Genomic DNA, 57,671 nt, shown 5'->3' on the forward strand with positions numbered 1-57,671 from the left:
ACCCAAATTAACCGCTGGAATTAAAGAAGTTTATGACTATCATCAAAAACGTTATGGCTACCGACGGATTGCTCTGCAACAGATTAAAGAAGGCTAGCAAGCTAAATTAAAGTGGTCAGAAGGATTATGAATAAACTGGGTTTAAAAGCTAATAAATGAAATCGACATAAATATTCTAGTTATCGCGATACAGTGGGCAAGATTACACCCATTTTAATTAAACCCAGCCTTCTTGCTTTAAGACCAAATATGAAGTGGTACGCCGATATTACTAAATTTTATCTTAAGGGGCAAAAGCTTTATTTGTTACCTGTCACCGATTCTAGATGGCTGAGCTGAGGAGATTGTTTTCTACTCAATTACATGGCATTACTCAAAGCGTGTCATGCAAGGAAAATTCAATGGACAACAGCTTAATAGAAAACTTCTTTGGCTTGCTTAAAATGGAAATGTTTTACGGTCAAGAATATAAGTGCCATAATCTGCAAAAACTAACTAAAGCATTCACAAAATGCATTCGCTACTAAAACGAAGAAAGTATTAAAGAAAGACCAAAAGGCCCGATCTCGAAAGAACATCGAGCACAAGCCTTAAAGAAATGATATTAACTTTTTGTCTAAGTTTTTGGGTCCAGTATATAAACTAGATAGTAATTAAATCCAAAATAGGTCAATTTTTCTTTCTGTTTTCAAGGTGTATTTCATCGTCAAACATATTTTTTAACCTTTGTTCAACTTTATGAGCAATAAAAACGATAGTTATATTTTGTTTTGTTAAATATTGCATAATGCTGTACATAGCATTAGAATCAATGGCACTAGTACCCTCATCAATCAATAGAAAAGTAGAATGGTTAAATAAGCTTCTTGCTAAAACAATCTTTTGACGCTGACCACCTGAAATTTTTTCTGAGCTAATTACCGTTTCAAGTCCCATAGGTAAATCATCAATATCCTGATTTAGTTTTACATGATTACATATATGCTTAATATTGTGGTCAGATTGAGGTGAAAACATTGTAATGTTTTCACCTATAGTTGCTGGAAAAATAACCGGTTCTTGTGGTAAATAATCAATACTACTCAAATCTGGTTTTATTATTTTACCTTCGTGATTAATATAACTTATTTTTCCGCTTGTTGGATGTGTTAGCCCTTTAATAACTCTCAATAAAGTTGATTTTCCAGTACCATTGTCTCCAGTCAACAAAACTTTTGTTCCAGGTTTAACTGTAAAATTCGGATAATTAATTACTTGCCCGTTCGAAAAAGTAACTTTCAAATTTGTCACTTGCACTCCCGTTACTACTTTACCAGTTTGATTTTTAGTAACAACCTTTTTACATGAATCTTCCATCTTTTCTCTGAGTGGGCGAACGGATTTAATTAAACCCCAGCAGGTAGCTATATTCTTAATTGATCCAAAAAGATAAGAATCAAAATTACTTATACTAAAAATTACACCAAAGCGAATTATATTTTGTGTTACCAAAACGCTTGTTAGAATTAGCATAATTGCATCCCCTACTAGATAAAGCAAACTACTAACATAATCAAAAATTTGGTTAACCTTATCATTACTTATATATGCTTGCTCCATATTTTGACTAGTATCAGATAAAACTTTGAAAAATTTTTGACCAGAAAAATACTGGCGAATTTCGTTTAATCCAATTAACCATTGTCCCAAAGTTTTTAAATAATGTTCGTTTTCTTTCGACAAATTATTCATCGCTTTACTCAATGGTCTTTCAAAAAAATAAGGAGCCAAAATCTGTATGGCAACGATTAATAAGGACGTCAATAATAACAACCAGTGATATGATAAAAGCAGACCAATGCTGAAAAAAAGCAGAGCAAAATTATAAGCTAATAATCTAATCTGATAAAATAGATTTTTTTCTAATAAATTTAAATCCGTAGTCATTCGATTCTGGATATTACTTGTCTCATTATTGCCAGCTTTCAAAAAATAATGGTCGGCAAGTTTCTGACGTATTTGGTGAAAATATTTCAGAACAGCATACTTCCAAAAATATTTGCTAAACTGTAAAAAACCATATCCAGCCAGAATCCATAAAAATTGGATACCAGCCAAAATACCAAAGTTAATCAAATTTTTTTCTTTAATAGCATCAAATAGCAAAGATTGGACTTGATTAGCATTAGTAAACAAGCCTGCACTTGCAATAGCTAAAAGTAGAGACATCCAAAAATATATTGGATGTAGTTTGCATATATCTTTAACTTTCATTGTTAATTCCTTTTCCCAAATAAATTTTTTTATTAAATTGGCTTTTCTCCTTTTCAGTTAAATTATGGCTTATCATAATCAAAGTTTTATTACTTGCCAGCAACTCAGATAAAATTTTATTACTTGATATTTTATCTATAGCACTGATTGGTTCGTCTAGTAACATAATAGATTTGTTATGAGCTAAGGCTCTTGCTAATACTACTTTTTGTTGCTGTCCTCCTGAAAGGATAGATTTCGAAACTTTAATATTTTTAAACAGAAATTCATTTGGCAGTGCCACTAAATTCGCAGCTTCTTGTACTACTTTTAAAGGCATTTTTTTAAACATAGTGATATTTTCTATAACACTACCTGGAAATAAGACTAGATCTTGAGGAAGATATGCAAATTCAGCAAAATCGGGTTTAACTTTTTCACCTTTAGTATTAAAGAAAGATACAGTACCTGTTAATGGTTTTTTAAGCCCCATTATTAGTTCTATGAGCGTTGTCTTTCCTGAACCACTCTCGCCATAAAGAAGTATTTTTTCACCTCTTGTAATTGTTAAATCAGGATAATGCAGTATACTTTCTCCATTATACGAATAGGATAAATTATACAATTTGATTTTTTCTATGCTTTGCATTTTGGCATTTGAAGATTGCGAAGATGGTAATGATACTTGTTTTTTCAAAGTTTGGTCTCTAATGCTTTTCGTGGACTTAATATAATTAATATCTTCAACAATATCTAATAAAGTCGAAAAAATACCATCTGCGAATACACTAGCCGTGACAATTACACCGAAGCCAACACGATTACCGAAATATAAGAGACCAGCTATTACTGTAATACCAACACGCCCTATAGCATCAGCAATGCTTTGGATAAACTCGGCCCAGGTCAAAACTTTTTTCCGAGCAATTTGACTATTTTCAAGTTTCTGACTTCCCTTCCCCAGAGCCAACTTAAAAGCTCGACCAATTTTATATTGTCTTGCCACTTCTAAACCTGACGTCCATTCCTTTATTAAATTTAAAAATATATTATTGTTATCAGAAACATTTTTAGTTTGAGTAACTGTATATTTTTGACAGATTTTCGGTATCAATAAAGAAATCAAAGCCATTACTATTGTGAAAAATACAAGAACCCAATCAAATTTTAACAGTGTATTAATAGCTAAAAACTGGTATATAATGCTAGCTATTAAGTCAAAAATTCTAACAAAATAATCGTCATTTAATATATTGAGATCATTACCTAAAGAATTCTGCATTGAGCTGACCGATTTATTTTGATTTTGTAAAAAAACGTGAGATTCTTTGTTGCGCACGTCATGGAAATACTCCTGAGTTTGCTTTTTCCATTGATAACTAGATAAGTTATACATAAAATCATTAATTGTGAATAGTAATAATTGAATTATTGTAATTATAATAAAGGCATTAATACGGCCTTTAATAATGAAATTCATCTGTATATCTGTAACGTAAGTAGCTACAGTATTCAAAATTTGTGATATCGTAAGAACAATAATAATAATAATAAATCTTACTCGACTAATATTAACAAACTGTTTAAACATATTTCTCCATTGAATTTCTTCAGATTAATAATAAATCTTAGCTTTAACAATAAAACACAAACTAATCGTGATTTAGTGTTTTCTCTAATTCCGATATTCGTTTAGACACTTTTTGCACTTGAGATATAGGAATCGAAGTATCAGCAATTAATTCATCCAGTTTATGTTTTAATAGATCCAATTCATTATTTGAACTTTTACTTGTCGTATTAGACAATAACAGTCTTTTTTTATTTATACTCCACTTTTGAAAATTTAATTCATTAATTATTTTTTTGTCATGAGTAACAATAATTATGGAAAAAGGATAATTTTTAAGAAATTCTATTAATGCGTTTACAGAAGTTATGTCTAAAAAATTATCAGGCTCATCAAGTACAAGAATATTATGCTCTCCTAGCAAAATTCTTGCTAGTTTATAACAAACCAATTGCCCGCCACTTAAAGTTGATATTGAATTATTTAAGCAACTACCTAAATGTAAATCCCCTAAAAGTTGTCTAGTAGTAGTAGTGTTAAAAACACTTAACTTTTTAATTTCTTCTCCTACTTTTTTTGTGTTTGTTATCTCTTTCGAAATATCCTGTGAGAAAAAGCCTATTTTAGTCTTTGGATTAATCCATCCGTTTAGATTTTTATCTACTAATTTAGATAAAAATACAGATTTCCCACAACCATTTTTTCCAGTCAAAATAATCTTATTGGTATTTTTTATTTTTATAGTTTCTGCTATTTCAAATAACATTTTATTAGATTTGCAAATATTTTGAGCATTGATTCTTATTAAACTATCTTTTGCTTTCATTTCCAAATTGGAAACTCTAAAATTGTTTAATGTTATTGGATGTCGGGTAAGAGGCTTTTTTAGTTGATTTGACTCTTTATCTATCCTTTTATTTAAAACTTTGCTAGAGTGTGATAATTTCTTTTCGATTTTATTTGAGTCTTTTATTTTCCAATCAGACCAAGAAATTCCCTGTTTCTTTTTAATAGCATTATGTCCTTTATTTTCCAATTGTTTTTGTACACGTCTTAATTTGTTAATTTTCTTTTTCTTTAGTTGATAATCTTTTCTTGTTCGTTGCAAATCAGCCGTTTTTTTTCTTTCATAATCGGTATATGTTCCTTTAAATTCAATAACTCTTTTATTCTCTATGTACCAAACGGTATTTATTACTTTGCTAAGGAATGCTTGATCATGACTTACTACTAACAGTGGATGATTGAAACTATTCAACGTATTTACCAGCCAGTTTTGCTGATCAAAGTCCAAATTTGAAGTAGGTTCATCAAGTAATAAAATAGCTTTTTTACTTTGATTTGCTCTTTTTATTGCAGATAAAATAGCTTCTTTTTCTTTTTCTCCACCACTTTGGTGATCATGGCTCATAACTTGGGTTACCATAAAAGTTTTACAGTTGTTAATTATATTAGCATTTATTTCCATATTGACAGGTTTATTATTAATTATTTTTAGTAATGTAGTCTTACCAGAACCATTAATACCTATTAGTCCAATTTTTTGTTGCTGATTAATTGTCAGATTTGAAGCGTCGATAACTAAAGTGCCTTTGTTATTTACCTGTAAACTAGCAATTTTTAGATATTCCACAATATAATTCCTCACTTTTTTAATATAAAGAAAGAATTTTAAGCCAGTTAAATTCTATATCACTTGATACTGCCATTAAAGTCATAATTACACCAGTTGATCCCGTTAAAAAACTTATATCATTTTGATAAGTTTTACGACTATTAGGTTTGAAAGGTGTTAAATAGTCATAATTATGGTACATATACTTATAGTCACTCTCAGCATTTTTTAATAAAAGATCAACGTAAAAATCTTGTTTTTCTTTTAGTTCATTGCTTTTAAGCTTTTTGTTTATATTCTGAATGCATAAAATTAGACCTGATAATCCGTGACATATGGTCATAGAATCTATATACAAATCAGAAACAGATTTCTTGCATAGAGTAAAAATACTCTTCATGGCTATTTTTTTTAAATCAGTATCACCTGTCACAATTGATGCATTATATAAAACATTAGCTATTCCTGGTGTTCCATAACACCAACTTGCTCTTGGAAATTCACAAGTTCTCTTAATTTTTGCAGCTTTTCTGGTTGGCCACCATATATTTGAATTATTTTTGATAATATTTTCTTTGTAGAGATTAATCAATTTATTTACAATCGATGTTTCATTTGAAAAATTTAGCCCATTTAATTGTAATAAATCTAATACAGACAACGGCCCAGCCATACCATGAGATAAGCTAAAATTTGTCGCACCGTAGGGAAATTCTTTAGCCAAATATGGAAGTATCATATTCGATGGTGGTATAACCCAAGAACTAATACTAAGCATAGATATAAAATCCATTGTTATGCTTTTGAAAAGTTTAAAGTCTTTATTATAAATTCCACTATTAAACAGAAAGGATATTATAGCGGCATATCCATCTATTAAATCGTAATTTGATTCACACAAGCCAAATTTATCTATCGTATCACTTAATTCTTTTTTATAGTTCTTTAATATTTTGAAATATATACTATCGAATTGGTTTTCTATCGAAATACCCCACTTCTCATCTTCCAATCTTGAAAAATGAAATGCATACCCTATTCCACATAGACCATTAAATGTATTCATTGACAAAGTTGCATGTTTCATTAAAAATATGAGCTTTTTAAGATAATATTTTTTTGTAGCAGCAAAGCTTTGTTTACTATATTTCTCATAACTGGCTAAAAATAGTAAAACACTAATGTAAAATTCTATTTTTTTGTTTTCATCTGCATATATTTTAGTATCGTTCAAAAAGAATTCTACAAAGTCTTTGCAATCCAAAACTAAATTAGCATAATTTTTAACTATATGATTAATTTTACTATTTGCCATTTTTAATTACCCAGATAATACTGTGCTTCTTTAGCGAATTGTGTCCACAAGCACATGATTCGTTGCTCAGATTTTCCATGTTCTATGCCAAGTCTATTGCAATGCATATGAAATAGGCTAAATAATAATTGTTGATTATATTTATTAAGAACTTTATCGTCTGTTTGAAGTAAAGCTTTATAAAAAGAAACTTTATTGGAATTAAGTGACTTTTCTTTTACAAAATTTATAAAAGATTGTTTATGCATTTGTACATATGACTGGCTATTTTTAAAAACTTCCTTATGTAAGTGTGTGTTATAAAACATTTTTTCTAATGTCGCAGAAAGGATCGTTTGCGGAACTCCTAATTGAAGCGAAAAGTTTTCTAAAGACTCAACTATATTTAAATCTGTGTATTCGTTTTTGGGCAGAGAATAGAACTCAATAGCTGCCAAGCTGTCTTTATAAAAAATATTTTCAATTTTATTGATAGAATATAATCCACCATATCTTTCTAATTCTCTATCATAACTATCAAATACTATATTAGAAATCATATGTTCCTCTAGTAAATAGTGTGCCCATGAATTAATTGCATTAATTAAGTATATTAATTTATCCTTATCTACTAACTTGAACCTTACTCGTATATGAAAGTCGTCATCTGTATATAATAAATAGTGAAAACTACTTATGGTCCTATTTGCCTTTAGCTGCTTATATAAGCTAAACAAATCATTTTTTATTATTTTTGATGCAGCACTTTTTAAGCAATATAATTTCATATACACCCATTCATCACCTAAAATATATTTTCTGTTTCTTGCATTAGGTGATACTATCTGTTCACTAGAAATGTTTAAACTTGTTTGTTTCCGACTTCTAGTGTTAGCAAAAAAAGATAAAACGTATTCATTTAAATCAGAGCTTTTATTAGCTAAGCATTCATAAATCGAAATATTATTCCTAGCTTTTTTCAACTCTTTTACCAGCATTTGCTTGTGATCATTTAATTTTAAATTTAATAATATTCTATTATCTCCTTTTTCTAAATAAACCATATTGGGGACTTCCCATTTTGCCATAAAAACTTCTAGCTCTTTAAGCAAAGCTTGTGCTGTCTGATTTAAATCTATTGTGTTTGCGTTTAAGTTCCACCGTCTAGGAGTTAGCAATACGTTTTTATAAAAAAAGCCAGGTATAAATGGAAAATTTTCATAAGATTCAAGTAACCGAATTATGTAGAATGGATTTTTTTCTTTCTCATGCGATGCTTCTATTAAAAAACTGGAAATATATGATAAAATTTCACCGTTTCTATAATTAACCATAGATGTAGAAGAAAATCTTACCTTTTGCGCACGTTTTTTTAGTTTAAAATAAAAAAAGTAGTGATCATTTACACTTTCAAGTCCAACTAATATATTTTTCAGATTTACAATATTTGTATCTTTATAACTATCTATTAGAGTTCCAACACTGACAGCTCTACTTCGCATATTGTAGTTTGCCAATATATTTAAATTTCTTTTATTCTTAGGATTATCCAAAATTTCAATTTCATTTGGTTCCATCAAATAATTTTTTTCATTAAACATGTAACTAAACCGGCCAAAACTTTTACCACTCATATCACTGCCAGAATTAGGAACAAAAAAAGCGTCTATTTTCGAATTATTTATTTGTTTACTTGTTAATGTTTGAATAAATACTTCGAGGCTTGAAGGAAAATACATATCTTCTTTTGGTTCTTTATATTCTGGCAAACTACATTTCTCAATGTCGCAATAATTTCTACCTTCCTTTATTGTATTTAATATATTTTCTTTAAGTTTTATACTAGTTTGTGTTTCATCATCTGATAAATTAGACAGAATTTTAGTTGAATATGGGAAGCCACATCCAATAGAAGGATTCAACAATTCAAGCAGATCAACTTCTGTATACAGCCCGTATTTCTTCAAAAATTTTATTTTATATTGTTCTAAATAGTAAGACTTAATATAACTAGGTGTTATTTTCTCTAAGTAGTCAATTGTTTCCGTTAAGTTTTTTATTTTTTCTGTTAACTTTGGCGCATTTTCATTGCTTTTTAAATCAACCTGTAAATAATTATCTGTTTTGGCTATACTTTCCATTATACTTATTATTTTATTGTACTCATCAATACCCTCTCCAATCTTCATAAGAGAATATTTATTGATTTCATTTTTCAAAAAAACTAGTTTATTCTTCAAATCTGCTTCAATATCTAAAAAAGACAGTTTCTTAATCAAACTACTAAATGGATTATTATTCAAAGTGTCAATGGATAGATTTGTCAACAAAAATTCGTTAGATATCAATTTACTAATATATATTATTACTTTTTGACTGTCTGAGATCTTATAGAAATCACATAAATCATCTACTAAACTTTTTACTAAAACAGTATCTTGGGAAGCTTCGTAAATATACTTAACAATAGGTGTTTCTTTTATTCGTTTCAATAAATCGTTTTTGGATGAATTGGCAACATATAGCAATTTATAAAATGAACCATCTTTAACTGCTAATTCGTTCCATTTCACATATAGCTTTGTTATATTTTCTGGATTAGACTGGATTTTCTTAATTACTCTACTTAGCCATTCTAAATCAGGTCTAACATATTTATATTTTTTACAGTCATTCCGTTTAGAACTATCGTTTATCTTATTTAGTGATATGCTGGCATTTAGCCCATAGGGTGTTGCACGGGCACACAATCTATTAAAATAGTTAAAAATTGACTTTGTTATGTGTCGATATTTTTTACTTCCCGATTTCAAAAATTTAATTTTTGACGCTTCATTAAAAAGTTTTCTATTGTTTACTAATAAAATTTCCATAAATTGCTTATTTTTCAACAAATCCATTAATTGAAAATTATGCTGGGCTTGGTCAGTAAAAAAGTCTTTATATTCTTCCATGCCATAAAAAGGCGCTCTAATTGTATAATATTCTTCTAAAATATATTTGCTCAATATAATTTTCCTCATAAAATAAAAAGATCAATATGTTGTAAACATATTGATCTTTAACTTATTACATAAAACAATAAATTTAACGCATGCAACAACCAGAAGAAGTAACACCTGTGTTTCTACGAGGTCCAAATAAAGATGATGCGTCTTCCATCTCAATATCTTCAACATTCAAATTTAAATCTAAATCTAAATTTTCGTTAGTCATTTTTATCATCTCCTTTTTATTATTTTTAATTTATTATACATTTGTTTTAAAATTAATCAAATTTTTTAATTTTCATTTCAAAAATTTAGATTATTTTTTATAGAAAATCTAAAACCACATCAGCAATTATCCCAGTAGTAAACTCTAAAAGTTCTATCGAATCAGTATAAATGACCTTAAACGTGCACAATTAATTATATTTAATAAATCTACCTTTAAACGTCATAGAATAAATAGAGTTCATTCAGCAATAAAGGATTGCATTAAATTATTTTCCAAGAAATTTAATATTTTCTCTGAAGTAGCTGAATTTTAGTTATTATTGAAAAATAGAAAAAGACAATTTATTTTCGATTCGGGGATGCACATAAATATCGCAGATTTCAATTTTATCTTGTTTACATAATTTAGCCATAAAAATACCTCCAAATTTAGAATAAATTTGGAGGTCACATTAATATTACTTCTTAATGCTTTTCTAAAAATGAAAAATCATTCTAGTTAATTTATTAACTCACTTTAAAACAGCGTCAAGTTCTTTATAATCAAGCTTTGGATCATTTAACTTCACGCCGTCTGGCGTATCAAAAATTCCAAACAACCTAAAAAATTCCACAACTTCTGCATAGGAACTAAATAGATGTTTAACTTGCTGAATTAACAGAGAATTATCTAAATAAATTGCTACATTCCATGTTTCATAATTATTAAAGCCGTTATATCCTTTACTTTTAAGCATATCTTACCTTTCTATTTAAATTAGCAAAACACTCCAGTTTTTGAATAAACATATTGGCCATTAGTTATATTGGCTTTATAAACGAAAGTATACTGACCAATAGTTCGAAAAATCCTAATATCTTTATCCGGTATTCCAATAGTTTTAATGTTCAAATTTTTTTATAAATGGGAAAAGTATTTGTTGCTGATACTAAAAGTAATGGTTTATCTGTATCAATGGCCATAATCCACTGGTTTTTACCAATTTTGTACCAGACTAATTTGTTTTTCTTTTTTACTACAAAAACTTTATAAAGTTTTGTAGATAAAGACATTTCAGCCTTTTTATATAAATAAGTTGGTTTGGCATAAACAGAAACTCTATTACCGACACCAGCTAAAACTTTGAAAAGATATTTCTTCCGAATATTTTTATCAGACTTCAAACCTACTGCTTGAATAGTTTGTAAATTTATCTCTTCCATAGTCTTTATTGATGGTAATAAAAATATAATAATTATTAATAATTTAGTAATTTTACTACATAAACTTTTTATGTTTTGCATTTTTCCCTTTAAATTAAATTTTCTTCTTTTGGCTTACTTTAATAATTATATTAGTACGCCCGGTTTTATTATCTAGATGAAACTTTATACGACTTTTTAATATTTTGATGTCTTCATTTGATAAACTGATCTGATAATCACTTTTTCTAGGATTTGTACTTCTAGAAAAGATAAATCTCGATCCATATAAAAGTTCTTTACCCTTTGAATTAATTAAACTAACTTTCGGGTGGGCAACAAAAATACTTTTATTCTCATCTCTATAAATAACGTCATAGTTTTGTCCGCAAACTGAAAAAGTATCAATATAAAAATATTTGTCTTCAATTTCTTCCGCAATGAATTTATAGCTATTAAGTAAATACTTTGTTTCAATTCCAGTCTCTGAATCAATTTCTAAAACTTTTACTCTATCTTCCTTTTTCATGACTATTTTTCCTTAACTTAAAAAATTAACTGATCTACCTGAATTACTTTGTAATTAAAATAGTTTTCAAGATGCTTTTTAATTTTCTTGATATCTTTGTCAGTTAAACTAGTCTGCAAGCCTTCACAGTTCCTAGTTAAAATTATTCTTCCAAAAAATATAGGCTTATTGTTTAAACTAATTACACTTACCATAGGGTTAGGCTTTAAAAGCCCTTCATCATCGATGATAAAATCATAATCTTGACCAGTAATTGACCAAGAACTAATGTCGATATAATTACAGTTGATTTCCCTATAAAAGCTCCTCAAATTATTATCGATTACTTTTTCAGTAATACCTTTTTCAGGATCAATTATTAATACTTTAATCTTTGAAATTTGTTTCATTTTGATTTTCCTAAATAAAAATATTAAGGTAAATACTTTAGAATCACTAAATGTGGATATTTAGCAACCATTCAGCTCTGACGATAATATTGTTCAAAGAGTATAAATAAAATAAAAATACACATACATATAGCTTTAATTGGTGTTAAACCTGTTGTATTGCCCTCTTCATCATTAAAAAATTTAATCATTATAAATCCTCTCCTAATAAAAAAGAGCAGCCTTTAAAAATGCTGCTTTTCCCTATTACTAATTTCTATTTATTTATCTCCATAAACAAGTGCTGTTGTTTTCCCATTAAGTGTTGTTTCAATTTTTAAAAATGTCTCAATATGTTTTGGATATCTTTCTTTACTCCAGTCAGACACTGAAAAATATTCTTTAACTTCTTTAGTATAGGGCATTATATTAACATCGCTAAAACTGTGAGCGTCATCTAAGCAATTCTCAATAAAGAACACACCTTTACACTTACGTGTTAATGAATCTCCATGCCAAACAACAGCATTCATACCTCTAATCGCAAGATTAAAAATCAAGAAAGGAATTGCTTGGTCTGATTTTTCTTCACAAAAATATAAATAATTGTGTGGCTTATAGACAAAATTATCATGTTTAACTTGATCCTCTACCCACTTAGCTATTGTTAAAGTACCAGCTCCTGCACCAACATCAAGCCTTATGCCACTATTATTCCATTTACGATCATTGTGGGATAATTGTGCTAATAGTTTGCTCAAATTATAAGGTGTTAAGTCCTGTTTTTGCCTGTTCATTTCAGCTTGTTCAGTCTGAAAGTAATCGAAAAACCAGTCTTTTGTAAGATCATCAGAAACACTTAAAAATTTTTCAAACACTCTCACACGTTCACTTTTGTTTAACAAAATTTGGAATAATTTCCTGGGAACTTTATAAGGTTCTATGTCCTTTATATCAAGAAGTTTATAAATTGCTTCCTTTGTAATTTTATCTTTCATACCTGTCATTTCATTCAATTTCTAATAATCTATAAGTTTGCTAACAAAAAGAAAGTCATTCCTTTAAATAGCTATTTCTTTTTACCTATTAATTTTTTTATTTTCTTTCACCTCCTTCAATCTGTACATAACTTGTTGAACCAGGTCGTCGGGAAATGAATTTTTTAAGCTTTCAAATTTTTGCTTTTCCTTAAACGAATACTTATTACTTGAAGAATGAGATTGATCAACATTAGCTGATGATAGGTCATACATACTATGTATCTCTCCATCTGTATCAACCAAAATACTATCTGAATTTAAATTAATAGTATCTGTTTCTTCAAACCTTTTTTTATCATTACCCGCAGAATAGTCAGTAAATGTATTAATAGACTGCTTAGTCTGAATCACACGTAAATATTGCCGGTTTATTATATCCTTTCGAATGTTGCTAGGGATGGAGCTAGAAATTTCATCAATATCACTACTATCCAACACATCACCTTTTAATTCTTTTGAAATAGATTTTTCTGAAAAAGCTGCTCTTATCTTTTTCAAAACCTTTAAACCTTTTTTCTTAAAAAGCAAAAATAACAATATCATTAAAATAAATAAATATTTCATCTTTTCCCTCAAAATAAAAAGGGAAATAACAATAATGTTACTTCCCTCATTAACTAATATTTTTCCGTTGTTTCGTTGCTGAAACCACCTTCTTTCCTTCACGCAAAAAGGAACATTGAAATTATTCAATGTTCCTTCTTTTAATCTTTTTTCTTAGTTCCTTTGACCTTTATGATCAATTTTTTCAAGTTTCGTCCTTCATTCGAAGAATTTCTGAAGTAAACTACCTACAACTTCCAATTGGAAATTATCACAGAAATATACCCGTGTTACATCTCAATACTTATATAGCTTACAAATTAATTATAGCATAAATTTTTATAAAAACTTTCACTTGTTTCTCTTATTAAATTTTTATAACTAATATAATTCTTTCTCTGTTTTGATATGACCTCCAAAATTAAGCCTGTTTCACATTTAATACTGTATAAGTTTTAAAATTTAATAACTTGATCTGCTTTAGCTATCAAGTCATTATTATAAGTATGGGTTACGTATAATAATGTAATAGGTAAACTTAAAAGTTTGCTTTCAATTTTTTGCAAAGTTGTTTTATCGATTCCAGAAGAGAACTCGTCCAATATTAACACATTTTTTTCTCGAAGTAGTAATCTTGCTAATTCAATTCTTTTAGCCTCTCCACCAGATACTTTTGTGTCTGAATTTCCTAGTTTCATGCTCAACGATTCAGCATTGGCCCACTTATCCAATTCTACAAATCTTAAAGCTTTAATTATAATCTCGTCCGGATAACTTTTATATAAAGTCAGATTATTACGTAATGTGGTTGCAAAAACATGGCCATCTTGTGGTAAGTAACTGAAATTTTGATAAATTTGATTATCTGTAAGTTTTGTAATGTTTATTCCATTTAACAAAATCTCTCCTCGATAATTATCTAATTGTTTGGTAATAAGTTTAATGAAAGTTGATTTACCACTACCACTTTTACCAACAATTAAATATTTTTTCCCAGCTTTAATTTTAAGATTCAGTGAATCAATAACTTTTTTTTCTTTAAAAGAAACACTTACATCCTTTAACTCTATACTAGAAAAAGTATCAATATTTTTTTCATTGTTAATTGTAATTGTTTCTTTATTTGTTTCATTTTCAATTGAATCAAATACTTTTTTTCCACCAATCCATTGAGAAAAAAGATCAGAAAAACTATAAATAGGAAAAGAAATATTCGTAACTAGTTGAGTAAACGCCACAATTTGACCAATTGATAAGTTGCTCTTTATGATAAAAAAAGTTCCAATTAACCAGGTACCAAAATATAAAAAGTCAGAAAAAGTTTTATTGAAAACCGTCACTGTATTTTCAGTCTTTAGCTCTTCTTTTTCACAATGTAACAACTTTTTGTTAATCATTTTTTCTTCTGAAACCACTGCAGCTTCAGAACGATTCACTTTCCAATCTGTCAAACCAGAAAATAAGTCATTTGCTTCATTGACATAATTATTAGTTGCCTCTATTGTTTTACTTTTTTTAATTTGTAGTTTTGTCTTAAAAATTACTGGGATAAGTATATTAGGAATACTTAAAATAATGGCAAAAATTGCCATAACAGGATTTATTATCCAAGATAGCAAACTAGCAGCAAGAAATTGTAGTAGTAAATATAAACCCCAAAAAAATGTATAAAAGTAGTTTTGTCCTAAATTGTCCATTTGGCTAGTTAATAATGAAATGTATTGACCAGATTCATTTGAATTAAGTGTTAGCAGCCTTTGCTTTGACAAACGTTCAAAAACCACATTACGATAGACCGAAACAGCTTCTTTTGCTAAAAATTGTGAATTTAGCTGCTGCAAATAATATGCCAGAGACTGAACCAAAATAAATAACAATACATTTATAACCAAAGACACATATTTATTCAAACCCTTGGTTGAAGCTACATCCATAATGTACTTTAATACAAGCGAGTTCGAAACCATTAATAGCGCCAAAATAATGGTTAAAATGAAGTAAACTATTACCCTTTTGGAGTCTTTTTTAAAAATATATTTCACTCACATGCCCCTATATATATATTCACTGATATTAGGAATATTCGAATAAAGTAAGCTTAAGCTCTTTCCTATTCCTTTATTATCAACCTTATTTATTAAACTATATCCTAGTTTCCTATTCTCTGGAGTATCAGACAATATTATAAGCCTGATTAAAGCAGATTGCATATCACGGGTTAAAACAATATTCTTGTATAAAGGTAAATCACTATAACCGTTATCAATCATATCTAAAGATTTTCTTTGTATCTCTATTTTAGAAGCAAAGTGCTTAAACCAAAGTTTCCAAAGATCAACATCTTGAGGTGTTTGTTCTAAACATTTAATTAAAATTTTTCTTTTGATTGGTTCATCATCATTCAGTATTGTAGCAAAATTTTTCATAGCAAGTGATTCACTATAATCAATTTTTTCCGAAATCAAAAAGTTATGTATATCAAGCCTATCTTTTAAATAATCAATTGCCTTTTCTCTTGATTCAAAAACTAATATGTAAAAGCTTTTGCTATTAATGTAATCAAATTCATTTACTTTTACTATTTTTAGCTTTTGTATAAATTCTTTTGCTATGGTCTTATCCTTTTCTCTTATTGATCTATTTATTACGGCTTTAATTAGTAGCCAGTTTATATACTTATCCGATTTATTACTCAATTCTTTATATTTTTGGATTAAATCTTCTAAAGAATAATTATTCGTCAAAAAAATTGACTTAAAATACCTATATATATATTCTAGGGGATAACTTTGGTAAGTAAATTCATCATACAATCCACGCTTAACAGCAGTTCTCATTATTGAAGGCGTCAGAATATTTGCCTGTACACCGCAAACTTCTTTTTCTTCAATTTTAATATTAGTAGTCAGCTCAACTAATTTCAGAAGTCTATAACTATAATCATCTAAAGAATATTCTTTTGCTTTTTTTATAATAATTTTATTTAAGTCGTTACTTGAATTTTCAAATAATATTGAACAAAAAATATTCACAAAATATCTTTCGATAATTTTACCAGTTGGCGAAGATATGTTTTTTTCCGTATTCATATACTTAGCACTACGCCAATTTTTATCAGAAAGCGCTGTTAACAAATTTTTATGTGCCGAAATAAACTTTTCATTTTCTCTAAATCCTTGAAATACTTTTGTGCTATTATAATTGAGTTCAATTTCTTTAATCAATTTTTTGTACTCTCCATTCATATTTTTTCATATCGAAAAATCCACGTTCTCGATATTTTATAGGTTCCTTCCCTAGGCTATAGTCTACTACCTGCTGCGCAACTATATGCCCCACATTAGCAGCAATACGGAAGGGTACTTTCTTATTAGACTGAAGAAATATTTCTCTTTCATTATTAGTTTCATGTTTATAATTAAAATCATAATCATTATTAGGATAATAAAACTCAGGTAGTGATACTACATCACTTACATAGCCAGAATTTATTATGTATGGAATATCAATTATGTTAGCAGCTTTTTCAGTTATCTTTCCTAATTCCCTTGTAGATGGAATATCTCCTGCCTGAATTATTAAATTTATGAAGTACTTTTTACAAATTTCCGTTATGTCTTTATAATTTTTTATATCCTTATCTATTCCTATAATTTTATTAGATTTATTTCCTCTATCTTTAATTACATCTATCTTTTTTTTATTTACATCTTTTTCTAAGTAATCTTGCCTATAAATATTTGAATAATCAACTATATCGGGATCAACAACAATAAGTTGATCAATGCAACTCAAGTTTTTTAAATCATTTGCTATATGACTGCCTGTTGTTCCTAGACCAATCAGCATAACATTTATTGTTTTACTTATTTCCTTACTACTTGTTAAAATTCCATATTTTTTTAAAGTATTTAATACTTTTTCTAGCTCTTGATTGTCCATCTGAGAAAACTTAGTACAAATTTCTTTAAAACTATGTTGCTTTTTTAAGTAAATCAATAATTGCATTAATAATTGTTGATTATTAATTTCAATTTTTGTTCCACAAGGATAATTTCTAATTATTATTTTTTTACCATCTAATGATTCAAATACATGAATCCCATCACATATAACAAATATTATACTCACCACTTTCAAATTAAAAAAGTGAGCCTTATCCCTAAGACTCACTTTAAATTAAAGGTTACTTAGTTCCAAAGTGTCCAGCAAGTACCTGCTTGTCCAATAGCGGAACTAACTTCTAAAGATGATAAGTCAATAGCTTCCATGGGTTCTTACCTCCCTATAATTATTTAACAATTAAATAGTTATTAATTGTTATATGGTATTTTAAAATATTATTTTAATTAATGCAAGCGCTTTAATACTTCATCAAAATATTTATAATAAATTATTTTTAATTTCTGTGAGACAGTATTACTGATTTTTAAATAAAGAATTATATCAAAATAAAAGGACTAACTCCGATTGAATATCGAAAGTTAGTCCTCACTTAGTAGCTAATAAGGTGTCCCATCAAAATTGTAATTTGTCCTCTTTTTAGTAAGATCAATTACTAGTTTTTCTCACACTAACCTCATGTCTAAATTAAAGTATTTTGCTTATAATAAAGAAAACATAAAATTTAGCTTATTAAAAGTTATGTTTGGCTCCTTTTAAAAGAATTAAGTAATTCTAATTCTTTTTTTGATAAAAAATTAAGTCTTTTTGTGTAATACTTGCTAAAGAAAAAATTCAAACCTACGCTATTGTAGTAATCAAGAGATATTAGACTAATATCAAAAATTGCAATATCGTCGAAATCAGACTCATTTTCCTTATATAAAATGAATGCATTTTTTACAAAATTATCTGCTAAATTTATTTCAATTTTTAATCGTTCGGCCTCCGCATGATACAACTTAAACCAAAATATCTCATCAATGTATTGATTAATTTCTAGTTCAGCATTCTTATCATAGTTTATATCGTATAGATAATCATTAATTAAGCTTCTAATAAATCTCCCAACTTTTATTTCTGTAGAAATAGAATTCCTAATTTCAAAAAATAAATTAAGATGCTTTCCTTTTATTAATTTTAAAAATTTCATTTGTTCTTCTATAGATCCATAAATCTTACTTTTTTCTTTTCTCTCCATTTAATCAGGTACCTTATATTTATTTGAACCAAGAAGTTTTCTGTAATCACTTGATTCGTTCTTCTAGTTCACTTACCGAAAACATCTTAATTCCATAAGAGTTAATAATCTTCTTATATCCTTCAATAAAAGTTTTATCTATGCTGCCACAATTTCCTTTTCTAGTAATATAGTCTGTGAACGTAACAGGAGTAATGAAATCTGCAAAAAGACCTTCACCATAATCTGAACCCAAAATAAAGCCAAGTTTTATCTCACTGCTTAAAGAAAAGTCATAGTAGCTTCTATTTATAGACTCTGGAGAAGTTATATTTACAATTATAAAATTTTCACCAATTCTCCATTGATGATTAAAGTTTGAAAAATTTGCTGCATAAGCATCTTTTAAGCTCTCAATAGAAAATAAACGATTATGTTCACAAAGCTTCTTATGTATTCCCTCATCCTTTTTAAGGATAGCTGTTTCCAAATATGAAGTGTCAACATTCATTTCTCCTTCAGTAAAAAAATTGTTAATAATATTTGTTCTAATTTCAACAGCAGTAGTGGGAGATGGCAAATTACATTCATTTCGAAGAATTGAATAAAAATCTTCTAATCCTCTTGCATTAAACATTTCATTTCCATATTGAATGTCACTATAAGATTCGAAATCAGTTAAATTCAATACTATTCTCAAAACATTCATTAACAATTTTCGTTCGTCTATCCAATCGTAGTTAACCACTGTACCAAAAATTTGTTGACCCTTTTCGTCTTCAAAATTAATAAATAATTGTGTTTGTAATTCCATTTTTTAGCCTTTTACTTAGTTTTAAATTTTATAAAGAAGACTTTTAATAAGCTTCAATTTTTCATTAGAAATCGTCGGTTGCTTAACCTTTTGTAGAATACTATTAAGTTGATCCACTTCTTCTTCTGACAAATAATAATCATTTGAAATATCATTAATTTTTTCGTTGTTGTTTAATATTTTTTCTTTAATGCAAGTGTAAACAATAAAAGTATTAATAATAAAATCCCTAGCTAACAGTTCTTCCTTAGCTAGTTCATTAACATATTGATCGGCACTATTGTCCCAAAGATCTTTAATATCATTCTCAGGGTATTCCAGACTTCTAACCACAGTAAGATTAACATCCCACAAATAATCATTTATTATACAAATAATAAATTCTTCAGCCTCTACTCCGTTAGACATTGAATCAATTATCCTATTAAAAAAAGAATAATGTTCATTAGCCTTATTTTTTACTTTTTGTATATCTTCCTTAGACAATTCCATTATTACTTAATCTCCCTGTATAGTATTTTTTATAAACAAAAGGGAACATAAAATTATAGCTTTTATGTTCCCACTAATTGAATGTATTAAAATATTTGCTTTTTACCTTTTTCTTTTATTTCATAAGTTAGTAACCATTAATAATAAAATTTCTTATGCAGCATTATTCTCTTGTATTCATTTAACTCTTCCTTTCTGATAACACAACTAAATAGCTAACTCCCTATTAGCTTATCCTCAACTTCTCCGATGTCTTCTTATTAAAACCATCTCCCTTCCATACAAAAAGAAACATTGAAATTGCTCAATGTTCCTTCTTTAAAAATCTTTTTCTTAATTCATATGATCTTTATGATCAATTTTTTCGGTGTTCGTTCTTCATTAGAAGTAATTCTGAAATAAACTACATTTTTCACAAACGTGAGACTCTTACAAGAATTATCTTGCATTGTATTTTATAGAATATAGTTTGCTTGTATATTATAACGCCCAATTAACTTATTCACCATAACTGGTATAAATTACTTTAGATATTATTGGTCAAACGTCAATTTGTTCATTCTCTACTAAACATTTTCTATCTATGACAGTATTACCTACTTCATTATTTTTAAAATAAAATGTCGGATGATTCAGATATCTTTGAATTGGAAAATCCCATATATTTAAGTAATCATAATTTCTTGTTTGCTCCCAAGAAATTTTTAAGTGAGCAATTGCCTTTTCGTCCATATCTGACAAATCAATTTTTCTATCATTTTCAACAAACTCAAATCTTTCTTTTATAGTATCTTTACAATCTAAAGGATTACCAAAAGAATCATTTTTTATTTGATAAAAAAAAGTAAAAGTATCAAATAGCAATAATGCATAACCGTTTACTATTGCTCTACAACAGGCAAGAAAAAGACCAACTAAGCTAGCCAAAAAATTTCCTTGTGGTAAAGGAAATTTGAGTTTTAAATATCTAACAAAAATAGTTAAAGGTATTATTCTGTCTAATGATGGAGGTCGTTTTTGCATTTTTTCACGAGTAATATCAAAAAGAAAATATCTGAGAGGTGTATATAAACTGAATAAAATAGTTAAGCCCAAGTTATTAGACCTAGCAAAATAACTAATATCAAGTATAATTGCCAGCCAACATGACATTGTGGTTATACGGCTTACCCATCGAACTATAAATGAAAAAAGTGTGTCTTTTAGATATAATTGGTTTCTTTTCATTGTAACTTTCCCTAATTATAAATTGGTCATGTCCAAGTCATCTATAGAAAGATGAGCAGGATTAGCAGCAATATAATTATGCAGATTTTTTTCTGTTGGACTTAGAATACCATTTAAATATTGATTAAACTCTAACCGACTTTTAGTCGTATTAGTATGTATCTTTATGTTATCGATAACCTGTTTTTCACTTTGTTTAGTAATTGGACTTTTAGAATAAACTATCGGCTCTTTAACATCATCGGGAATGAGTCCGTTACCTGTATCTTTAAGTGGGATGCTATACTGTTGACCGATAACATGCGTATCTAAAATATCGTCATCCACAATATTAGATACTTGCTTATATAAATCATCACTTTTATCTTTACCAACAATGACACCATGATTTCCATCAGAATAATAATGATAATCACTATAATTAGATAATTTGTCTAAAGTAATTGGGCTCCCATCAAATTTTGATTTTATCAATTCTGGAGCTTGTTGCATTGTTCTATAATCAGAAATGTCAAAAGAGGTAGATGGAACTTTAGAAGCATAGTTTCCAACCATATCGTGCAGATCTGGTCCTCCATTCGTGTATGAACGAGTAATTTTCAAATTATCAGAAATACTGTATGGTTCTTCGATTCTATGAGTAGCTGGATCATATCTCGGACCTATACTACCATCAGGATAAAAATCAAGGTTTTGAAAGACAGTTTCATCCCCAGCAAGGCTCGGATCACCTAATCCATAATTACCTACTAGATGGTACTCACCATCCTTTATTTTTGCTCTAACATATGACCCTGTGTTATTGGTAACAACTTGTAAATCCCCAGCTTTAATTCCTGAGCCATCTTTAAAGTTAGCACTTGTTGAATTTTGGACATTATAAGATAACTCCTCTATGGCTTTCTGTGGAGATATTCCAGACGGGCCAAAATTTTTATTATAATTAGCAATTTTTGAAGATGCAATATAATCATTAGGAGTTAATGACGTGCCATCATTTATATCAGCACCTTTTGATATTGTTGACTTATCTACGTTAAGCCAATTTTTTATACCAGAAACTTCTGCACCTTTATCAAACTCATTATTAAGTGTAGCTTGGGATTTTTGGTAGTCTGCATAGCCTTCTGCCAAATCTTTCTGGATTTTCTGATATTTTTTTCTCGAATTATTTCGACTTAAATAGTCTTGAAAACTTTTTGCGGTAAAAATATCACTAGAATGCCCACCGATAATTGTTGAGGGATTAGTGTCATCATTAAAAGCTTTTTCAAGTTCATATGCTGAAATGGGTATGGCCCCTTTTGCGGAGTTTGCTTCGTTATTGATTGAAAAAGTCCGTTGTTTAATAAGTCTGTTGTTTAGCCCATAATCTAGTGTTTCAAGTGGAGTATTTGAACCATGTATCTTTGTATTTGATATTAATGCTTGTCCTGAAACCCCATCTATAGCATTAAGAGTATCTTGTTGAACATCTTTAGAAACTCCAGCCTTTTGCATTTGTTCACTAAGGCTCTGCTTAAAAAGAGTCTTATTTACCATCGAATTGCCAAAAGCTGGATTATCCGTTTGATCAGGCATTGAAAAGATTTTACCATTGGTTTCAATAGCCCTATGCTCTCGAGCTGCTTTCATTGCTTCAGACTCACCTTGACGATATTGATTAGAATCCATCCATGATTTTCTATTTACAAAACCATTTTCAGAAAATTTATCACCATTAATTTCTGCATATTTTTGTTTAGCGTTTTTTGCTGCCGTATTAATTGCATCACCATCGATTCTTGATCTATTAGATCCATTGGTAGCAGCACCTGCTATAGCCAATGATTTTTGTATTTGGTCTGACTCTCCTTTACGATTTGACGATAATTTTGTAGCTTCTTTTCCTAGCGCTTTTCGGGATGCTCGAGCTAATTTATTAGCATTACAATAGGAACCATTTATCTGTTTGTTGGCATCCGCTTGAGCCATCCTATTAGCTAGGTCTTCATCATTTAACACTTTATCTACAATGTCAGTTTTAGCATTCAATTCTGCAATCTGACCATCTCTATCATCTGCAGTAATATTTCCATTATTAAAGGCTTCTTCAATTGCCTTTTTTTGTTTCTGGATATTTGCTATATTTTGGTCTACTGCTTCATGTCCACTATCTGCATCCCATACAGCTTTATTCTGTCTAGATAAGGTCTTATTTGTTTTTGCATTCGCTTGCTTTATCTTTGAATCTGTGAAGCCAGAATTGTTATTTCTCCTAAAATCTTCTTTTATTTTATTTAAGCTTCCCAACCCCAAAGCAGCCAAGGGCTTATTAGCCAATCGAGCAGCTCTTTTTCCAATAATTCCTCCAGCCGCACTCCCAGCTAACATAGCCTGCACATCACTTGCTCCTGCACCAGGGGCCATACCTATTAAGCGACCCGCCCCTGGGCCAACTATTCCATTTAGTTTTGCAATTGAAGAACGAAAAGGCATGCGCTTGGCCATACTATTTTTAAAGTCTTCATGAAAGCCATTCTTTAAGTTGCTTTTAAACTCCTTAAGATTATCTGAATCCTTAGCAGCATTCTTAACTCCGTCTTTTGCTGCACCCAATATACCCTTACCAGTACCTAAGGCTAGGCCTGCAGGGGCTAAAGCAGTTGCACCAATAGCAGCGCCTCCTGCCAAGGCTCCAGCTTTAACTGTTCTTGAAGTACTTTGATGAATATTGTCCAGCATATTTGTACTAATACCAAATAAATTTGCAAGTGAATTTGATAATGGCTGGAACAGAATCATAACGATAAAGCCAACAACCAAAACTTCAAAGACAGAGGCACCACTGGTAGTTTGAGCAGGACCTTGATTAGCTAAGCCTAAAGTAATTGCATTAAGAAATTGCTTCCCTGGATTAGATTTTTGCCAGTTAATCATCGCCGCAATCTGCTGTGCTGTTTGTCCTGTTATTCTTCCATTATTCCAATCCATAAACATTGCCATAAAGGTTAAAGTCAATGCATGAATACATTGTATGAAGACAGTTCCAATAAAATCTTTAATCCAATTTATTGATTTACTTTTGCCCCAATTCAGTGACCAAAGAGCTACAAAAATTGGACCAATTGAAATAATAATTGTGAAAGCTACTGCTCGTATAAAATAGAAATATTTAATATAAATTGCTAATCCTACATAAGCCAACAAATATATAATCTCAAATATTACTCCAGAAAAGTCTGATCCACCCAGTAACATCCCAGTTGATATTGCATTAACTGTTGTTTTATCAAAACCTAGTTTTAATGCCGTATTAAAAATTGTTTCACTCGCTCCTGAAGGAGTGACAGAAGTCATAAATTTTGCAAAAGCCAATAAAATACTTCCATCAAGTTGTAAAATCATTGTTACAAATGTTGGAAATGCAGCAACCCCTATAACAGAAATTACTGTATCTACTACATTCCTATACCAATTAATCCTAGAACGCACAGGATCGATGGCTTGTCCTACGCCCATTCTCATAGTAGTAATAACCAATGCCAAAGTTATTAAAGCTCCACCTAATGCAATCATTGCGGGTTGAAGCCAGGAGGAAATTTCTTTCATAGAACTATAGTTACCAGAAACGGGATAAATTAAAGTTAGAGGTTGTGACTGAATATCAGACGCTAAATGGTTTATATTCGTTTCACCTGCAAAAATTGAAGCACCAGCTCCGTTTTTTTCTAGCCAACTACCTACTGATGAAGACCAGAATAGATTCATTATCGCTCTTCCTATTTTCCCCCAAAAGGTGGTAGGCTCAGGCATTTCTCCTTTAGATAACATCTTTTCAACTTCATCTGCCGATACCTTTTCATCGCCTTGAGCGGAATTGGCATATTCTTTGGCATATTTTTTATTGGCGGAACCTAATTCTTTTTTCGCCTTACCGGTAGCATATTTTTGCATTGCATTTTTTAAAGCCTCATACCATTTCTCTGAGCCTCTAGTCCCACCATACTTTTTAAGATAGCCGCTAACTTGCTCTTTTGCACTGCCTGATAAATCGTTGTATGCCTTAAGCAGATTATTGGTGTATTTATTCCACGCATTTTTTTCCGCAGTTGCTTGCTTTCCCATGCTTCCAAATTTGCTAATTCGTCGATTACCCGCACCGTCAGTTGCTAAAGATTTGTTATTAACGTATTTTGTAAGTACTTTAAGCAAGGATTTGTTACTTTTAAATGCTTTCGGATCAATCCCGAGTGATTTCGCATAATTATATAATCCTTGACTTTCAACAGAAGTTGCATTAATCCCTGTGCCCCGTAAGCCATGTAACTGTTGCGAAGTTAGCTTACCTTTTCGTTTAGACCAAGCATTTAGAACGTCTGCATTTTTTCCCCAAGAATTAGCCCAGGAATGATTACCAAATTTTGCAAAGTTACCTTTAATTCCATTAATACCTTCCTTCCAACCCTCAACAATTAAGTTAGCTCCCCACTGTATGTTGCCATGGCCGTCAGTAACATTGAGGTGGTTTCTATTATTAGAAGCTAAGGTTACAATACCTGAAATTGTAATTGTCACAACAAGAATTACTACTATTGAAGTTAGCCAAGCTGTAATTCTTAATAATAACCTCCCCTTCGATTTCTTTTTTACCTTATTTTTAGTCATTTTAGCATCCCCTAGCCAATGGCTTTATTTATAGCGTCAATTTCCATTCTATGTTTTCGTGCTTGGCCAATAGCACGATTCGACTCAACAAATTGCATTTCCTTAAGACTTGGATTAGTTCTAATCCATATACTCTCCCCTTCTTGTCTTAGAATTCCTTCACCAGGCTCAGGGTTACCTGTTAAAATGTCTAGAGCTCCATCAGTTAAATCAACAGTTTCTTTCATTAGTCTTCTATGCTCAGGCTTTGTAGCCAAAACAAACATAAACTCTGAATTAGTCACTAATGCTTTAGCTTGCGGGTTCCCTTGAAAACGTTCAATATCCTGTGTAAGCCAAGTAATAGAGCCATTCCTTTTTCTATCTCGTCTAACAATAGTTTCAAAGAAAGATGACATTTCCGGATCATCAATAAATTGAAGTATCTCGTCTGCATCAAGAACTTTTTTAACCATTGCTTTGGCTGGATTTTTCATCCATCGTTCCCACAGATATTGCGTAATAACATAGTAGGCAACCCTTTTAATTGAGCCATCCAGTTGGGAAATATTAAAATTTACATACTTATAATCATTGAGTAACTGAGATCGTCCTTTACCAAAATATGTTTGACCGTCAAATATAGGACGCTTTCCATCACGCAAATAGAGTTTAAGCGCATCCATCAGACGTTCAACCTTAGGATCAATTTCTCCATTTTCATCTGTATTTTGAATTTCTAACTCTTTATAAATGTCAGTTAAAGTTGGCTCAAGCTTAGGTAATCTATCATGATATACGTCGTCAACCATGCCTGCTTTATTTGAAAAAAGGCTATTAGGGTCCGTAGTTATTCCCATGCTATTGACAACTGAATTAACAGCATCTTCTAGTCTTTTCTCCTCACCAACGCTCATTTTTGATTCACTTTCATTACTTGTAAGAATTACATTTACAAAGCCTTTAATGTTTGCAAGCATTTGAGAAATATTCACTTGTTGTATATATCTTCCACCGTCCTTGTGAGTTGTAACTATGCGATGATCATTGTCGTCTAGACGTATTCTTTCTTCCATTTCATCAATACTTAATTGTTGTCCATTTTCGTCTGTCATAGTTTCTTCTTCTAGTGGAGTTTCAAACAAAGACAGAGCACATGGATTAATAACAAACTGAGCATTGGCAGTTATTGTCAGATTCAGCTGTCCTAATCGCTTAGCTAAAAGTATATATTCGCCGTCTGGATCTATTGATCTGTGTTCCAAGCCCAAAATAGATATTTCTCTGGCCATTTTTATTTTGTTTGCAGCAGATTTACCACTACCTGCTTCTCCAACTATACCCATGTTGTAGTTAATGGGGCGATGAGTATCTGTACCAAAAATATTTAAAAATTCTGTGTTTTGTGATGGTGTTGCCTGGTTGTTGCCGAAAGGGATGCCGCCATTAAATCTGCCTGATGCATTTCTAGCTACATCCATAACTGCTAAAGCTTTTCTATCAACATTTCTATATGTATCATTTAAATAGCTAATCCTTGCGCCGATTGGAATGGTTGTTAAATAACCACTTTTTTGTCTTTTAGCATAAGGAGTAATTGACAAATTTTCATTGGCCAATAAATCAGCTACAATTCCAAAATTTTGGTTTACTTCTCGATCGCTTGATCCATATACTATTACGCTAATTGCCACATCATACATTCTATTTTCATCAAATTGTACTTGGTCAAGAAAATTATCAATATCGCTATACTTAGCAATATTGTCCCTCTCTTGAAATGTTTGTCCTTTTTCTTTTTGATACTCGGCATTAGCTTCGATAATATTAAGCATATTTGATAAATTTCTCATGGTAAACCTACGTGACTGAGGCACTATGTCCAGAGTCACATCTACATTACCTTGTGCTAATAAGTCTTGGAAAACTGTTGTATCTAGGGTTCGTGGATAGCCAGATGGAGGCACATAGGCTGCAATACCATACGTCTTTGACCTCATATTTTCTCGCATAACGAATTCATCTTGCATAAAGTCATCTGTCGACCAATAAGATGGACCAATTATATTAAATAATGATGGCTGACCCAGAATAGAACTTGGAGTTTTATGTTTTTTATCATATTCATTTTGTTCAATTTCCTCATCAGAATTCTCTTCGTTGCTTAGATCAACATAAGAGTAATCCATATCTTCATTGTCAGTTTCACCTGCGGTTTCATTAACTTCTGATTCGCTATTATCTACTTCATCTTTAGTAAACTTATTTTTTCGTAAAAATGAACTTAAGCTCATACTAACCCTACCTCTTTTATTAATTTAAATCTTTAAAATCAAAAGTCTCTAATACATTATCCTTATTCGTGCTATTTTCATTATTTTCTTCACTATAATAATCTTTACCTTTCGCCAATAATTCGTCATTTTTCTCTTTCTGTTCCTTCAAAAGTATATCTCGGGCATGATTTATCGCCTTTTCTTCAATATGTATTCGCTGCTGCACTTCTTTGTAGAACTTATCTGGTTGCTTGGCACTAGTGAATATTTGGTATTTTTGCTGTTTTATAATATTTTCTAGACGAATTTTTACAGAAGACTTTCGATTAAAAGTTTTGTACAGAACTTCAATTAATCCAAAAGATGCTAAGGGTGCTAACGCATGATCTGCTCTGCGCAACAAACCATTTGCTCGTTCAATTTGTCGAGATAATTTTTCAAAAGCTTTCTCATGGATTTGTTCCTCTAATGTCTCAACAGAATCACCATAAACCTCTTCTGGCTTAATAACTGCCATGAACTGCAAATAAGCTTTATTTTCAAATCGCTCTGCCTGTTGCTGATAATTAAGGGTATCTTCAATTACCTCAGTCGCATAATTCTTCATTTGAGTATTTGAACCAATAATTTTTTGTGAATTTTCCTTAAGTTGATTTAAAAAATTAGTCATCTCAACTCGTTGACTTTGAGATGTAATTTTTAAAGGCTCACGAATACTATTAAAAAAAACCTCTTGAATAGCATTTTGCTGTAGTAATTCTTCTGGAGTCTTTAAATACGGATTAGATTGTTGCATTTCTGCTAAGGCAATAAACATCCTAGAATTATCACCAGTTTCGTATTCAATCATTCCATCTCGTATATCAATTATTCCTGCTTCTTGTAATAAATTTTCCCAATTTACCCAGTCATCATATGTAATTTCCTCTTCATAAACAGGTGATTCGGCAGGATTGTTTTCCACATCTTCTTCACTGTTACCTAAGCTATCTCCAGCTTTATCTCTAGGCGTCATATCAAAATCTTGTTGCTGGGAATGATGGTAAATAATTATTCCTCCTACAATAAGAGCTACCATAATAACAAGTAAAGATATAAGTAATAAAATATTAAACACCTCTCTTAAAATACGTTAAAGCAAACAGCCAACCTATAAAGGTTGGCTGCTAAATTTAGCGTTTTTAACGTCTCCTACGTTGTCCTAGTCTACTTTGGCTTGAGCCCTGACCTAATAAGGTTTTCCAAAATCCATTTTCTTGAAAACTAACAGCAATCTGGCCAGGCTTTGCAATGGTTAAACCAACAGCCCATATTCCTATAGAAACTATAATAATTAAAAAAATATTGTCGTGTGCCACAAAAACCATATCTAAAATAGCAATAATCCAAAAAGCTAAAGTCAATCCAAAAACCATTCCTGCCTTGTTCTGCTTAGTATTCTTGCCATTTAATCGTTGTATTTTCTTGTTTGACATGCTATTTTCCTTTCTTTCAATCAATAGGATGCTGTTTAAAATATGGCAACCGCTCGTTAACAAAATGACGGTTAGGTTGAATATTAATATAAGTTCCTACTTCCCGTCTTAGAAAGCGGTAATTAATAAGTAGCTGAGTGTCTTCGTAATACAGTAGATCCCCTTGCTTGTCCCTAATTGGTTTAAAAGCAATAACGGCAAAAGGTACAACTGTAGCTACAAAGAACATTGCAGAAAATACAATTGCAGTTCCAGAACTTACTCCTATAGCAGTCAAAATATTATTCAAAATTGTATAAATGATACTTCCAATAATTAAGCCTGCAGCTGAAATACTTACTTGTAGCCAAGTTGCAAAACCTAATACTTTTTTTTGCGGTCCAGAAAGATTAACTATTAGCTCTTGTCTAGTAACTCCCACCTGTACACTTCCTTTCTAATTAGAAAATCTATAATCATAGCTAAGAATTATTAACAGAAATGTGTGTAGCCATACCAACTAACGCTTGTGCATGAAGAACAACTACTTCTCCGACTATGATAAAAAACAAACCAACAATAGAGTTAGTACGACTTCTTGGATCACTGGTCACAGCAGAAGCTCCAATTTTCATCCCACAAATAACTGCAGCTATAATTAAGATCACCGTTGCAAAATCTTGTGTTGGCGCTAAAAAGCCAAAAAATATATCAGCAAAAGTATTGGCACCTGCGGCATCGCCGGAAGTGCGTGGGTCTGGATTATATTTTGTAGCAGCCAGGGTAATTAATGTAGAAGCTTTCATTCCAAAATAAGTAGCAAATAGGCCTGCCCAGTATCTAATTGATTTGGCATGAGTTTCTATAAATTTAGCATATGAGGTTTTAATTGTATCTGACATATTTATTCCTCCTTCCTATCTTTCAACCATATAAACAAAAAGAAAAGCCACAAATCCTTTTTCTCTTTATGTTTCAAAAGAAAAATTGAATTGCAGCTCTCTATAAGCCTTATATTTTTGTCAATAAAAGAATTGATGGACATTTTCTTTTTATAAATAGGCTACCTATAATAATACCTAGTTAAAGACTTCTAACATTGATAAGTTCATTTTTTGGAAAATGCTAACTAAAAAACTTTATATTCTTTCTTCAATCGAAAAAGGTATCCCAGAGTAAATTTTTTGTAATAAATCATGGTCGGATAAAAGAATCATCCCTATTGATTTATCCTTATTTAGAAATACTGAGCCATCTGGTTTAAGTCTTAAATAAACTTTGAGATCTTTATCTGTTGGAAAATTAAATCTTTGATTAACTTTACGTGTGCGATCAAGTAGTTCTTCTTCTATTACCTTCGGTGCTCGTCTCAAATAAGCCATACTTATCTTATCTTTCCTTCTTTCTTTGCATTGTCAAATAAAAGTCTACGATAATTTATTTGATTACATTTGAATAATTTCATTTCACTCAAAATAGAACATGGTTTTGTTCGATAATAATTTTTATTAATTCTACAGTCTCACTAAAAACTCTTAGTATTGTTACAAATACTAATGTTTGAGAGAATAAAACAAAATCACTTCTTCCAAGGATATATTTTGTTAAAAACACATGTTATTTATAGATTTTTTTAAATAAAAATTATCTATTATTTTAACGAATTAGGCGTAAAAATATTCAATATATGCAAATATTTAAATTTTTTATAGTAAAATATTTATTAGTTTTTTCTTCCACTATTATCTATTAAATGTTATACTATCTTCATACCATTAATTCGGTATATACAAGACAGATTGTGGATATGAACGATAGCTATTTTTTCAAATTTACCAACCTTCTTGTGAAACTATATATTTAATTAACTATCTATTTTTATATATACTCATGTTTAATACACATCTATATTCCGTCTAATAAAACTTTATTATACAAAAAAAGCTTAGTTTAAAAACTTAGCTTTTTTATTTTATTACATTTTTCGTTATTGACAAAATCGGCTATGCATACACCAATAGTCGTGGTTCTTGATAATTAAACTTAATCATTTCTATTCATTGAAAGCCTAATCAGCAACAAATTCTTATAGTCAGTATTATTTGCATCTACTTTAGTTATATTATGTATCTTAACTTACGTATAATAGCCAATATCCAGTTATCATTGAAGTAAACCATTTGCCCACTGTTAAAAATTTTTTCAAAAATTAATCAGATTAATATGCAAAGTCAATTAATAAATAATATAATATATTTGTAAAATAAAAAAAGAAGTTCTGTAAAAACAAAACTTCAATGAATATCGAGCTTCCGCTTTAAAGGCGGTCGGCTCCATTATTGGACTTTTTTAAAAGCTATCCTAATAACTCGCCAAAGTAATGAAGGACGGCTCTTTTTATTTCTTGTTGTTGCCTATATAGGTTAGCAAAACAATAATAAACGTTGCAAATTCTAGCGCTAATTTCAGTGCTTCGTAAACGCTCAACAGCTATACAACCCTTTAAAGAATTTCTTGCCATAAGCAACCTCTCCTTTTTCGTGTGTAAACAGCCAGTCGCCCTCAAAACTATTCGCTTTCAATTCGTTTTTATTATAACAGATTTTTATTTCCCATTGAATAATATAAAAATGAATTAAACAAGTCAGATTTACAGATTTAAAAATATAATATATAATTTCAGCCAAGTATCTAGGCAAAGCTAACCTAGACATGATATAATAAGTTTATAAAAGAATCTTTGAAAAAAGACTCTTCTAAATGTTAAACAACCGCTTTAAAGCTGGTTAGTTTCATTATTGGACTATTTTTAGACTGATTCCATAACTCGCCAAAGTTATTCGTGGGACAGTCTTTTTTATATCTATCAATTAAAATCAAAAATATTTACAAACCTCTAAGTATTTTTCTGGACAAATATCAAATATTTTTTTAAGTTTTAATAGTAGACAGCAAGCAAATCTGTCGTGTGTCAAAATTTTTTAATAACATACTCATTGTTCAAATAGAATAAAAAGGGTCCTCAAAAAGTAAGGCTAATGGCCTCCTTTCTAAGGACTCTTTTTGTGATTAATTTTCTTAACCACGATATTAAATAAACTTTTTATCTTTTATAATAAAAGATAAATCTTCATTTTAACAACTTAAAAGAATGCTCTTTCTTTTGGTTTTGGTATTAAGCTACGTTTAGTAGGAACAACTATAAAGTTGCTGTCCAAAAAGTTATGGATGTAATCAATCAATTGCTTATAACTTACAAGTCCATTCCATCTAACCAACTTATTTTCTTTACCTATTGAAAGATATAGCTCCTGCATTAATTTATAATCCCTTACAATCTCCTGCTGTCGCTTATCAGCAATATTAAGATGTGCCAATACATAATCATAGTAAGCATAATTTTTAGATCTTGTCCCCGCAATCAATCCTTTAAATACATCTTTAAGTTCAAAATTTATAAGACTTATCCAATGGGCGTCTTTACCATATATTTTTGCTTTAATATTCGAAATTAAATAAGCATAACCTAGTAAATATTCTTTTGAGATATAGGAGTAACGCACAAAAGGCTTATTACATCGATAATAAGTGTCAGTATAATGTGCGACAAGTTCTTTAGCATCAGATAAGATTAAAAAGCGTTTGTAATATTGATTCCTCTCTAATTTATAATAAATAGAACGACAATAAGTTTGATCGCTTTTTCCAAATAATTTTAATTTCATTTGGGTCTTATCTGAAACAAATCGTGTTTCTATTACTTTCCTATTTTTCTGGGATGCACACGTTTTAAAGTCGATATATGGGTATAAAATTCTAGCCGCTTTGAGTATCTGTTCATCATCCCACAAATAAGAGTGATATATAACTCGAGCCAATTGCTTAAACTTATGAAAAAGGGTTGGAGATTTATCAAATTGATTTCGATCAACCAACAATTTTTTTCTCTGCTTTGTCTTGGCCATTAATGAACTAAAAAGTTCCAGCTGTTCAATATGATTTTTAGTTTCCATGTTCTATGTCCCATTAAATAAGTCATACATAACCGAGCCATAGACACATTCATTAATTTAATTAATTAGTTCGAAAAAATTATTCGGAAAATTATTTGCAATTTTTATTAATAAAGCTCTCTCTTGCTTAATTTCCAATAAATTATTTTCTTCATTTTTTTTACATTCTCGATTAGCTAGTGGAGTAGTATCGAGATTTAAAATCCTCTGTTTAAAAAAAGTCTTAATAATAAAATAAATTGCCTGGTCTTCATTTATTTCATAATTTCTAACAAGTTTCTGTATTTGATTTCTAAATATATTAATGTTTATAGAATTAATTCCATTTTTAAACTGCAAACTAAGTGTAGCCATTTGATACTTTTGTAATTGCATTTCTTTATAAAAGGAGCCTAATATTAGATCTTTAACTACAAAATTAAATTTTTTAGCAATTCTTCTATATATTTCTTTAATCAAAAAAAGTTGATGATTATTAAAGGGTTCCAATAGCTTAAACCTTGCATCGACATTTTGATCATATTCAGGAAACTTTGCTCCAACTGCCATTGCTTGGGCAATCTCAAGTAAAAAATCCTCATCAGTATGTAAACAATTCAATTCAAAACTACCATAATGATTTATTTGGCAAAATTTTGGATCAATAGCTTCATCGATCTGATAATTTCCGATTTGATAGATAATATCCTTTGCAACTTCTAATAAGATAATTCTATGCAAAGGATATTTACGTTGGCACATCAATAACTTCTCCTGAGTAATTTTAACATTAATAAAAAAATGATGAATGTGGCTATTTGGCAATGTAAATTCAATGCCGAATCCCTCACTAACGTCAGTAAAGGAAAAAACTCTTGAATTAAAATTTATAGGGAAATATTTAGCTTGAATAATTTGCCATTTTTCTTTGACATCTTGAAATAAGCTTACGCTAGTTTTCATCAGCAATGAATAGTCCTTTTTCTCGAAAAGAAAAATATTCGCCTTCACCAATAATTAAATTATCCAAAAATGTAACATTAATTTTATCAAAAATGCTCATCAAAAGATTACAGACTTCCATATCTGCATGAGAAGGTGTTAAATCACCCGATGGATGATTATGTGCTAGAAAAACGCCAGAAGCATTACTTAGTACTGTTCTTTTTATTACCTCTCCAATATCGACCTGGCTAGCGTTTTTTTTACCTATATTAATTAGAAAATCAGCAGTAGGTTTATATCGGTTATTTACTGAGATAAGGTGTAACTCTTCTTGTTTAAGCACGCTATACTTATTTGCTAAGTATTTTCCTACTACCTCGCTTGTAGAAAGTATCGGCAAATTCCCTGAGTTTTTTGAGAGCTCTTCTCGTAAAAATTCAAGAAAAAGTTGCTGCATATTTAACGAAGCCTTCCTAAACAAGTCCCCTTTTTTTATTTCTTCAAACAATGTATCAACACTTGTTATATTCTTTTTTTTCAGATCCTTTTGTATAATAGTTGCCTTATTCTCAACAAAGTTCATATTTTCTTCCTTTTCTTTTATTTAACCTAATTCAACTTTCTACCACATATAGGGCAGAAATTAATATTTATAGAAGCTTCAATTGCAGCTTCTGTGAACTTAGTTATTGATTTATCCACAATATTTAACCAATTTTTATTATCATTTTGATATTTAAAAATTTGTATTCTGTATGGGTCATTTTCATCTCCTGATAAGTCAGCAAATATATCAGGATCACAATATTTACAATAATTTTTCATATTTCCTCTAATCTTCACTTATCAGCTAATTGTATTTTAGTTTGTGAAACATCTTTAAAAATGGTATTCAATCTTTCGAAAAGCTCTTTGTAAGTTAAATTATTATAAGTAAAGCTTTCATCGTTAAAAATACCTTCAAGATTATATTTTTGAGTTTCAGGGTCTCTATTGTCTTCACAAGCAATTAAATCCCAACTATCAATGTTATCCAAATCCATATCGTTTAAAAACAGTTCACGATAGTTAATAGAATATATGTGTCTAGCTACCTCATTCGTCCAAATTTCAAAATGATAATGGTAAGCCAAAATTAGTACATCTTTTTTTGTCATTTTTTAAGTTCCTTTAAAAATTCGTTCTTATTACACATTTATTGTTCTTGTTAGGCATAGCTTCATCACACTCAACTATGCAGGCTTTGGCATTATTATTGCAAATAGACATAATCCTTTTGCAATAGTCTTTTGCAGAAGTGTCATTTTCAAAATTACTGTTCTTAATAAACAAGTCTAATTGAGTAGTTGTTATGGTAAGTAAAAAGCATGAAGGCTCCATTTCACTTACTTTATTGCAACTTATTAAAAGTCCATATTCGGAGTTAAAATCTAGCATATTATGAAGCACTTCTTCAGGATCACAAATTCTAAATTCGTAATCTAAATCATACTTATTCCAACTGTCTATATTCTTTTTCTGCAGCCTAGTGTCATGCCTTAGTTCATCAATAAAAACCCTTGTCTTTATAATGTAAAAGCAGAAGTTTTCTGTGTCACACGGAAAAGGTATGGCCAAAAGATTGTTCAAATCTACAGTTTTTTTATATTTAATTCCTTTATCTTTTTTTGCTTTACAGTTCTTCTTATCCATTTTTCTCCAAACAAAAAGAGAAATACTAAAAAGTAAATCCCTCATTAAATATTATTTTATTTTCTATAAACAAAGTAGTCTAGGCAAGTTCTTGATCTAACAATACATTCCAATCTTTTCTTACGCTATCTTTGCTACTTGTTTCTGGTTGTTCGTGTTCCGCAATACAGCTAGCCAGATAATCATTAATTCCATCTTTAAAGTCATTTTCAAGTTCTTGAAATGATTTTCCTTCATATGAAATTATTGAGTTTTTAAGGCCTAAAACTCTACCATACATGATATTGTCCTCAGCAGAAAACTCAATCGAGCCTGTATAACCTTTGTACGATAATAAACTCATAATTTACCTGCTTTCTTTAAGCTCTCTTCAATATCCTCAAGCTGATATTTCTTTAAATAGTTCTTAGGATGTGGTCTATGTAAATCAATTTTAACATTATCGCATCTAAACTGTACACGTGAACCACTTGAATGTCCCTTCATAACCAGTTTAAAATCAGAATATGATAATAACTTTTTGGCTTCTTCAAAAGTGAAATCATTTGGTTTGCTATTAAATCTTTCCAATAATTTTTTATATTTATTCATTCATAACCTACGATTTCAATATCAACACCGTTAACTAAAGCGTCATCAATACCTTTTGCTAGATCTGGGCCCCATACAGCCAAATTGACTCCAAACTTATTTTCAATTAAAAAGTCTAAGAGGTCAACATAATTTTGAGCTACCTGGTCATTGGTCAACATATCCATGTCATATGCTATAGTAACTGAATTAACGTGAAGCTTTTTAAGCATTGGTAAAAATTTATGATATGAATTAACGCCAGCTACTGCTAGAACATCACGACCAAAAATATCTAGTTCTTTTTCAGAAAATACTTTAGGTAAATAATTTGCGGCAATATAGCCTTTTAATCCTCCTTCAGTGACCCAAATAGCTTTTGGCTTATTAATATATTTTTCAAGTTCTTTTCTCTCGTCAGGATTATCAGGGTTCAGCTTCGCAACGCGAGGATTGTATGCTACTTGAACCGGTAATTTACCGTATGTATCCGCACCATTACACGCACTACTAGACGAAACCCAATAATATTTTGGCTGAGTTAAAACTTTGAAAGTATATTTCTCCTTCATTACATCTTCACCGTAATGAAGTGTAATTTCTTTCTCACCATTAAGTTTTCCATTTGCTATCACTTTGCCTGAGGGCTCAAAGGACGAGTATAAGTTAACTTTATAATTATCACTCTTAATATAAACTTCTAAGTGGCCTTGGTTACGTTCTAAAGGCTTAGTAATTCTTCCATATTTCTTTGGTTCATCAATTCTTATCTGAAATGCTACTAACTGATTATATTCATTATAGTATGGAATAAGCATCCCTTGAACACCAAAATTTTTGCCATTAGCAGTAGAAAACACAGGAAACTTAATTATTTCGTCCTTCACTCTTGCTTGACCATTATAAAAACCTGGTACACCATGCCATAAATCTTTTGGCAAATTCAGCTTTTCTAAGGCCTTTGTCCATCTAGAAATAACGACGCTTTTACCGTCTTTATTTTTTGTACCTTTAACTTGAACAAATATACTTTTTCCATCTTCATCAGCATAATAAAAGGAGCCAAAACCACGACTTCCATGAAGTTCAATTTCTTGATCAGTTAAACCACGATTAATTAAATTTTGCCTATGCTTATCCTGTAAAGGATAAGCTGCTAAAACTAATCGATACATAGTATCTAAATTAAACGTAGGAGCTAATTCAAAAACTGAATTTCTTTTAAAAATTGTTTTATCAAGTTTTATTGCTTTGCTGTCATCTACCAGTTGATAAACATATCCTTCAATTTTCTTGATGGTATATTTATATTTAAAACCGTTAATGACATCCGTCTCGTTTTTTACCCGTTGACAAACAACCTTTGTGCCTGTCACATTGATTTGGCACCAATGATCCGAACCACAAATTGGACATTGTCCACCAGCAAATCGAAGAAATCTAACGCAATTTTCATTAGGATAGTCACTATCTTTCATTCCATTTGGCGTGAGATGCCCATATTTGCTTTCTAAATCAGTAATTTTCGACTCTGTTTTTTTACTCGACAACATTTCTTCCCTTTCTAATAAAACTCACCAATCAATTCTTCCCGTTGTTATCTTATATTCATCACCTTCTTTCCTACACAAAAAAGGAACATTGAAATTGTTCAATGTTTCCCTTTATAATCCGTATTTTTATTATTTCGCATGACTCTTAGGTCAAAATTCGTTATACTTTCATGCTTTATTAAAAGCTCTTTGAAATAAACTATCTATACTTCAATTTTGAAGTTCACACAGAATTATATCTGTGTAGCATGTCAATACCTATATAGCTTACAAATTAATTATATCATTTAGTTTGATATAAGCTATAAAAATTAAACTTCTAAAACTATTACCCACTCTAATTTAATGGTAACCATATTTTTATTAAAAAAGCTATCATTATCAATAGAAAAGCTCCCGTATAAAAAGCTGCTATATGTTTAAAAGAAATATTTTGATAAAGTTTCGTTCTAGCAGGTTTTCTTACCAAAACTACCTTTTTAGTAGCAGGATCAATTGTTTTAGCTTGATTCGCTCTTATTTTATTAGCCTGGTTATCCCGATCTGTTAATTCGCACCTTACCATATTGTTTTTAGTTGCGGGTACAGAGCCAATAAGTTGGCCTTGTACAACTGTTCTATGCTTTCCATAACCATATTTTGGGATGTTAAAATCAGAACAAGTAATCAAAGTAATTAAACTATTCCCAGGTTGATTATTTTCAACTTCAATTTGATTAGGGTTCACGGTAAAGGATATCACTTTTGCCTGATATGCATAGATTCTGTGCATATCAGTAACATAGATTATATCATCTGTTTTCATATAATGAAGATTATCTAAGATTGCTGGCCCGTAATTACCCATGTAATGGCCTGCAAGAACATAATTATTTTTAGCTCCTAATGTCCTACCATTAACAGCAGTAACAACACCATAGCTCAAATTTTGATTATGTGAGCCAAATCCTTGAAATAATGGATTATGAATATTTACAACAGGGATAGACATCCTGCCAATTGGATTAGCAGGATATTTTTTTGCTCGCCATAATTCGGTAATATTGATCGACTTTGTTTTTGAAGCATCATATGATGTAACTTCTCTTCTATTTTTATCTGCGCTCTTAATTGTTAACCTCTTACTCGCCTGTTGAGCATTCTCTCTTACAATATACGATTGACCTATTCCAGAGCCAAGAAACATTAAAGTAATTCCCACATATAACATTATCCCAAAAACTAACGTTTTAATAGTTCTATATAACTTATAAGTTTTCAAACTCATTATTTGCCCTTCGCTCATCTTTCTTTCCCTTTTTCTGTTCTCTTTCCTTTTCTCTAGCTTCAAATATCAACGGATAAGCATGATCTTTAAAATCTTTGAAATCTCTTAATTTCCATAGTAAAAAAATACTAAACCCGATTATTCCCGCGATTAGAAAAATAAAAACAATTAATAATTTAAATTTTGGAAAGAAGTGGACAATAGGAAAAAATACTAAAACACAAAAAATCATTATGCCAAACGCAGTTCCCTCAACGTTTAGCAATAGCTTGTCATATGATTTGTTCGTTAATAAATTTTTAAACAATATCTCCTCCATAAGTTAATTAAATTCATCGTAATAGATTACAATATAAATTTCTATATTACTTCACGGTACTAACTGAATAAAACTTTAAAAAAAATTGTTAAATCAAATATTGAAAATCACCATAATTATTCCTACAAGTAAAACAAAAATAAATAAAATTAGGCCATATTCAGTAAATAAATCAATCAAGTTATGAGTTTTTTTCATCATTTTATTTTCCTTAGAACATTCCAGCTACAAAATAAGACGATGCACCTATAAGCATTACTACAATCATAAAATGATAAGCTGAAGTTGCATTTCTTCGATTAGACGATTGTGAAGACATTTCATAAAGTTCCGCTTGATGTGAACCTATTGCATATAACACAGCTGAAACCACATAGAACAGTATTTGTCCAATAAGCATTAGGGCAAAACTTATGATTCTCATATTTCCAAAGTTTCCCATTGCTGGCACACTAATTATTATAAAGTGAGCGCCTATTATCCAAATATAACCAGCAATTATTAAACCGCGTCCCTTTTTTCGCCATTTACCATTATTCCCAATTAAACTAGTAGAAACTATAATTACTCCAGCTAGAATACTAAATAGACTTATCCAGTCAACATACCTAGCTATATTTCCTAACGTTTTAACAAGCGCTAAAGTTGGCTTTAAACTAAAATGGTTTTTTTCAACTGTGTGGTGAATTATTCGATCTGTATTTGAATTAAATTTATGGCTAAAATAACCTGGTAGTTTGTTAGTACCGTTAACTAAAAACATAAACAGTCTTTTCATAGTTTAGACCAACCCAAATACCTTTCTGATAGTAAATAATATCCATTGGGGCTTAATCTAAATCGATAATAAACTTTGGGCTCTATAGTTAGTAAAGCATTTAAGGGCAATTTCATGGGCTTAAATGGCCGATAATTCAGTTTATTAATATCACTTACTAGCAGTTCTAGTTCTGTTAACATTCCGTGATGTGTAACCACGTCAAAGTCACAAATTTTACCATAATTTTTTATTTCCTTGTTTGCTATATTTACCAAATGTTTTGCATGGTCCACAGCATTCTCATCTTTATCAAATTGATGCTGCAACTTATAATATTTGAAAGTATCTATCCATTTACCAGATTTAACAGATATATTAACAGCAACTGTATTTATCCATTCTCTGTATAACTTAGGTAAAGAATATTTATCTAATACCCTTTGAAATGTTTGTGCTATCTCACAACTGGTAAAATAATCTACACAAAACATATTTGAATATTTTTTTGAGAGATGCTCATCATTAATTACTTCAAAATTTGATCCATATGTTCCATCTCTTTGCCTAGATAATTCAAAACTTGATATCTTTGCGTTGGAAACTAACGACATCATTTGGTTAACCTGAGAAATAATAAACTTAGTTTCTGGTATTGATAATTCTCGAATTTTACGAGATGGATATAATCTACCTTTTTTAATTTGAAGTGTATTGCGCTGCAAAAGATCAAATTGCAAATACAAACTGACTTCATGTGTGCCTTTAAAATTACAATACCTCTCTATTAACCCCCTTAAAGCATCAGTCAAAGTTGTTGAAAAAGGCAATTGAAAAACATTCGAATCTTTTGCAAAATCATAAATAATAGTAAAATTACGCAATTTCTTACGTTTTAAATTTAAAATTAGCAATGTTGCCGGTCTTTCAATAATTTCTGCTCTTTCGGCTTGTATACTCTTTTCAAGAGCATTCTTCAGTATCTGCCAACTTGTTACTGAAACTGGCAGGTTATTTGTTTTTATAAAACAAGAGACTTTAACGGTGTCATAAACAACTCCCAGCACATCCAAATCAGTTTCAAAAATCATTTTCGTTAAAAAATTTTTTTTGTAGATCATTAAACAATCATCTAACATTCTTTTGATCAAATAGGCTAATTGATTAATCAGTTTAGGCGATACTTCGGTGAGCAAAATTTTATTTGATAGCTTTGCATCAATAAGACAATTATTTTTTTTAAGGTCATAAATGACCTTAACATGTTCTATTGAGTGTTGAGTGTTGACACTGTAACTGACTAAATCTGTGAGACCAAGATCAATAGGGTTCTCATTTGTTTCATTATTAGTAAAGTAAAAATCCATATCTTCTATATTTTCTGAATAAAAAACCACTACTTATTTCTAAGTAGTGATTCAAGTTTTTTTACTGATGTCACTTATTACTTTTGCTATGATACTTAATTTTTGTAGCAAAATGTCCACCATGTTGTTCTTTATATTTATTAATTGCTTTAAGTCCTTGACCGTTAATGTAATCTTCTTTTGGTTCTTTAATACCGTCAAAAAGCTTTGATTTAAACTTCTGAGCTTCTGATTTATTAATATTAAAATAATCCCAAATTTGCTGATCTGTAAAGCCTCTGCCGTCATATCCATCAACGTTTTTCAGATAAAAATACACATCAGGATCCAAATCTCCATTTGATAAGCGGATTTCATCACCATTAGGATAAAAATAATGTATAGGATGTACAGCCCTTAATTCTTCTGCTTGTGCAACGCTTATACCAGCTGCTACTTCAGTAGCATTTAAAAGTATTTCCCTTTTTTTTATTAACGGTCGATACATCAAGCAGTCTCTACATCCTGAGCAAGTTTTAACATGTTGCATTAGAGGTTCTCTACTTGGCCCAAGTTTTATCCTGTGCAGATTCTTTAGGAAAGTTATAGCTCTCCGTTTATACAAAGTATCCATAGCATTGCTCCACATCTTATAACTTAATTATTTTTAACTTAAACTTTCACAGAAATTATAAGCAATACTATACGGGATGTCAATTATATAAATATAAGTAACTACTTCTACTTAGTAAAAAGTTTATTTGATTGTACATAGCGTTTTATTATTGTATCTAAGCGCTATTTTCTTATACGTTTTTACAACTGTTAAATCACTAAATTTAAATTCAACATCACTTCCAGTATTAGTAATTTTAGTTGGTGTCACTTTATAGGGCTTAACATTTTCTCCTACCGTTCCATCATTATTTAATCCCACCAGTTCAAATCTAGATTTTGTATATGTTACATAAAAATAGTCATAGAGTTTTACACGAATCTTTAAACTGTTTTTATCTAATTTTGGTAAAAGCCATTTTATACCACTTTTGGGATATTGATCAGGCGTTGTTGATAATACAGAGGAAAAGTCTTTACTATTGTTATATGAAAATTCAGCAGGATTAAAACTATTCTGTGTTGAATTGAATTCGTTGTCCTCAGACGATCTTAAATAAATTTGATATGGTTTATTCTTAGCTTTTAATTTGCTTTCCATTGGAACAATAATATTAATTGCTTTTCCATGAGAAATTAAAGCATTGTAATCACGGTACGTAGGATGAACTAAAAAATCATTCTTATTTTTATCTCGAAGTTCGATATCTGAAAAAGAAAAAATAAGATTCGAATTAGTATTATTTATTGCTTTTATAATAATGTATTCGGGAAATTTACTTGATACAACTATCCATAATCGGAATTGGTCAAACTTTGAATCTTGAAATTGTGACATTAGAGAGTTAGCATTTCCGCCACTTTTTACAATGTCTTTAGTTTGTTTGATATAGTTTTTAGCATTTAAATAGTAGTCTCCAACAGATAGATATTGGCTATTATTTATATTTTGAGTTTTTTGTTGGGCATTTGCACTATCAATAAATTTAGCTTTTACATAAATGCCATTGTCATTACGATAGACCAAAGAAACTTTTTTTAAATCTTTATTTAATAATTCGGTTCCTATATAAAATGAAATTGTATTTCCCCAAGTTTGATTACTTCCCAGAGCATAATGAAAATCACTTGGCTCATTTGGTACTTGTAAACTTTTAAAGGTATGGTTCTCAATTTTGAGAAAAAAATTTTGAGAACTAATAACGGTTCTATCAGTTCCGGAGTTAGTCAAAATTACTGGTATTGATAAAACTCCTTCTGCTTGAGCTATATCACCCATATAGAAATCTAAACTAATGCTTTTTAGCTTTTCATTCGTATTAACTTTTTGCTGCGCAACCGGAGTAGTTGCATTACTACCACCACATGCAGTTAAAAATAGAACCATTGATCCAAACATAGTCAAAGTGCTGAGAAGTTTTAGAAAGTTAACCATCATTTTCTTTCTTTCTTTTAGTATCAATTAAATTAGGTAAAATTATTTGCTTCAACCCAGATGAACTATCGTCACTGGAAAGATAGAATGCATTAACAATCCCATCCTTTTGAATAACCGAGCCTACTAATAGTAATATCGGAAATCTAAATTTTGCTAAACTTAGTTGAACATTTAATTGTGAAGCTAGTTTCACTGTAGGAGTATAAAAGACCAAGATATTTTGGTTTCCACTTAGTTTATTTATTGGCTTAGTCAGATCACTACCATTTTCAGTAAACTTATTCCAACGAATTATTACGTCTTTGTAGTAATCAATACTGTCGCTTTGCAAAGCTGGAAAAAAAACCAAATTTTCAATCTGATTAGGAACAAGTTCAATTGCAATTTGCAACGGGGATGTCATATTTTTTTTCATATTTTCATCAACCCTACCTAAGTTAAAAAAAGTTTCAAAACCTTTGTATATCGGTAAGCTTAATAACAGCTGATATATGTCAACTGTTTCCCAAAAACGAATATGATAAATAGATTTTATTGTAAAATAGTTTTGCGGTTGAAAATAACGTCTTTCGCTGCTAAAAAAGTACTCTAAAAAGCGAAAGCCGTTCACTGATAACGTAAACACCTTTACTGTTTTTTTCAAAAAATCTCTATTAAAGTCCCATTGCCAAATTAGACCGTATCTAAATAGTTTTTTTAGTGACTTTTCAACTTTGGAACGAGTAAATATATCTGGATATAAAATAGTTTGACGATAGATTTGCAGTTTTTGAACGCTTTTAAATCGACCAATAAATTTCAACCAGTATAAATCCTCGTCATTTAATTGGCATATTACATAATTAAAATCGTCAGCAATTTCATAACTATAAATATGTGCTACTGAATCTTGAATTCGAACGAAGCCTTCTTGCATGAAATTTCGATGAATTTCAAATTGTTCTTCTTCCTCCTTTGTAAATAATGACGGTAAAAATAACTTTCCATTATTAATATCAATAAACGGATTTTCATTAAGATTTGTGGTTGGAATACTATCTTCTGGTGGTTTAAAATAATTGTTTTTAGAAAATTTATTCATTTTCATTTGTTACATCATCTTACTAATATCCGTTCTTGCAACGCCTTGTGGAAATTTAATTATTGTACAACGACCACTTCGTGTCTTAAAGTTTATGCCAGTCAATATAACTGTTACCGGGGTGTGCTTAGCTGCATCTAAAGAGGTGGGTTTGAAAGGAGATCTACCCGATAAGTCGCCCTTTATTGACCAACCTGGAGCTACCTCTACTAAAATTCCTTTAACTGGATCAACGCCAATAATATAAGCCTTAAAGACTGTCCTACTATTTAATTTATTTCTTATTTCATCTGCTGGGTCAGGAATAAAAGGTAATCGTGTTGTATTAATGATATATCTTATACCACGTGGAACAGACAAACCTGTTTCCACATCATCTTTTGCACGTTGAGATTCCCGATAGTCAGATTTTATTACTCTTGTTATAGAAAATTTTATTTTTTGACCGATAAAAGCTCTTTTACTTAACGGTTCTACTCTACTCAAGTAACAAAAATCATTCCCACGCATACTTAACGATATCCCGTGATAATCAAAGAAAACTATGTCACGAGGTGGTACCACTTTACGCTCACCATTAGAGTCAATAATTTTTTCTGGAATTTCAACAATTCGTGTTATAACACCTTCTCGGACTTTTGAGGTAACTTGCTTAGGTTCCTTAATGTATTGATTATAAAGAGGATTGCCCACAGTGAACTCAGCTTGTTGAATTGATCCAAGTAAAATATATTCGGAGTCAGCCTCTCCTTCATTAGTTTGAACAAATTGATCAATCGCTACTTTTTTTCGTTGTCCAACTAAATCATCTAGATGTCTATAATACGTCCCAGCATGGTTCATAGGTATATATATAGGAGCATTATTCTCGTAGATTCTCATCTTCAACATTGTTAGATTTTTAGTTCCAATTTTAAATGTATTAACAGATTCACCCTCAGCTTCAACTAAGTCTTCTTCACTTAAGGAACTCTGTGAATTCATTCGACGACGGTGTTCAGCAACTTCTTCTTGCATATAACTTGGTATTTTTTCTGCTTTACTTAAAAAGTCTGGGATAGTGTTGTCACCACTTTCATATGCTATCTTCCCTTTAACTTTATTTTCTTCACTTTTTTTACCATCTCCATCAGATGGAATATCTTGAATATTGTCTCCTAATCTTTCCCTACCTAACTCATCAGATAAATTATCTATGCTCATATGCTTCCACTTTCCTTCTAACAAATACAAAAATTGTTCTTTTAGATTATCAAAGTTTTTCAAAATACATTTTTTTCTTCCAAAAACGATAAAATCAACTTTGGGGAAATTATATATTTAAATCTGGTCTAAAAATTTTAAACAAGTAAAAAGAATGCCACTACAGATAATTATATATTTAATTACTTATATTTATAAATGTTAATATAAGCATAAATATAAATATATTTATACTAGCCAGAATTATATGGCTTCTTTTCTAATTTTTCACTGTATAAAAAAAGCATCCAGAAATAATGTACAAAATGCTTACTTAATTGTTATCCAAAAGAGTTTCAAAGTTTACTTGTCAAAAAGTTTTTAGCCTAGACTTAACATAATAAGTAAAAAATCTTTGTAATCATAAAATTATAAATTTTATATATTGATTCAATTACAATTTAGATTCCTAATAGCATAAAAAAACCAAGTTATTGACTTACCTGGTTTTCAAAAAATATAGTATATAATATAGATTTTTTTATATGTTATCGCTTTTTATGCTACAGTTTGTTTTCGTCTTGCGTCATATACTAAGCTACTCATAGCGGTAACAAACATAGCTATTCCTACCCCTTGCAGAGGCCTATCCTCTCCTATTCCTGTTTGTGGCAGGATTTCTTTCTGCGTCTGTAGCGGCTGTGCTTTATTTGTGGCTACTTGCTTTCGCATTACTGGCAATATGGTATGGATATCCATTTGGGATTTGCTCTCCTCTATTGGTACCCGTTTATCACGATTTAGTTCGTCGGTCTCACTTTGTTTGGATAGATCTTCTCCAATTGAGCTCTTTTGACAATTTTTCCCCACCGTTCCTTCACTACAACTTGAAACTTTATTTGTGTCAAAACATTTGCTTTCTATGTCTGCAATGCTATCAGTTTGCCTGCAGGCAGTATTACCCGTGTCATCTATGATGTTATTACTATTTTCATTCGTAATATTGTTATTGTTATTATTGTTGTTATTGTTGTTAACAATAACTTGAGCACTATTGTGACTGGTATCCGGGCGAGGCTGTGGCAATGGGATCACTGTGCCACTTGTATGATCTACTGCAACAGTCTGTGCTGCGTCGCTCAAATCTTCATGAGCCGCGACAATTCTACCATTGGTATATATACTCTCAAAAGCTGTAATATTGTGTCCCTTGTATTGCGTCCCGTCAAATACAAAGGTCAGCGTTATTGTCCCGTTAGCAAGGTTGGGCTTGAACGTGGCTGTTGCCATGACTGGTACTCCCTGCTTAACCACAGGCATACCTGTTACTTGATCTATCAGTTTTCCGCGCACGCTGTATGTCACGCCTGGAATTAAGTCTGTGTAACGAACAATATCTTCCACTGTGTTTTCTTTCTTCGGTGCTAGAACTTTCTGTGTATTATCGCTTAGTGTCGTATGTAGCTGTGGATTGGTCGTATCCAGTGACTGACCAATATCATTTAAATCGCGGTGGTCTGTAAGCAGATAGTCGTTGTAATACAGACTTTCATAGACTACAAGCCTGTGGTTCCGATAATGATGCGCATCAAATCTAACCTTGACACTAGTTCGACCATTAGAGGCCGCTGGAGTGAATTTGTGTATGAATTTTACCATTTTACCATCATTCATCACTGCATTTCCACTATCCTTATCCATAATTATACCTTTCAGGGTATACTGCTTACCTGGAATTAGTTCCCGATAACTGACTACATCAGTAATAGTTTCGCCGTCTGTTGGCTGTAGCTGCTTACCTAAAGTCTCCTTGTTAACAGCATTGGTATGGATATTTGGATTAGAAAAATGCACTGTCTCGTTTTTGTCATTTAAGTCTTCATGGACAGCTGTCCAATGTTCGGGCTTATCACTGCGTGCTATTTCTGAAAAAGCTACTAGGTCTTTCCCAGCTAAGCAGGAGGCGTTGGGTATTCTTAATTGAAGGTCAGTTACAGCTTCTATTCCACCGTCGTTACTGTCATTATTAGGAGAACCGATCGTCTTATGAGCTTCAATTTTCTGCCCATTAATTACCAGCGGTTGACCAGTCGCTTTGTCTACCAGCCATGCATGCACGTTATAGCTAACAGTGCCGACTAAGTGACTAAAATACAAATGCTCGTTTAAGATCTGAGGCCCATGAATCGGCTGACTATATTTCGTATTGTCTTCTAAATTGGTCAAAAGCGAGGTCAAAAGCGGCTTTTTGTGATTGTTAATCGGACCCTGCACGGTCAAGTGATAGACGATTATTTCTTCGCCATCTATCACTTCCTTAGTAATTTTGGCATTATTAGTTAAGTTTTCCTCAGTTAGATCAATTTCTACTGGAGTCGCATCTACATCTAGATTCTTTCCCGTTGATTTTTCTATAGCGATATAATGTCCTGGATCTATGATACCCGAACGAGCAACCCCATTTTTATCAGTGGTAATAGTGCCAATTAATCGATCCATCGACCAACCTTCATCTGCTGTATACACATCAAATTTAGCCTCATTGACAGGATTCCCTTCATCGTCTTTTTTTACCAGATCAAATTGTGCTTTGATTTTTTTAACTTCTGGCGGCGTTGGCGGTGTATTAGGTTCAAAAATTTTACTAAAAGACCATGTGTCTTGTGCATTCCCCGATTTACATCCTACAATTCCTACGGTGTTCTGGGTATTAGCAGAAGATGACTTATATACTGGCGTTATTAAAACGAAACGTGGTGTAGTTGCAGTAATTGAAGCTTTAGGTATATCATCCGAATTTTCACCATTTTCTTTTAGTTTAACATTGATTGGTTTATTAGACTTAATTGATTTGGGAATCGGTTTCAAATCAGCTGTCGTTAAATTTGCAGCTTCTAATGTAACATCCACAGATATGGGAGAACCATTTTCGCTGACAATTGGTGTCAGTGTTGCTGTACCTTTTTCTTTATTAACATTAGTTGCTTTAATCTTTAAGGTTGTTTTACCTGATGTATTGTATTTTTTATCGTTCTTATGCTTCTGAATCCAGTTATAAATTTCATGGACTTTTTTACCATGGGCATCGTTGTGCCAGGTAATATGGGTTGTTGCACCACAAGCCACCCAAACAGCTAATTGTGTCGCATATTCAGCTTCAGAACTATATCCCTTAAATCCCATTTCTTCTGCACTATTTACACCAAACCCTGCTCGTAAAACTTTTTTTACACCAACAGAAGCTTGGGTAGCTATTTTCTTTGATGTTCCATAAGGTGTATATTTTCCCGGGTTAATGCAATAAAAACGAAACCCTTTGCTTGAATGCATTGCTTCATGTCGGTCATCAAATCCTCCTGGTCCATTAACATCAGCAAAATATCTTGTACCAAAAGAATCTTTAACTATCTGTACAGAAGATGGTGGCTTTTTTGCATCAAGCCTCATATAATGATGTCCAGCTGCAAAAGCTTGTTCACTTGATCCTAAAAAAACAGATAAAGCTAAACCAATAGCCGAAGAAAGTTTTATTTTTTTGTGAGGTTTTACGTTATTCTCACTAATTACTTTGCTTAATTTCATCAACAATTCCCTTCACTTTTATTCAATATACAGAAAAAACTTACTAGTCTGTATAGAAACATAATAGGAGGGAATTTAAATTTATGCTTTACTTTTTAAATTTACAGAAATTCATTCATATTTTTATAAAATTCATTACATGAAAACTTCTGAATAAAAATTTTACTTTTATTATGATAGTCATGTAAACAATATTCTTAACTATCACAAGGAGGAAAAATGAATTTCAAAAGGAAAGTGATTAAATTAAACAGTAGTATTGCTTTATCCCTGGCATTATTTAGTTGTGTTGATGTGGAAACAAACAGTTTTCATAATGTTGTCCAAGCTTCTAGCTATCAGAAAGCAAAGATTACTCATAATGCCTTTATTTACAATAACAAAGGAAAAAGAAAAATTGACTTTACTTTAAAAAAGGGCAAATTAATAAAAGTCTATAATAGGAAAAAAATAAAAGGAAAAAAGTTTATTAGAATCGGTAAAAATAAGTACATAAAAAAGTCCAATGTTAGAAAAATAAAAAAGTATCTGTTTACTATTAACCTCGAAAATTATGTTAGTGCGCACGTTATACCGCAAAAAGACAGTGCGTTTGGAAATGATTTTATTGGTAAACAGAAAATATATGAAAAACAAAGGGACTCAAACGGTAATGAATGGCTAGCAGTAAATAAAGATAATTGGCTATTAAAAACTGATGTTGAAAACTCAAGTAAAAAAGATAAGGATGATGCAGACCAAGAAAATAGATCTATATTGTCTAGTAGCCCTAAAAAAACTATCACTGAAATTAAAAATGATAGTTACACAAAGGCTATTGAAGACAGCTTTCTTAGCCAATTAAATGCTTTACGAAATAATAAGGGAATGAGGCCTTTTATTTACAATGAGGCTTTACACTCATACGCCAAATTGCGTGCTAAGGAAACTCTTCGAAACTATAGCCATGTTCGACCTAACGGTGAAAAAACAAAGTTTGGTGAAGTTTTAGCTGGTGGCACAGCGAGTGCTTATGGTTCACCTGAAATAACTGCAAAAGAAATTTTAGATTGTTTTATTTATTATGATGCTGCTTCTAACTGGCAACACCGTGATTTATTGCTTAATCCCAATTATACAAAAATGGGAGTAGGCATAGCGTGGGATAAGAACACAGATTATGCTGATGCAGCTGTGGGCTTTAATCTTATCGCAAATTTCTATTAGTTAAATAATCTAAAATCTGTTAAACTGCTTTTAAAAACCATAAAACATTTCTCGTTTGAGCATGCCGAAGGAGCCTTCCATTAACCCTTCATTAAGGGAATTGCTCTTGCGTGTCATTGATTGGTCAATGCCATGGCTTTTCAGCCACGCTTGAAACTGTCCATTTTGGTATTGCCAGCCTTGATCAGTATGGAATATCAAGCCATTCAAGGCTGGATATTTTTGCCAGGCCTTTTTAACATATCCATAGTCTGTTAAGATTAGGACTGCGGGAAATGGTATAAGAAACAATCTCTTGGGTGCAGCCGTCAATGATCGGTGATAAATAGGTCTTTTGACCCTTAAACTTAAACTAAGTTATATCTGAATACCTTTTGTGATTGGAATAAACCGCACTGAAGCTGCGTTTAATCAGGTCAGGCTTAATCGGACCCTGGGTGCTGCGATAGCTGCTGTATTTGTGCTAGCGTTTACTGACTATGTCAAATAATTTCAGCTTATTCATTAAGCTCTGCAGTAATGCGGCGATAGCCATAGCGGTGCTTGTGTTCTTCATAAATAGCTTTGATTTCAGCCATTATTTCTCGATTATCCCGCTCTTGGTCCTTCTTCTCTAAAATTATAGTAGTAATTACTGCGGGATAAGTGCAGCAGATTGGAATTGGCATTAATGGTATCAAGAATAAAAGGTACGCTGACTTTAAGCTCACGTCTTAGTTGGGTAACTGCCTGGGCTCTTTAAAACATAAAGAAAAAATATTGCTAATGGCCTAAAAGAGCCAGTTCGAAAAAATGAACACTGGTGGCAAAAAATTTTTAAGTAATTGGGCATAAGACCTTGAGACATATTAAGTTCACTTCTAACTGGCTTATAATTATTCACTAACAATAGGGAACTTAACGTTTAAAAGTAACGTATTTAAAGTTATTTTGGCAATATTTGCACCCACTATAATATTAATTTCCACTGTCTTTTTTAAATAAGTAATCAATATTTCAAATGACTCGTAAGAGTCATTTTTTATTTTATCTTCTAGTTATTAATCTTTGAAAAATTTGATAAGTTCATATTATCAAGCACAAATTAACTGGATATTTAATGAACTATATGTTTATATATACATAAATATTTTTTAATATTATTTGTTGACAAATTTTTATACTGAATTATAGTTTTAATATCAATGTCGACATTGATCTAAAATTTTATGAAAGGCGTACTATTATGAAAAGTACCATTAAAAAATTGGGAATTTCTCTTGCGGCAGCAAGTTTTATAGGAACGACTATGGCAACAACTGTAGTAAATACATTTGCTGCTACGGATAACTCCGTAAGTAATTCCAATGAAAATCAAAACGACAGTTCATATGAGGCATTGTACGGTTCATTAACTAAAGATCAACAAGATGAGTTTGATCAAATTGTTAATGGTGCTGGACTTAATGAGGAGCAGCAGAATACTCTCTTACAAGACAAAATTACTGAACAAAACAATAACCTGACACGTGGCTTAAAGTTAGAAACAATTAAGAAAATTGCCAAATACGTTGCTAAAATTACTGGTAACAGTTTAAAAACTAAGCCACTAAAAGCTTTTGTAAACTTTCTAACTGATTATGAAGGTAAAGCTGAAGATGGTATACGATATGCGCTAATTCATTATCTTCACCTTAACAGCACAGTCGCTTACTGGACGGCACGAACAGTCGTATTTATCTATCTTTAAATAATCTAAAAGGTGTGACTATAACATGAATACTACTTTAATAATAATCATTATCTTGGCTCTAGAGCTTCTGCCAATCGATACTTGGCTTGCCAGATACAATATGACGCTTGCTATGCCTATCCTTTTTACTTTAGCGTTGATTGCTGTGTTTCTCCTCTCTTTAGTGGGCTTTTCAAAAGCTTTTCATTGGTATGATTATCTAATAGCAGTTATTACATGTGTTTATGAATGGATGATATTCTTCAAAAATAACAAAAAATAAGCAAACCAAAACTCAAATACGCAAATTAATTACAAATTAAGCAGATTAAATACCTAATCAAAAAAATAATTCCATATATACCAAAGCAACTTAACATAATGTACATTAAGCGAAGTTGCTACGAAACCTAGTGCTACAAGGCTTCAAACTGCAGCAAAAAAATGTTTGTGAATTTGAAGCCGTATAGCAAAAGGGAAGGCTGTTAAATCAACCTTCCCTTTTTTCGTTACCTGATAATTTCACAATTAGACCAATTAAAATCATTTTAGATAAATATGCTTTTTCAAACTAATCATTAAAAACTGCACGTATCAATAATTTTTTGTCAAAAATTGATTCAAAGTACTTTTACCTCGATCAAACACTTTAAAATGTCTTTTGTTTTTAATTTTTATTAAAGTTGGAACACTTCCAACTTTATACTTTTTTCGTTCTTTTTTTAAATACTTATCTTTATCTGTGTTTTCAGTATTTATGTAATAAATTTTTATTTTCCTTTTTTTACTAAGCTTTGCTAATCCAGGGACGAAAGCTCTGCAGTATGGACAAGAGGCTTTTCCCCAAAATACATAAATGACTCTTTTGTTTTTTTTATCAAGTAATTTATTTATTTTTTTAGGAGAAATTTTAATAAAAGTTTTGGTAGCCTTTTGATACTCTGTATTTTGATATCGCAACACTAATTCACTGTTATCTCTATATCCAACATGTTCAGTATCATCAATTTCAGCAGCTTTTGTATCTTGAAAATTACAATTAAGCACAGATAGACCTAACTGTATCAAAATAACCACATTGATAAATGCCTTTTTCATAATTATTGCCCCTTTATATATTTCTATATTAATTTTTTATTGATTTTATTGCAAACCAGAGCTATTATTATAATCAGCAAAAAATAAAAGCTTGAAACTTTTATTTTAATTATAGAAAGAAGAAATAAATATGAAGCATTTAATAACCCTACTGTCATCAACTGCTGTGTGCGTTTCGATGCTCGCAGTACCAGCTACAACAGTATCTGCAACAACAATTACTCCTGCTCAATCAACAGCAACGAGCAATCAGCTAACCAAAGCAGAAACTGAAACTCTTAATGCTGCTATCAAAGGATCTCTGATTACTTATCCGGATTCATCCGGCGTTGCCCAAGTCAAAATTGTAGATAAAGATTATCTAGCACAATCTTTAAAGCGAACTAATCTTAAAGTAACTGTAGAAGATGTACAATCTGCATTAGATAAAGTTAATGAATATGCTAAAAATCACCCAGATGAATTTACTTATGAAAATCCACTTTTAAGAAAAGTTAGGCATCATAAGGCTTGTTCGTGGACAATGGCCGGCGCTGGTACTGCTACCAGTCTTGGATGGGCAATTGGATCTGTGGCTGCAGGAGCTACGGGTATAGGAGCAGCATTAGTTGGTGTTGGTCTAGGAGCTATTTGGACAGGAGCAGGTCTTGCCTGCTAATATGGTATAAGCAATGAAAAAGTTAACTAATAAATATTATTTAACGATAATGTTTTTCTTGATAACATCAATCACTACTCTCAGTCCGATTTTCATTCGTTCAAGGTCTGGTGGAGTTTGGAGGCTATGGTTTATTATACTTTCCACATTTACAATGTTCGCTAACGAATATTTGGCTAATAATGCCAAAGTTAACATTAGTAAAAGAAAGTTAAAAGTTATAGCTGGAATTGCATCGTTAATTATTATAATGATAATTTTTATTCTCCTTGGATTTTGGAGTAATTGGAATTACCTTTAAAGTTATTTAAAAGTCCAAAATAGCACTAGTAATTAATCCTAGTGCTATTTTTATACAATAATTTAAGCTTTATTTTAATTTGCCTAATTTGGCCCCTATTAGCCCCTGTGAGCCGTTTTGTCGTCCTCGGGTATACTTACACCTGATTTTCCACCAAATGGACGACTTCTTGACGATAAGCTGTGTGATTTACCTGCCAAAATCATTTCCCTTTTTGCTCAAAAATGACTGTCCCAATTTTTTAAAAGTAGACAAAATCATTCCTCAACTATTTCGCCTACTTTTATTTTTTACCCCCCCGCTCTCCATTACATCTAAAGCGAGCCTGGCATTCAATAAAACCAAAATACGGTTTTAGAAGTAATTTTTACCTTCGTGAGAATGTTGCTCTACCAGGGTTTTTAACAATCCCATTTTGGGACTGTCAGCTCCCTTTCACAAACCCAGATGGGGCTTTCAGCTCTACACCAGCGTTTGCAACAGTCCCATATTGGGATATTTCGCAAAAAAAGTGCTAGCAGGCAGCTGCTGTTAGAAAACGCTTGGCACCGCCAAGCTATCACCTTACGTTAAGTAAGTGATAGCAGTTCTCCTTATGCTCTTTCCTAAAAATTTGTGAAATTCCAAGATATAGGTAACAAAACAACTTTATCTAATCCGATAAATGACAACGAACGACCAATATAAATCAACATCAAGAACCAGGTTAATCTCCTACAAGCAAAACTAAAACACTACTCGACACCCTAACCTGCAAATAAACCATGAAAGACTGCTGAACCAAAATCTACTACGCCAGCTGCTCCACCTAAACCTAAAACAAGATCAAATAATTAACCTAAACTGCCAATTACTGTTCCCTGCAGTGGGCACACTGGCCCCATAAGGTAACTAACATAACCGCAAAGCGGTTAGTTAGGTAATTTCCCCTTGCAATAAGGAGAAGAAACTATCTAACTAACCGCTTTGTCGATCGTTGGTTACTAATCTGGCCACAAAGGACCAGCATACATTTAAGCTAAAAAACGCCCTGCACAGTAGCCGAGCCGTTGTTTTTTGTCGCTCCAAAATATGATCTGAAGGTCTGGGCAACGCCATATGCTAACCCCAGCCAATAGTACCTCGTACTATGTTCTGTCCTTGCTACTGCCGTATGTTCCACTGCTGCCTGCTCGCCTTACATATGAGTAATTCTGATCACACAGTAGTCGTCTGTACCGCCCTGACCTGGTTTGCTTAACTGCTGGTCGTCACCGCCACTTGCCCCACTGCATTCGTTACGTGCTTTCGGAAATAGATTTATTACTTGAAATGGCTCTATTAAACCTGTCCCTTTTTTCAACTTTGTCCTGTTGGTTCGCTTGATAACGGAAAAGACCTCCGGGCTAATCTTTTAACTCGAAGGTCTTTTTAACTTCATCTCTTGAATTTTTAAGTATTTTTGTTATACTTAATTTAATTGATGAAGCTAATCTGTTACCCTGCAAAAGTTTGAGATTAGCTTTTTTCATGCCTTGATTGTCCTTATTGGCAATCAAGGCATTTTATTTGCTTGTTAAAGTAATCATACCATAGAAATATCAAATTCTACTAATTTTTTTAAAATTAATAGTCTTTTAGACTGAGAGTAGTATTCTATCAAGCTTAAAAGCTTTCTAGATTAACAACAAATTGCTGCCAGCGTGTTTTAATGGCTAATTATCATTAATCTAATAAATTATATAATTCAACTACCTGCTCATTAAGTTCTTGTATGATTTACGCAATTTGCTAAATCTGCTTTGTAGGCATTCAACTACGTCTTGTTTTAGTTTGATTATAAGCATTTTGTACCAATCCAGCAGCCACATTCTTGGTTAATGGTACTTTTAACTTTTTTGCTTGGATCATTAATGTATCAGTAGCTGTCTGTTTTTTATCTGCACCAGATTTCTCACTTTTAATAGCTTCCTCGTTAACTAAAACTTGAGCAAGCTTATACCATACATCTAACTTATCTGCTAAAGATTTATTACGTTCTTTAATATATGGATAAATACCAACAAGAATAAACGCAATTATTACAGCTAGCGTGCTTAACAATTGTAAAATAGACGTTAATTTATCCATCAATATCACTTCTCTCCTTGACAGTAGTAAATTGTGCTGCCTTTAATTTACGAATTTTTTCTTTTAAATGATCAATTTCATTTTCATCATTAAGAAACTTTGTACGATAGTATTTTACTTCGTTATATAATCGTCGCCGTTCTTTATCATTTGCAGTATTTCTTGTTTTTACATGCCACTGATAAAAATTGATTAGCATTGAAACGAGTCCACAAAAGGCAGTTGAGGTTAGCAAAATTATCAGTTTTTTATACATTATGCATATTCCTCCTTGCTATTTTGGTTTGTATAAAAGAAAGAGTCTCAACAGTAAGTGAGCTGTTTGAGACTTTTAAATATTTTATGATCTATTTATAAAACTTATTACTACTCTGGGTCATTCCAAGTAATTTCATAAATTCTACTGTGCAAAGTCTTTAATGTAGTTGCGTCATGATATGAGACCGTTAAATATGCATCATTTTTATTAATTACTTGAATACTTTCAAACTCAGTAACAAATTTACTCCGATCTAAGACTGAACCATTATTGTGATCATTATTATTAGCATTCAAATTAATTCTATGCCAGTTCTCTGTGCTATTCCAATCCACTAATCCATTCGGCAGTTTTTGATAACCATAAGGTATTTTATAAATATAACGAT

Annotated in this window: 56 protein-coding genes and 1 pseudogene (1 of these 57 cut by a window edge); 5 read left to right on the forward strand and 52 right to left on the reverse strand. The window is 31.0% G+C overall.

All coding sequences use genetic code 11. The features are described 5' to 3' along the window. Positions 1 to 359: 359 nt before the first annotated feature. Positions 360 to 602 (forward strand): annotated as a pseudogene (locus tag ACFQ32_RS08280) (IS3 family transposase); the annotation flags it as partial. A 67-nt stretch (positions 603 to 669) separates the two neighbouring features. Here ACFQ32_RS08280 and ACFQ32_RS08285 read toward each other — a convergent pair. The 45 genes from ACFQ32_RS08285 to ACFQ32_RS08505 all read right to left on the reverse strand — a co-directional run bounded on the left by ACFQ32_RS08285 (position 670) and on the right by ACFQ32_RS08505 (position 49,941). Then, a complete protein-coding gene (locus ACFQ32_RS08285; protein WP_046325831.1) occupies positions 670 to 2,253 on the reverse strand; it encodes an ATP-binding cassette domain-containing protein in 1,584 nt (527 codons plus the stop codon). Beyond that, a complete protein-coding gene (locus ACFQ32_RS08290; protein WP_046325832.1) occupies positions 2,243 to 3,823 on the reverse strand; it encodes an ATP-binding cassette domain-containing protein in 1,581 nt (526 codons plus the stop codon). Before ACFQ32_RS08290 ends, ACFQ32_RS08285 begins: the two co-directional genes overlap by 11 nt. Positions 3,824 to 3,884: 61 nt before the next feature. Continuing rightward, positions 3,885 to 5,435: an ATP-binding cassette domain-containing protein gene (locus ACFQ32_RS08295; RefSeq protein WP_046325833.1), complete on the reverse strand. Its 1,551-nt coding sequence runs from the start codon at positions 5,433 to 5,435 to the stop codon at positions 3,885 to 3,887. A gap of 19 nt (positions 5,436 to 5,454) precedes the next feature. Continuing rightward, on the reverse strand, positions 5,455 to 6,732 hold the full coding sequence (locus ACFQ32_RS08300) for a lanthionine synthetase LanC family protein (RefSeq protein WP_046325834.1): 1,278 nt from the start codon (positions 6,730 to 6,732) through the stop codon (positions 5,455 to 5,457). A 2-nt stretch (positions 6,733 to 6,734) separates the two neighbouring features. Then, positions 6,735 to 9,719: a lantibiotic dehydratase gene (locus tag ACFQ32_RS08305; RefSeq protein WP_046325835.1), complete on the reverse strand. Its 2,985-nt coding sequence runs from the start codon at positions 9,717 to 9,719 to the stop codon at positions 6,735 to 6,737. Between the two features lie 79 nt (positions 9,720 to 9,798). Next, entirely contained in the window at positions 9,799 to 9,927 is a 129-nt protein-coding gene (locus tag ACFQ32_RS08310) for a hypothetical protein (protein WP_257011527.1), read from the reverse strand. Between the two features lie 514 nt (positions 9,928 to 10,441). After that, positions 10,442 to 10,666: a DUF7249 family protein gene (locus ACFQ32_RS08315; protein WP_046325836.1), complete on the reverse strand. Its 225-nt coding sequence runs from the start codon at positions 10,664 to 10,666 to the stop codon at positions 10,442 to 10,444. Between the two features lie 151 nt (positions 10,667 to 10,817). Next, complete coding sequence (locus tag ACFQ32_RS08320) at positions 10,818 to 11,213, reverse strand: hypothetical protein (protein ID WP_046325837.1); 396 nt, start codon at positions 11,211 to 11,213, stop codon at positions 10,818 to 10,820. A gap of 13 nt (positions 11,214 to 11,226) precedes the next feature. Beyond that, positions 11,227 to 11,640 carry a hypothetical protein gene (locus tag ACFQ32_RS08325; RefSeq protein WP_046325838.1) on the reverse strand — a complete coding sequence of 138 codons (414 nt, stop codon included), beginning with the start codon at positions 11,638 to 11,640 and terminating at the stop codon, positions 11,227 to 11,229. Between the two features lie 17 nt (positions 11,641 to 11,657). Next, the gene (locus ACFQ32_RS08330; protein WP_046325839.1) at positions 11,658 to 12,029 is read right to left on the reverse strand and encodes a DUF3846 domain-containing protein; all 372 of its coding nucleotides are present in this window, start codon (positions 12,027 to 12,029) and stop codon (positions 11,658 to 11,660) included. Positions 12,030 to 12,289: 260 nt separating this feature from the next. Further along, positions 12,290 to 13,006 (reverse strand): hypothetical protein, encoded by a 717-nt coding sequence (locus ACFQ32_RS08335; protein WP_046325840.1) that lies wholly within the window; start codon positions 13,004 to 13,006, stop codon positions 12,290 to 12,292. Between the two features lie 81 nt (positions 13,007 to 13,087). After that, a complete protein-coding gene (locus ACFQ32_RS08340; protein WP_143435150.1) occupies positions 13,088 to 13,741 on the reverse strand; it encodes a hypothetical protein in 654 nt (217 codons plus the stop codon). Positions 13,742 to 14,046: 305 nt separating this feature from the next. Continuing rightward, a complete protein-coding gene (locus tag ACFQ32_RS08345) occupies positions 14,047 to 15,633 on the reverse strand; it encodes an ATP-binding cassette domain-containing protein (RefSeq protein ID WP_046325842.1) in 1,587 nt (528 codons plus the stop codon). Beyond that, a complete protein-coding gene (locus ACFQ32_RS08350; protein WP_052724690.1) occupies positions 15,634 to 16,815 on the reverse strand; it encodes a hypothetical protein in 1,182 nt (393 codons plus the stop codon). Continuing rightward, positions 16,808 to 17,725 (reverse strand): ThiF family adenylyltransferase, encoded by a 918-nt coding sequence (locus ACFQ32_RS08355; RefSeq protein WP_244885274.1) that lies wholly within the window; start codon positions 17,723 to 17,725, stop codon positions 16,808 to 16,810. Before ACFQ32_RS08355 ends, ACFQ32_RS08350 begins: the two co-directional genes overlap by 8 nt. Before the next feature lie 508 nt (positions 17,726 to 18,233). After that, a complete protein-coding gene (locus ACFQ32_RS08360) occupies positions 18,234 to 18,734 on the reverse strand; it encodes a hypothetical protein (protein ID WP_046325843.1) in 501 nt (166 codons plus the stop codon). Positions 18,735 to 18,780: 46 nt separating this feature from the next. Further along, positions 18,781 to 19,527, reverse strand: coding sequence for a hypothetical protein (locus tag ACFQ32_RS08365; RefSeq protein WP_046325844.1), 747 nt, complete (start codon positions 19,525 to 19,527; stop codon positions 18,781 to 18,783). 21 nt (positions 19,528 to 19,548) lie between these two features. After that, positions 19,549 to 20,019 (reverse strand): hypothetical protein, encoded by a 471-nt coding sequence (locus tag ACFQ32_RS08370; protein ID WP_046325845.1) that lies wholly within the window; start codon positions 20,017 to 20,019, stop codon positions 19,549 to 19,551. 540 nt (positions 20,020 to 20,559) lie between these two features. Continuing rightward, positions 20,560 to 21,246: a hypothetical protein gene (locus ACFQ32_RS08375; RefSeq protein ID WP_052724692.1), complete on the reverse strand. Its 687-nt coding sequence runs from the start codon at positions 21,244 to 21,246 to the stop codon at positions 20,560 to 20,562. A 15-nt stretch (positions 21,247 to 21,261) separates the two neighbouring features. Then, on the reverse strand, positions 21,262 to 25,893 hold the full coding sequence (locus tag ACFQ32_RS08380) for a hypothetical protein (protein ID WP_046325846.1): 4,632 nt from the start codon (positions 25,891 to 25,893) through the stop codon (positions 21,262 to 21,264). A gap of 11 nt (positions 25,894 to 25,904) precedes the next feature. Next, a complete protein-coding gene (locus ACFQ32_RS08385; protein ID WP_046325847.1) occupies positions 25,905 to 28,166 on the reverse strand; it encodes a VirB4 family type IV secretion system protein in 2,262 nt (753 codons plus the stop codon). Between the two features lie 19 nt (positions 28,167 to 28,185). Next, a complete protein-coding gene (locus tag ACFQ32_RS08390) occupies positions 28,186 to 29,265 on the reverse strand; it encodes a hypothetical protein (protein WP_244885272.1) in 1,080 nt (359 codons plus the stop codon). Between the two features lie 64 nt (positions 29,266 to 29,329). Continuing rightward, positions 29,330 to 29,623, reverse strand: coding sequence for a hypothetical protein (locus tag ACFQ32_RS08395; RefSeq protein WP_046325848.1), 294 nt, complete (start codon positions 29,621 to 29,623; stop codon positions 29,330 to 29,332). 16 nt (positions 29,624 to 29,639) lie between these two features. Next, positions 29,640 to 30,044 (reverse strand): hypothetical protein, encoded by a 405-nt coding sequence (locus ACFQ32_RS08400; RefSeq protein WP_046325849.1) that lies wholly within the window; start codon positions 30,042 to 30,044, stop codon positions 29,640 to 29,642. Between the two features lie 40 nt (positions 30,045 to 30,084). Further along, on the reverse strand, positions 30,085 to 30,504 hold the full coding sequence (locus ACFQ32_RS08405; protein WP_052724693.1) for a hypothetical protein: 420 nt from the start codon (positions 30,502 to 30,504) through the stop codon (positions 30,085 to 30,087). Positions 30,505 to 30,741: 237 nt separating this feature from the next. Then, positions 30,742 to 30,984: a hypothetical protein gene (locus ACFQ32_RS08410; protein WP_046325850.1), complete on the reverse strand. Its 243-nt coding sequence runs from the start codon at positions 30,982 to 30,984 to the stop codon at positions 30,742 to 30,744. A gap of 974 nt (positions 30,985 to 31,958) precedes the next feature. Next, positions 31,959 to 32,123 carry a hypothetical protein gene (locus ACFQ32_RS10305; RefSeq protein ID WP_167334251.1) on the reverse strand — a complete coding sequence of 55 codons (165 nt, stop codon included), beginning with the start codon at positions 32,121 to 32,123 and terminating at the stop codon, positions 31,959 to 31,961. A 622-nt stretch (positions 32,124 to 32,745) separates the two neighbouring features. Beyond that, positions 32,746 to 33,615, reverse strand: a complete 870-nt coding sequence (locus ACFQ32_RS08420; protein ID WP_046325851.1) for a hypothetical protein — start codon at positions 33,613 to 33,615, stop codon at positions 32,746 to 32,748. A gap of 57 nt (positions 33,616 to 33,672) precedes the next feature. Next, positions 33,673 to 34,557: a hypothetical protein gene (locus ACFQ32_RS08425; protein ID WP_046325852.1), complete on the reverse strand. Its 885-nt coding sequence runs from the start codon at positions 34,555 to 34,557 to the stop codon at positions 33,673 to 33,675. Beyond that, a complete protein-coding gene (locus tag ACFQ32_RS08430) occupies positions 34,547 to 35,122 on the reverse strand; it encodes a JAB domain-containing protein (RefSeq protein WP_052724694.1) in 576 nt (191 codons plus the stop codon). The genes ACFQ32_RS08425 and ACFQ32_RS08430 overlap by 11 nt, the downstream gene beginning before the upstream one ends. 26 nt (positions 35,123 to 35,148) lie before the next feature. Beyond that, entirely contained in the window at positions 35,149 to 35,364 is a 216-nt protein-coding gene (locus ACFQ32_RS08435; protein ID WP_046325853.1) for a hypothetical protein, read from the reverse strand. Positions 35,365 to 35,378: 14 nt separating this feature from the next. Then, positions 35,379 to 35,696 (reverse strand): hypothetical protein, encoded by a 318-nt coding sequence (locus ACFQ32_RS08440; RefSeq protein WP_046325854.1) that lies wholly within the window; start codon positions 35,694 to 35,696, stop codon positions 35,379 to 35,381. A 13-nt stretch (positions 35,697 to 35,709) separates the two neighbouring features. Beyond that, a complete protein-coding gene (locus ACFQ32_RS08445; RefSeq protein ID WP_046325855.1) occupies positions 35,710 to 36,231 on the reverse strand; it encodes a hypothetical protein in 522 nt (173 codons plus the stop codon). A gap of 79 nt (positions 36,232 to 36,310) precedes the next feature. After that, on the reverse strand, positions 36,311 to 36,574 hold the full coding sequence (locus ACFQ32_RS08450; RefSeq protein WP_046325856.1) for a hypothetical protein: 264 nt from the start codon (positions 36,572 to 36,574) through the stop codon (positions 36,311 to 36,313). Further along, positions 36,571 to 36,822, reverse strand: a complete 252-nt coding sequence (locus ACFQ32_RS08455) for a type II toxin-antitoxin system HicA family toxin (protein ID WP_046325857.1) — start codon at positions 36,820 to 36,822, stop codon at positions 36,571 to 36,573. Before ACFQ32_RS08455 ends, ACFQ32_RS08450 begins: the two co-directional genes overlap by 4 nt. After that, positions 36,819 to 38,354 carry a DUF3854 domain-containing protein gene (locus tag ACFQ32_RS08460; RefSeq protein ID WP_046325858.1) on the reverse strand — a complete coding sequence of 512 codons (1,536 nt, stop codon included), beginning with the start codon at positions 38,352 to 38,354 and terminating at the stop codon, positions 36,819 to 36,821. The genes ACFQ32_RS08455 and ACFQ32_RS08460 overlap by 4 nt, the downstream gene beginning before the upstream one ends. A gap of 337 nt (positions 38,355 to 38,691) precedes the next feature. Next, the gene (locus ACFQ32_RS08465; protein ID WP_046325859.1) at positions 38,692 to 39,621 is read right to left on the reverse strand and encodes a class A sortase; all 930 of its coding nucleotides are present in this window, start codon (positions 39,619 to 39,621) and stop codon (positions 38,692 to 38,694) included. Next, entirely contained in the window at positions 39,602 to 39,928 is a 327-nt protein-coding gene (locus tag ACFQ32_RS08470) for a hypothetical protein (RefSeq protein WP_046325860.1), read from the reverse strand. Before ACFQ32_RS08470 ends, ACFQ32_RS08465 begins: the two co-directional genes overlap by 20 nt. A gap of 223 nt (positions 39,929 to 40,151) precedes the next feature. Continuing rightward, a complete protein-coding gene (locus ACFQ32_RS08475) occupies positions 40,152 to 40,703 on the reverse strand; it encodes a hypothetical protein (RefSeq protein WP_046325861.1) in 552 nt (183 codons plus the stop codon). Between the two features lie 11 nt (positions 40,704 to 40,714). Then, positions 40,715 to 42,094 carry a hypothetical protein gene (locus ACFQ32_RS08480; protein ID WP_046325862.1) on the reverse strand — a complete coding sequence of 460 codons (1,380 nt, stop codon included), beginning with the start codon at positions 42,092 to 42,094 and terminating at the stop codon, positions 40,715 to 40,717. Positions 42,095 to 42,134: 40 nt separating this feature from the next. Then, positions 42,135 to 42,593, reverse strand: a complete 459-nt coding sequence (locus ACFQ32_RS08485) for a hypothetical protein (protein ID WP_143435154.1) — start codon at positions 42,591 to 42,593, stop codon at positions 42,135 to 42,137. Positions 42,594 to 42,800: 207 nt separating this feature from the next. Beyond that, a complete protein-coding gene (locus ACFQ32_RS08490; protein ID WP_046325864.1) occupies positions 42,801 to 44,096 on the reverse strand; it encodes a hypothetical protein in 1,296 nt (431 codons plus the stop codon). Beyond that, the gene (locus tag ACFQ32_RS08495) at positions 44,086 to 45,183 is read right to left on the reverse strand and encodes a hypothetical protein (RefSeq protein WP_052724695.1); all 1,098 of its coding nucleotides are present in this window, start codon (positions 45,181 to 45,183) and stop codon (positions 44,086 to 44,088) included. Before ACFQ32_RS08495 ends, ACFQ32_RS08490 begins: the two co-directional genes overlap by 11 nt. A gap of 3 nt (positions 45,184 to 45,186) precedes the next feature. Beyond that, on the reverse strand, positions 45,187 to 46,443 hold the full coding sequence (locus tag ACFQ32_RS08500) for a hypothetical protein (RefSeq protein ID WP_046325865.1): 1,257 nt from the start codon (positions 46,441 to 46,443) through the stop codon (positions 45,187 to 45,189). 474 nt (positions 46,444 to 46,917) lie between these two features. Beyond that, positions 46,918 to 49,941 (reverse strand): VaFE repeat-containing surface-anchored protein, encoded by a 3,024-nt coding sequence (locus ACFQ32_RS08505; RefSeq protein ID WP_046325866.1) that lies wholly within the window; start codon positions 49,939 to 49,941, stop codon positions 46,918 to 46,920. Between the two features lie 219 nt (positions 49,942 to 50,160). On the opposite strand from ACFQ32_RS08505, the gene ACFQ32_RS08510 reads away from it, so the two are divergent. Continuing rightward, complete coding sequence (locus ACFQ32_RS08510; RefSeq protein ID WP_046325867.1) at positions 50,161 to 51,147, forward strand: SLAP domain-containing protein; 987 nt, start codon at positions 50,161 to 50,163, stop codon at positions 51,145 to 51,147. Positions 51,148 to 51,177: 30 nt separating this feature from the next. Here ACFQ32_RS08510 and ACFQ32_RS08515 read toward each other — a convergent pair whose 3' ends face one another. After that, positions 51,178 to 51,438 (reverse strand): DDE-type integrase/transposase/recombinase, encoded by a 261-nt coding sequence (locus ACFQ32_RS08515; protein WP_052724696.1) that lies wholly within the window; start codon positions 51,436 to 51,438, stop codon positions 51,178 to 51,180. A 206-nt stretch (positions 51,439 to 51,644) separates the two neighbouring features. Then, a complete protein-coding gene (locus ACFQ32_RS08520) occupies positions 51,645 to 51,815 on the reverse strand; it encodes an IS3 family transposase (RefSeq protein WP_084608724.1) in 171 nt (56 codons plus the stop codon). A gap of 557 nt (positions 51,816 to 52,372) precedes the next feature. On the opposite strand from ACFQ32_RS08520, the gene ACFQ32_RS08525 reads away from it, so the two are divergent. Both ACFQ32_RS08525 and ACFQ32_RS08530 read left to right on the forward strand, forming a co-directional pair. Beyond that, positions 52,373 to 52,876, forward strand: coding sequence for a hypothetical protein (locus ACFQ32_RS08525; RefSeq protein WP_379907129.1), 504 nt, complete (start codon positions 52,373 to 52,375; stop codon positions 52,874 to 52,876). A gap of 25 nt (positions 52,877 to 52,901) precedes the next feature. Continuing rightward, positions 52,902 to 53,141 carry a hypothetical protein gene (locus ACFQ32_RS08530; protein ID WP_038521144.1) on the forward strand — a complete coding sequence of 80 codons (240 nt, stop codon included), beginning with the start codon at positions 52,902 to 52,904 and terminating at the stop codon, positions 53,139 to 53,141. A 311-nt stretch (positions 53,142 to 53,452) separates the two neighbouring features. Here ACFQ32_RS08530 and ACFQ32_RS08535 read toward each other — a convergent pair whose 3' ends face one another. After that, positions 53,453 to 53,956: a thioredoxin family protein gene (locus tag ACFQ32_RS08535; RefSeq protein ID WP_052726935.1), complete on the reverse strand. Its 504-nt coding sequence runs from the start codon at positions 53,954 to 53,956 to the stop codon at positions 53,453 to 53,455. Positions 53,957 to 54,086: 130 nt separating this feature from the next. Between ACFQ32_RS08535 and ACFQ32_RS08540 the strand changes: the two genes are divergently transcribed. Further along, positions 54,087 to 54,614, forward strand: a complete 528-nt coding sequence (locus tag ACFQ32_RS08540; RefSeq protein ID WP_122028983.1) for a hypothetical protein — start codon at positions 54,087 to 54,089, stop codon at positions 54,612 to 54,614. Positions 54,615 to 55,933: 1,319 nt separating this feature from the next. On the opposite strand, the gene ACFQ32_RS08545 is transcribed toward ACFQ32_RS08540, so the two are convergent. From ACFQ32_RS08545 to ACFQ32_RS08560, 4 genes are all read right to left on the reverse strand, one after another. Further along, entirely contained in the window at positions 55,934 to 56,077 is a 144-nt protein-coding gene (locus ACFQ32_RS08545) for a hypothetical protein (protein WP_158593833.1), read from the reverse strand. Between the two features lie 629 nt (positions 56,078 to 56,706). Further along, positions 56,707 to 57,024 (reverse strand): phage holin, LLH family, encoded by a 318-nt coding sequence (locus ACFQ32_RS08550; protein ID WP_038521156.1) that lies wholly within the window; start codon positions 57,022 to 57,024, stop codon positions 56,707 to 56,709. Next, positions 57,017 to 57,280 carry a hypothetical protein gene (locus ACFQ32_RS08555; RefSeq protein WP_038521153.1) on the reverse strand — a complete coding sequence of 88 codons (264 nt, stop codon included), beginning with the start codon at positions 57,278 to 57,280 and terminating at the stop codon, positions 57,017 to 57,019. Before ACFQ32_RS08555 ends, ACFQ32_RS08550 begins: the two co-directional genes overlap by 8 nt. A gap of 110 nt (positions 57,281 to 57,390) precedes the next feature. Beyond that, positions 57,391 to 57,671 carry the 3' end of a helveticin J family class III bacteriocin gene (locus tag ACFQ32_RS08560; RefSeq protein ID WP_046333027.1) on the reverse strand. It continues 769 nt past the right edge of the window, so the window shows 281 of its 1,050 coding nt (coding positions 770-1,050); its start codon lies beyond the right edge, outside the window; the stop codon is at positions 57,391 to 57,393.

Source organism: Lactobacillus melliventris (genome assembly GCF_042679465.1).
Taxonomy (GTDB): Bacteria; Bacillota; Bacilli; order Lactobacillales; family Lactobacillaceae; genus Lactobacillus; species Lactobacillus melliventris.

Bases quoted from the DNA above. Each gene is read 5' to 3' on its own strand.
- ACFQ32_RS08285 (WP_046325831.1), bottom strand. From the start codon at position 2,253: ATGAAAGTTAAAGATATATGCAAACTACATCCAATATATTTTTGGATG.
- ACFQ32_RS08290 (WP_046325832.1), bottom strand. From the start codon at position 3,823: ATGTTTAAACAGTTTGTTAATATTAGTCGAGTAAGATTTATTATTATT.
- ACFQ32_RS08300 (WP_046325834.1), bottom strand. From the start codon at position 6,732: ATGGCAAATAGTAAAATTAATCATATAGTTAAAAATTATGCTAATTTA.
- ACFQ32_RS08310 (WP_257011527.1), bottom strand. From the start codon at position 9,927: ATGACTAACGAAAATTTAGATTTAGATTTAAATTTGAATGTTGAAGAT.
- ACFQ32_RS08315 (WP_046325836.1), bottom strand. From the start codon at position 10,666: ATGCTTAAAAGTAAAGGATATAACGGCTTTAATAATTATGAAACATGG.
- ACFQ32_RS08320 (WP_046325837.1), bottom strand. From the start codon at position 11,213: ATGCAAAACATAAAAAGTTTATGTAGTAAAATTACTAAATTATTAATA.
- ACFQ32_RS08325 (WP_046325838.1), bottom strand. From the start codon at position 11,640: ATGAAAAAGGAAGATAGAGTAAAAGTTTTAGAAATTGATTCAGAGACT.
- ACFQ32_RS08330 (WP_046325839.1), bottom strand. From the start codon at position 12,029: ATGAAACAAATTTCAAAGATTAAAGTATTAATAATTGATCCTGAAAAA.
- ACFQ32_RS08335 (WP_046325840.1), bottom strand. From the start codon at position 13,006: ATGAAAGATAAAATTACAAAGGAAGCAATTTATAAACTTCTTGATATA.
- ACFQ32_RS08360 (WP_046325843.1), bottom strand. From the start codon at position 18,734: ATGGAGAGAAAAGAAAAAAGTAAGATTTATGGATCTATAGAAGAACAA.
- ACFQ32_RS08365 (WP_046325844.1), bottom strand. From the start codon at position 19,527: ATGGAATTACAAACACAATTATTTATTAATTTTGAAGACGAAAAGGGT.
- ACFQ32_RS08370 (WP_046325845.1), bottom strand. From the start codon at position 20,019: ATGGAATTGTCTAAGGAAGATATACAAAAAGTAAAAAATAAGGCTAAT.
- ACFQ32_RS08375 (WP_052724692.1), bottom strand. From the start codon at position 21,246: ATGAAAAGAAACCAATTATATCTAAAAGACACACTTTTTTCATTTATA.
- ACFQ32_RS08380 (WP_046325846.1), bottom strand. From the start codon at position 25,893: ATGACTAAAAATAAGGTAAAAAAGAAATCGAAGGGGAGGTTATTATTA.
- ACFQ32_RS08385 (WP_046325847.1), bottom strand. From the start codon at position 28,166: ATGAGCTTAAGTTCATTTTTACGAAAAAATAAGTTTACTAAAGATGAA.
- ACFQ32_RS08395 (WP_046325848.1), bottom strand. From the start codon at position 29,623: ATGTCAAACAAGAAAATACAACGATTAAATGGCAAGAATACTAAGCAG.
- ACFQ32_RS08405 (WP_052724693.1), bottom strand. From the start codon at position 30,504: ATGTCAGATACAATTAAAACCTCATATGCTAAATTTATAGAAACTCAT.
- ACFQ32_RS08410 (WP_046325850.1), bottom strand. From the start codon at position 30,984: ATGGCTTATTTGAGACGAGCACCGAAGGTAATAGAAGAAGAACTACTT.
- ACFQ32_RS10305 (WP_167334251.1), bottom strand. From the start codon at position 32,123: ATGGCAAGAAATTCTTTAAAGGGTTGTATAGCTGTTGAGCGTTTACGA.
- ACFQ32_RS08420 (WP_046325851.1), bottom strand. From the start codon at position 33,615: ATGGAAACTAAAAATCATATTGAACAGCTGGAACTTTTTAGTTCATTA.
- ACFQ32_RS08425 (WP_046325852.1), bottom strand. From the start codon at position 34,557: ATGAAAACTAGCGTAAGCTTATTTCAAGATGTCAAAGAAAAATGGCAA.
- ACFQ32_RS08430 (WP_052724694.1), bottom strand. From the start codon at position 35,122: ATGAACTTTGTTGAGAATAAGGCAACTATTATACAAAAGGATCTGAAA.
- ACFQ32_RS08435 (WP_046325853.1), bottom strand. From the start codon at position 35,364: ATGAAAAATTATTGTAAATATTGTGATCCTGATATATTTGCTGACTTA.
- ACFQ32_RS08440 (WP_046325854.1), bottom strand. From the start codon at position 35,696: ATGACAAAAAAAGATGTACTAATTTTGGCTTACCATTATCATTTTGAA.
- ACFQ32_RS08445 (WP_046325855.1), bottom strand. From the start codon at position 36,231: ATGGATAAGAAGAACTGTAAAGCAAAAAAAGATAAAGGAATTAAATAT.
- ACFQ32_RS08450 (WP_046325856.1), bottom strand. From the start codon at position 36,574: ATGAGTTTATTATCGTACAAAGGTTATACAGGCTCGATTGAGTTTTCT.
- ACFQ32_RS08455 (WP_046325857.1), bottom strand. From the start codon at position 36,822: ATGAATAAATATAAAAAATTATTGGAAAGATTTAATAGCAAACCAAAT.
- ACFQ32_RS08460 (WP_046325858.1), bottom strand. From the start codon at position 38,354: ATGTTGTCGAGTAAAAAAACAGAGTCGAAAATTACTGATTTAGAAAGC.
- ACFQ32_RS08465 (WP_046325859.1), bottom strand. From the start codon at position 39,621: ATGAGTTTGAAAACTTATAAGTTATATAGAACTATTAAAACGTTAGTT.
- ACFQ32_RS08475 (WP_046325861.1), bottom strand. From the start codon at position 40,703: ATGTTTTTAGTTAACGGTACTAACAAACTACCAGGTTATTTTAGCCAT.
- ACFQ32_RS08485 (WP_143435154.1), bottom strand. From the start codon at position 42,593: ATGCAACATGTTAAAACTTGCTCAGGATGTAGAGACTGCTTGATGTAT.
- ACFQ32_RS08490 (WP_046325864.1), bottom strand. From the start codon at position 44,096: ATGATGGTTAACTTTCTAAAACTTCTCAGCACTTTGACTATGTTTGGA.
- ACFQ32_RS08495 (WP_052724695.1), bottom strand. From the start codon at position 45,183: ATGAAAATGAATAAATTTTCTAAAAACAATTATTTTAAACCACCAGAA.
- ACFQ32_RS08505 (WP_046325866.1), bottom strand. From the start codon at position 49,941: ATGAAATTAAGCAAAGTAATTAGTGAGAATAACGTAAAACCTCACAAA.
- ACFQ32_RS08510 (WP_046325867.1), top strand. From the start codon at position 50,161: ATGAATTTCAAAAGGAAAGTGATTAAATTAAACAGTAGTATTGCTTTA.
- ACFQ32_RS08520 (WP_084608724.1), bottom strand. From the start codon at position 51,815: ATGCCAATTCCAATCTGCTGCACTTATCCCGCAGTAATTACTACTATA.
- ACFQ32_RS08525 (WP_379907129.1), top strand. From the start codon at position 52,373: ATGAAAAGTACCATTAAAAAATTGGGAATTTCTCTTGCGGCAGCAAGT.
- ACFQ32_RS08530 (WP_038521144.1), top strand. From the start codon at position 52,902: ATGAATACTACTTTAATAATAATCATTATCTTGGCTCTAGAGCTTCTG.
- ACFQ32_RS08535 (WP_052726935.1), bottom strand. From the start codon at position 53,956: ATGAAAAAGGCATTTATCAATGTGGTTATTTTGATACAGTTAGGTCTA.
- ACFQ32_RS08540 (WP_122028983.1), top strand. From the start codon at position 54,087: ATGAAGCATTTAATAACCCTACTGTCATCAACTGCTGTGTGCGTTTCG.
- ACFQ32_RS08550 (WP_038521156.1), bottom strand. From the start codon at position 57,024: ATGGATAAATTAACGTCTATTTTACAATTGTTAAGCACGCTAGCTGTA.
- ACFQ32_RS08555 (WP_038521153.1), bottom strand. From the start codon at position 57,280: ATGTATAAAAAACTGATAATTTTGCTAACCTCAACTGCCTTTTGTGGA.